Here is a 57,671-nt window from a genome sequence, read left to right as displayed (position 1 = left end):
CTGGTAACGACAGTATATATGGTGGTGCCGAATATTATTCCAGTTCGCGTGTAATTGCCCGTGGTGATGATACCCTTTATGGTGGCCCTGGTAATGACTCCTTGGTGGGCAGTTTAAGTGACGACTTTCTAGACGGTGGTACAGGCAACGACACGTTGATTGGTAATGATAATGGTTATGTTGATAATGATAACGATACTTTAATTGGTGGCTCTGGTAACGACTTATTAATAGCAGGCCCTGGAAGTGATGTCCTCAATGGTGGTGCTGGTGATGATGTACTCATTGGCGATGTTGTATACAGTTTTTACGATATTCCAGTTGATACGTTGACAGGCGGTATAGGGTCAGACCAATTTATTCTGGGAGATGAACGTGGCAATCTCTATTATCCGACTTTCCCTTTCGTGCAAAATTACCAGGAATATGCAATCATTACTGACTTCAACCGCAGCCAGGACACGATCCAGCTTGCTAATTCCTATGTGAATGAAAATGGTAATGAGCAATTAGCTGAATACAGCTTAGGTTCAGTTCCTGTTGGTTTACCACAAGGGACAGGCATATATTTGGAACAAAACCCAGAATTGTTAATTGCAATCGTACAAGGAGTTTCTCGCCTAAGTCTTGACGAAAGCTACTTCCGTTTCGTTTAGACTTTTATCCCTCAGATGCAATTGATTGAGCGAAATTTTTCAGCTAGCTCACCGTTTCCAAAAGTGTTTTTTATGCAGTTTCTGCAATTTATAGCGATTCCTCATTCAAACAATAATTGCTATAAGTTGCATTTTCTTGTACAGCAGCGAGAAAGAACTGCACGAATTATTAAAGAATTCTTTTGGAAACGATTATTATGTGCAAAAGTTTACAGTGAGCACAATACAACCAAGCATTTCTAAACCATTCTTTAGATAGTTGCATTTTTGACAAATAAAAATGCTTGATATAAACGTAACTTTTAATACAAAAAATAACTTTTAAGGAAGTTAACGGTCATGGCAGTTAAAACTGGTACTTTGTTTAACGATACTTTGACTGGAACTATATACAATGACATACTCAGCGGTTTAGCTGGAAACGACATCCTGATTGGCAATGACGGTCGCGATTGGCTTGATGGTGGTGCGGGAAATGATAGATTAATTGGCGATCGCTTTATTAATTATCCCTCTAATGAGCCTCCTAGTGATGAGATTTTGGAAGTTAACCGTAATGCACGGGATACTCTATTAGGTGGTTTTGGTGATGATTTTCTGGTAGGCGGTGGTGGCGGGGATACCCTATTTGGTGGTGCAGGGAACGATGTTTTATGGGGTGGTTATAGCGGCAACGAAGGTTCCGAAAATCTTGAGCTTGCAGAGAAATACTACAACAATGGCTATGGTAACGATTTATTAGTAGGTGGATCGGGGAACGATTTCTTACACGGCGACTCCATTTTTTATGACTTCGTAAGCGGCCCGGGAGTAATCTATAACTTTGGTGGAGATGACACACTAGATGGCGGTTCCGGAGATGATTTTTTAGAGGGCGGTGTAGGAAAAAATTATCTGTTTGGTGGTACTGGCAACGATCGCCTATATGCTGGTTATGATGATAATTTTGGCGTTGTTGTTGCTGACAACTCTACCTTATATGGTGGCTCCGGTAATGACTACCTCATGGGCAGTGGTGGTGACGATTTTCTAGACGGCGGTCAAGGCAACGATACATTGGTTGGTGGCGAAGATTATAGATTTCCTAGTGATGACACCTTAATTGGTGGCGCTGGTGACGACATCTTAAACGCAGGCCCCGGAAGTGATGTCTTAAATGGTGGTAGCGGAAATGATGTATTAATTGGTGATGTTCAGTCCAGTTTTGACGAAGGGAATGTAGTTGATACCTTCACAGGCGGTGCAGGAGCAGACCAATTTATTCTTGGAGATGAATCTGGATTTTTGTATGGTCTGTGGTTTCCCGATCCTTTGGAAGAATACGCACTTATTACTGACTTCAACCCCAACCAAGATGTTATCCAACTGACCAAATCATATTTGGATTTTGGTCAGCCTCCAGGAACACCAGTGAAATATATTTTAGGTTCTTCTCCTGTTGGTTTACCACAAGGCACAGGGATATATATTGACCAAGACACAGACGTACTAATTGCAATTTTACAAGGAGTTTCAGGTCTAAGTCTTGAAGGTAACTATTTCCGTTACGTTGACTTTAATTCTCAATAACTCCTAGTAATTTTCTACATTTCTGATTCTTGAAATATTTGTCAATTACACTTTTCAGGCTCTTTTATTCATCGAACTCATGTTAATATTATCTCCAGTTGAAGACTATCATTAGGGCTGACGCAAAGATGCAGTAAGGTAGCAGCAGTCATGGATGCCACTTCATCTACCTTGCAGGTACTCCTTCTCCTAACGCAGACGCTAACGCGAACGGAGAACTCATTTGGCAAAGCCGTTTTCGTACTGCAAAGCACAACCCGCAGGATAGAGTAGAGTAGCCGTGCGGAGGTTGTCTGCAAGTCGGCAAAAATGATTTTAGGATTGCTATAGCCCTAATTCAGCTAACTGGAACTGGCGGAGGTAGTTTTAAAAGATTGGCAACCACAGCAATCAACTTGTTGGGGTCAATAGGCTTAGATAAATGCTGATGAAATCCAGCTGCAAGGGCTTGTAGGCGATCTTCTTCTCGTGAATATGCTGTTAAAGCGATCGCGGGAATGTTTCCTCCTTTTTCCGGTTCTAAAGAGCGTAATTGACGGATCAGGGTGTAACCGTTTTGTTCTGACATGCCAATGTCGCTAATCAAGACATCCGGCTTTGATTGTTCGAGAACTGCCAGTGCCGCATCTACTGATGCTACTGCTGTGGCACTTGCTCCGTACTCCTCAAACATAAAGGCAAGAAAGTTACGGGTATCAGTTTCATCATCCACAATTAGCACTTTTAAGCCAGTTAGGGGAGCAGAAGTATCAGGAAAAGAGGAAATAACAGAATTTTCTTGCCCTGCTTCACTACTCCTGTGGCCCTGGTTTTCATCTGGCATCAGTGGTAGTCTCACAGTAAAGGTTGCTCCTTGCCCTGGTCCTGGACTTTCTGCCATGATTGTACCGCCGTGCAGTTCCACCAAATGTCGAACGATCGCCAGTCCTAGTCCCAATCCATTATGCGCTCGTGTTGTAGTGCTATCTGCTTGGCGAAAACGTTCAAATACTTTGGGCAAAAAGTCAGACTCAATGCCAATACCTGTATCAATTACTTGGATTTGGGCGGAGGACGATGCCGGAAAGCAAAGGGGTACAGAAGCAGATATGAGTTGAATGTCTCTGGTTTCTTGCTCTATTTTTTCTAGACGGACTTCTACTTCACCACCTTTAGGCGTGAACTTAATGGCGTTAGTTAGTAAATTCCAGACAACTTGCTGCAAACGGGCTGGATCGCCACAAACTGAGCCTAAAGTACCATCTAGCATCGTGTTTATCCGAATACCTTTTGTATCTCCTAGGGGACGCACTGCTTGTAGGGCTGCTTCCACCACGGTAATCGGATTTATTGCACATAAATTTAATCGCAGCTGACCTCGGATAATTCGTGATACGTCCAAGATGTCCTCAATGAGTTGCACCTGGGAGGTGGCATTGCGTTCAATAGCATCCAGGGCCTTAGCTGTAGCTGTTTCGTCAAGTTTTTTAGAGCGGAGTATTTTTGACCAGCCCAGCATTGAGGTTAGAGGTGTGCGGAGTTCATGGGAAAGAACCGCCAGAAACTCATCTTTCATGCGATTTGCCGCTTCTGCTTCTTGCCTAGCGGTCTGTTCTCGAATCACCTGAGCGCGAATTTCTTCGGCTTGCTTGCGTTCGCTAATGTCTTCGAGAGTGCCTACATAGCCTAGCAATTCTCCATGATTTGAAAGCATTGGTGACGATCGCACTTCCACCCAACGAACCATACCATCAGCAGTTTGAAACCGAAAATCTTGCGAGTACTCGCGACTTTCACGAATGTATGCAGACCAACTAGCAACTGCTCGCTCCCGGTCTTCTGGATGCACCGATTCCAGCCACTTCTTTTCTAAACTCTCTGCTGCACTCAAGCCGCAAATTGCTTGATAACGGGGATTAGTATACTTACAACGCCCTTCCGTATCAGTTTCAAAAATGCCCACGGGGGAGCAGGTACTTAACGAACGGAATCTCTCTTCACTTTGTTTTAATTCAGCATTCACCGCTGCGAGTTGAGCTGCCTGTCGCTGGACTGCTAGGGTTTTTTTAAATAGTTCGACAAATACTGTAACCTTAGAAGTCAAAATATTGGGATCTATGGGTTTGAGCAGATAATCCACTGCACCTAAGGCATAACCTTTAAACAACATTTGATCGCTAGTGCTAAAGGCTGTCAGAAAGATAATTGGAGTATGACGCGATCGCCCCCGACTGCGAATCAAGGTAGCTGTTTCAAAGCCATCCATCCCTGGCATTTGCACATCCAGCAAAATCACCGCAAAGTCCTGATGCAATAAGCACCGCAAAGCTTCATCTCCTGAAGTGGCTCTGACTAGCTTTTCTCCCAGCCTCTCCAAAATAGCCTCTAGTGCCAGCAAATTTTCCAGTTTATCATCCACTAGGAGGATGTTTACTTTGGGTTCCGGCTGCATGAGTTCATTTCCGTATAGAATGACAAAGGTTGACCAGTAAAGGAGCAATTTCTGAGAGTGATAAAATCCAGTCTACTGCAACAGCAGAAATTGCGGCTTCTGGCATAATTGAGCTTTCAGCTGTGCTAGGCTCCTGTACAATAGTAATCCCTCCTCGCGCTTTCACTTTTTTAAGTCCTTGCGTACCATCTTGATTTGCACCTGTCAAGATTACACCAATAACTCGTTCGCCATAAACATCGGCAGCTGACTCAAACAGCACATCAATGGATGGTCGAGCATAAGAAACTGGCTCATCAATAGAAAGAGTAAAATAATCAGGTTCTACCAACAAGTGATAATCTGCTGGTGCCAGATAAATCTGTCCTGGTAGTATTTCGTCTTTGTCTTCAACCTCCCGAATTGGCAGATGTGTGTGTTCTTGCAATAATTCTCCTAGAGTTTTGTCAGAATCTTTGTGACGGTGTTGAACGATCGCGAGCGGCGCTAAAAAGTCGGTTGGTAAATTTACTAAAACAGTTTTCAGTGCCGCAAATCCCCCCAAAGAAGTCCCAATAACTACAATTTTAAAGGACACTAGTTTAGCCTCCGGTAAAGCTTTTCACCTTTGGCCATTTCTTCATAATATTTCTCATAGGGAGAAAATCTGATCGATTCTTGCCGTCCCAGACCCAAGATTCCAAATGTACACAAACTGTTATAAAACAATGCGTGTACCCGCTTTTGTAGTGTCTGATTGAAATATATCAGGACGTTACGACAAAGAATGACATTAAACTCGTTAAAAGAACTGTCAGTGGCCAAATTATGTTGGGCGAAGATCGCGTTTTCCCTCAGAGATGCTCGAAAAATGGCATTGTCATAAGCTGCCGTGTAGTATTCTGAAAAAGACTGCTGACCACCTGCTTTCAGATACAGCTGTGTATATTCTTGCATTAGTCTTAGGGGAAAAATACCACTTTTGGCATTTTGTAATACCTTCTCATTAGTGTCGGTGGCATATATCCGACAACGGTGGTAAAGGTTTTCTTCTTGTAACAAAATTGCCATTGAATAGACTTCTTCTCCAGTTGAGCATCCAGCGTGCCAGATACGAATAAAAGGATAGGTTCGCAACAAGGGAATTACTTGCTGTCTAAAGGCGAGATAAAAGCTGGGGTCACGAAACATTGATGTGACATTCACTGTTAGACCTAGCAAAAATCGTTCCAGACAGAGGCGATCGTGCAGCAACTGCTCTTGTAAAGCAGAAACGCTAGCTAAATCCTCCAAGCGCATAAAGCTTTGAATTCGGCGCTTGAGCGAAGACAGAGCATAATTGCGGAAATCATAACCGTAATACTGGTAAATCCCCTCCAATAACAACTGGATTTCGATTTCCTCCAACTTGGGTTTAGGCAAATTCATAACAAAAATTAGGAGATGATGCTGAGCGAACTAATTGGTAATTTGTAATGACGCTCGAGGACTCGCGCTTCGCTACGCTAATGTAATTCGTAATTAAGACATCTAGAATTAAGCTTGATACAAGCTATTTTCAATACTTTACCCTGTTCCTCAAACAAAGAAACTCTAAGAAATAAATTATCCTATTCCATCGGTTGTTGACAGCCATCAGTCAACAGTGAACGATTAGGCAAAAAAAACCCCAGCTTGGTAGCTGAGGCAAAGGGGAGAAGTACAGATGACGATGGGAGATACCGATACCGAAGTTAAAAAACTCTAGCTAACGCTTAAAGCAACCAAAACTAAAGTAGTGACAATTAAACTAGCAAAAACACCCTGTACAACATACTTACGTTGTTGCCAAATAGCAGGGTACTCAGCGTAGTACATCTGGGGTTCGGTAGCGTAGTTGTTGAGAACGCCGTCTTCATTAACAGTGGTGTACATAGCTTTTTTTCCTTTATTTGTTAACTTATGTAACTAAATTTAACAATATTGTTACAAAAGGTCAAGAGGATTTGCCATAAAAAGGTAAATAGTGTTAATAAGGACGACTTATCAGGGAAGAAGAGGGGTGTGAGGGTATAGGGGAAAGATTTTTGTATATCTGCGAACAACCACTCCCACGCAGTTGCGATCGCTTAAATGGGAATTTGCATAATTCAGATCGCCAGAAGGACGCGGCGATGCAGTAAACCAGTACTGTGGTAGGGTTTCCTGATACAAGCGACTGGCGCTTGCGTTCGCCCTTGGTGTTCCCAAACGGTAACCTATCCGTTCGCGTAGCGTCTCCGACAAGAGAAGGATTCACCTAAAGGGGAACGCAAAGATGCAATTGATGATTAGCTTATCGTAAGTAGATGGCATGGGCGTGGAGTAACTTCGGTTTAATTGTGGGCTGCTTTTAGAACCTTCATCCGAAATAAACAATTTAAGAGTTGTATTTAAATCGTGCTGCCTGTAAGGCTGTAAAAAATAATCGCTGGTAGTAACTTCTAGGTTTAAATTTTCTACTTAGTAAGAATAATTACTGCTGTTATTATGATTATTTTGACAATTTTTTAAAACTGAAGCTGTATCTGTGCTGTATCTGTGAAGTCAAGTAAGTCTAACCAATAAGCCATTTTGTGAAAATTGAAGAAACTAATATGATTGCCCTCACACAAACATTGACACAAACAGCACTTAAACAACAACAACCTAGTGTTCAATTACGTGCCTTGCAACAAGCTGCTTTTTTACAAAAAGTTTTAGAAGGATTAGGAGATGGCATTTTAATTTTAACTGCAACGGGTGAACTCGTTCATGCTAATGCAGTTGCTTATCACATTTGTTGTCAGTTAAATCAAGGTCATTTTAACTCTAATTTTATCCCGCCAGCTATTTGGGATCTTTGCCAATCCCTACTCGATAGTCGGAGTTTGGTTTCTGAGCAAGTTATGATGTTATCTGATGAAATTGTGCTTGATAAATCAACAACCTTCCACATTAGGGTAAGATTATTGGATTTAGACAGATTCCAGTTTCCTTGCTTTTTAGTGACAATTGAAAATCGATATGAGTCTTTGAAAAATACTACGATATCTGAAATCAAAAAATATGACTTAACACCACGAGAAGCTGAAATTTGGTATCTATATAAAGGCAATTATAGCTATAAAGAAATGGCTGCTAAACTTTATATTACCTTAAATACAGTGAAAAAGCATATGAAGAATATTCATGCAAAACGACAATGTTTTTTGGCAATTAATCACTAATATTTCAATCTTAATTCATCTGTAAAATACTATTTATTATTAGTCATTTATGGCATTTTTTAGATAAATACTAATAATTGACTAAAAAAAATTCATAGATGAATTAAGATTGTTATATAATGATAGTTTAAATCGCTGTGATAACAGTTTTTGAGATTTAGAGGGTAACTATATATTACATATTAGTTTAATCGCGCCATATCACATTCAATGACTGTAGTTATATAGCTACTTGAAAAGCTTCACTGTAGCGACTTTTAGTGTTGCTCGTCGTTTAGTGGGGATAGTTTAAACTCTGCCACTCCAAGTAAGTACTAAAAGCCTTACTTATCGGTAAACGCAGTAGCCTGCAAAAATTAAATCAGAAATTACCTCACAGCACTATCTTACCGCTATGGCTCTATGCAAGAAATAAAATCTTGTAATCAATAACTATTCTCTCCCATGAAATTTACTTAGGAACAATATACAACGTTTCTTCAATTTTCTTGTAGCGTTATTTATTGAGAGTCAGGACTTTGCAAGCGGATTAATGTATTGTAGACCTGTCGTTTTAAATTATTGTTATTTTGGATCTCTACAGTAATACCGTTGAAACGATCGATGCTCAGACCATTATCTTCGACTATTTTCTGGGAACGGTTACAATAATTGACTGCAATATCTCTAGCTCTGCGTGGCAGACTATTCATACTGTTGGAGTCGTTACAGACAATTTTGGGAATTTCTTTACCACCTATCAATTTCTTAATTTCTTCAAAAGCTTGTTGACGTGATGGCTCCATTGCTAATACTGCTTGGGCGTAGCTAGTGATCTCAGTATTGTTGATTGGTGGATTTTGAGCGTCAGCTTTTGAATTAAAGGTCAACGTGCTGGCGACTAAACTAGCAGTGGTTAGAGCGCCGAAAAATAATGTTTGAGAAAGCATAGTTGGCAGACTATTTCGGAAAATTAAATCAGAAATTTTCTTCATAACGTTTGTGACACAGAACTACAGTAGGGATATGTTAAAGACTTTGAATTATTTTAAGAGCGAGAAGTTCCAGAAGATTCTAATGGAGAAAATTTTAAGTGTATTGCGAGTTTTGTCGGCATACTTGACACAGTTCTATCACTTTCGTTTGAAGTACTGACATTTCTGTAGCTCCTTGCTTAAGACTCAGTTCTAACTCTAGTAGTAAGGGTAAGCAAGAGATTAGCTGCTGTACAGAAAGAAATTTTACTTCTTGCTGTAAAAAATAGACACGTTTGGGATTACCAATTTCAGCAGCCTGAGCGATCGCTTGTGGATTCCGCTCACCACCTTCCATCACAATTTTGACCCATAACCAAGTGCGAAATTGACCAATGAGAGTAGCGACTATCCGTAACCCAGGTTCCGAAGCATTCATGAGATCGGCCAAGATATTTAAAGCTTTAGCTGTATCTCCTGTTCTAATGGCTGCTGATAATTGTAAGCTATTTTGTGTAGTATTTCTTACTAATTGTGTAACTGTATCTACGTCTAAAGCTTTTTTGCTGCCTGCGGTATAGAGACGTAATTTCTCTAGCTCATTGTAGAGTAGGCGTGTATCATTACCTACGGCTTCTGCCAACATTTCCGCAGTCTTGGAAGTCAATTTTACTCCCACATTTTGAGCAGCTTGATTGACAGCTTGAACCAGCAATTCCGTCTTCCAGGGTGGAATGAGAGGAAATTCCCGGAACTCAGTGGCGAATTGTTTCAATAATTTTGTGGATTTTAGACGTTCATCGGGTTTGTTACGGGTGGTTAGCAATAAAAATGAGTTTTCTGGAATGTCTGGCAGAGTTCTTGTAAGTTCTGCTAATACGTTGTCTGGACAATGCTGGCAAAGAGTAGTATTGCTCAGCCATACCAAACGTCCACCAGCTCCAAAAGTTGGTGTCATCACTTGATTTAACGCCTGGATTGCAGCATCGGGTCGATCGGGAGAGAATGAAGTATAGTTAAAACTTGTCCATAGGGGATCGAGGACGCGATCGCGCAACAAAGCGATCGCCTGTTCCATAGCAAAATCATCCTCACCCCAGTAAACATAGATTGGCATGTTAAACCTCCTGTAAAGATTTAGGAAGAAGACGCGGTAATGGGGAGAGTTCTTTTTCCGCATCCCCCTTTGGGTGACGCTCGCAAGCTCGTTAACGCTGCGAAGATCGGAAGTTTGGACTCGACGGGAACCCTTACGGGTAACGCTCGTGACGCTCGGTCGCGTAGCGTCTCCCCTTGGGAAAAGACTTGCTAACGCTGCGCTAACAGCACTTTGCTATCGACGGAAACCCTTACGGGTTTGGCAGTTCCTCTACTTGGGGAGACCTCAAGACCGGACTGCCTACCGCCAATACTCCAACTTCCTCACCGCGTCCTCCCGTCCCCATGTTCTCTTTGCCAATCCCCCTAAAAAGCTAAATACTTTTTAAATCACTCTGTTAATTTGGGCAATTTTCCCTAAAATCTATCCAGTGAGAGCGCGAGGCTACGAAGATTGGACGACAACTATCAAACTTATCTGAATCGGGTAGCAAGGATGACGCTGCCAGAAGCTTATAGATCCCAAGTTCAGCATATCCAGGAATCTTCTAAATTTCAGCTGTATTCTGGAGCGAGACTTGCTGCACCTTTTCCTGGCTATACGCTAATTACCCCGTGTGCGCCAGAAGAATCACAAAACTCTACTTTCTATGCCCAATTACAAGCTTACCAGCAGGAACTTTTACAGTTGCCTGTGAAGGATTTGATTGTCCCTGTCCCTCCTGCTAGCTTTCATTTGACCTTAGCGGACTTGATTTGGGACAGTGCATATTATCACGCTTGTGAAAAAAATCCTGAATTTGAACAACAATTACGCTCTTGCTGCGCTGAAATATTTCAGCAATATCAACAATCCATAACACGCGGGACTAATCCGATTTCCTGGCAAATTTTGGGATTGGTAGTAATGCCAAGAGCTGTAGGTGTTTGTTTAGTACCCCAGGATGAACACTGTTACGAGCAGGTGATTAAATTTCGCCGCACAATTTATCAAAATCCAAATTTAATGGCTTTGGGTATTGAACAGCATTATCACTTCACAGCCCACATTACACTAGGCTATTTTGGGGAGGTTTCGCCGGATTTAGATCGTACAAACCTCAGCGCCTTGCTTTCGCAGTTGAATCAGCAATGGCTGTTGAATTCTCCAGAATTTTTGATTCACCGTGTCGAATTGCGGAAATTTGATGATATGACGAACTATTATCGTAAACCAGACTGGCCAAGCTTAGATTTCTAAGGTATTGGGAACTAGGGACTCTTAAAAGGCAGAGGGAGCAGCCCTCACCAGGGGAAGGGGAAAGATCCATCCTTTTCCCTTTTCTCTACCCGAAGGGCTTTAAATTCTGCCCTACCCTGCGGTTCTGCTTTAGCAGTACGGGTGACGCGCTCCTAAGTCGCTAACGCTGCGCTAACGATGGAAACCGCCAAGACGGGGGCTGCTTCACCGCAGTGGCTCATCTTCTGCCTTTCTAGCTAAAATTCTTTCTGCTGATAGGCAAGATAAATAGCTTCTAAAAACACATCAGGGGAAACATTTTCTGGCAATTTTTCTAGATCGAGAATCGCTTGAACTTGTTGAGTCAGTTGTAAAGCTAGTGCAGTTCTCGCTTTTAATGCCATTGCACCACGTCGCTGTAAATACTCGCGGATAATAGCAAAATCATCGGGCAACAATGGTGACAAATCGGTAATTTGTAGCAGAGATTCATAAAGCGACCTTGCTTGTTCTGAAATTTTTAAAGTCGCCAATGCGGTGGATGTTTGGGTTTGAATCACAATTGTGCCGGCAGCTAAATCACCCAGGCGCTTTTCACGGCGACTAAACATAATTAAAAAAGCTCCAATAAACAGAGACTCATCAAAGGGTCGTAGTAAGCTACGGAGAGTCGCTTGTTGCAGTCCAATGGGTCTACCATCATCCCGAACCACACGAATTTTAGCAAAACGTTTCCCAGGGGTTTGACCTCGCCAGATAGTTTCAAATAAAACAAAATAACCAGCGTAAATGCTAAAGGTAGCAATGAAGAAAATTGCTAACAACCACAGTCCTAAATTCTGACTGTTTGCAAAAATTTTATCAATTAAATCAAACAGTTGAATCGACAAGAAAGTCCAGGCAATGAAAAATCCAAACAAGGTTAAACCCAACAGTAGATAATCAATAATCAGAGCTAAAGCCCGATTGCCAATTCCGGCTAAAGAAAATTCCAACTCTACACTTTCTGGAGTCTGGAAAGTGATGCGGTTAAAAAAGCTCATATTAAATTTTCACTGATTGAAAATTAGTAGATTTTCTGTTGAAGTTTTGGGTTAGCGAAAATCCTGCGTCGGAGGTTCGCGTAATTGCAAACCTAGACCCTCACGCCGACTACGCAAGTCAAAGTATAAAACAGCTTTTAGTGCTTGCCAAAATGGCATCACAAAAATCCCACCTATCAAGCTTGTGACTAAAGAAATAGAATACACAATCCAGTAAATAGTAGAACCTGGCTCAAGCCTCACGAGAAATAGGCTGGGTACATAATTTAAAAGCAGCACAATTGGCAGTGTCACAAAAAAAGCAACTAAAACAACGCCCTGAATGCGAATTACCGAAGTTTTAGTTAACTCCCAACTTCTATCAATGCTTTCACCACCATTGATATTTTCCTCAACTGCTAGCGGTACCTCAGCAACCGCCCAACGGGCGTAGAACCAGGTAAGTCCCAGCAGCACAATAATCACCACTATAATTATCGATAGCGTAGTTGCAATTATTACTCCTGCGCTACCTAATATAGCTCCAAATACAAATCCTATTACGGCAGCCAGGATACCGCCCGCGATCACCAGCCCAATATAAATTAACAATAGATATAGTGCTACCTGAAAAGCAACTCTTAAAAATGACCACAGCCGTGGATTAACATGGCTACGGGCAGCTTTGACACTTTCAGGTTGGGAAACTAATTCTCCAAAAGCTAAACGCGATATCAGCCCGGAAATTGCAGCATATTTTGCCCAACCATATATGGGAACTAAAGCCCATAAGTGAGCAATCAGAGCCAGTTTCAAATAAGTTTTGAGATGAGAGCGATACAACCGCACCGCAGCACTGACAACATTACCCACACTGAGAGGTTGCATGGGACTAGGGGAACCAAAACTTTCAGCCATGATGTCAAAATTTCCTTGAAAGTACGGAGAGGAATTTGAGGCTATCTTAAGGTACGTTAAACTCAATATTCCCAAAATTTATGAATATTCAACGTTGGATTGCACGGCGAGAACCGAATTGGCAGCGGCTAGGTGCTTTGTTAAGGCAAGTAGAAACCAAAGGACTAAAGTCACTGCCAGCAGCAGAAATTAGAGAATTAGCAAGTTTGTATCGTTCAGTAACGGCAGATTTGGCACGCGGTCGGACACAGCAGGTTGGCAATACTTTGATACAAAGTTTACAATCCCTTACAACCCGTTCCTATACGCAGATTTACCAAGGTTCGCAGCGACAGGAATGGCAAGCAGTAGTGGAATTCTATCGTTGGGGACTACCATCTGCGATCCGGCAAACATTTCCATACATTGCTACTGCTATTGGTATGTTTCTACTGGGGGCACTAGTGGCTTGGTGGTATGCATGGCAAGATCCAACATTTATGTCGCTGATAGTACCTGAAAATTTGATTACTAAGGTACGAGACGAGCATAAATTGTGGATGGGGTCAATTGTTGGCATTGAACCTTTGGCATCCAGTGGCATCACAATCAATAATATCGCTGTGTCCTTTGGAGCTGTTGCTGGTGGAATTACAGCAGGAGCATACACAACCTATTTAATGATATTTAATGGCTTATTGATTGGTGCTGTTGGTACTCTAGTAGGCCAAAATAATCTTGCTTATCCTTTTTGGGCGTTTGTATTTCCCCACGGTTCCCTAGAATTACCCGCCATTTTTTTTGCTGGTGGTGCAGGTCTTTTAATAGCACGAGGAATTTTATTTCCTGGTAAATATCGCCGGGGTGATGCGTTGAAATTTTATGGTTTTCAGGCGGTACAGTTAGTATTTGGCATTGTACCAATGTTGATGATTGCAGGTATTATTGAAGGCTTCTTCTCACCTAATCCCATTGTGCCAGACCCATTTAAATATCTTTTTGGATTAGGATTATTTATAGTTTTGCTAATGTATTGCAGCCGTAAGCATCCCTAGGGGGGATGAGGGACAGAGGGGCAGGGGAAGATCAAACAATTAATAACTAACAACTGACCCTTCGGGTGACGCTCCTGCGTCGCTAACGCCAGTTATTCATGGGGAAAACCCCCAAGATCCTTCGGGTTCGCCAGTCACCTGCGGAGAGAAACCCTCCCGCGGTGCTGGATTCACCATACTGGCTCACAACTGACTCTCTATTTTAAACGCAGATTTGTAACTAATTGTGAACTTTTTAGATGGTACGGTTATTGCGATCGCTGATGACTATAAAACCGAACCTACTATAATTTATATCGATCTAGTGTTTTAGTTAGGAAGCTTGAGATTGAGCTTTTTAGAAATCGAAGAAGATTGATTTAGGAAAATGCACTGGTTCGCTACCAGTCAGGAAGCTTGAAATTGAGCCTCCTCAGACTAAATAGTGCATCTTAGAGGTGATATTATGGCATTAGTTCGTTGGGAACCATTCCGGGACATCGAACGCTTAGAACCATTCCGCCAAGATATTGAACGTTGGAACCCGTTTCGAGAAATTGATACCCTACACCAGCAAATAAATCGCTTGTTTGATAGGTTAATTCCAACTGATGGCGGTGAAAGGACTGGAGTTACCTTTATTCCTGCTGCTGAACTCGAAGAAACTGAAAATGAAATTCATTTGAGACTGGAAGTACCTGGTCTAGAACCAAAAGATATAAGTGTAGAAGTAACACCCGACTCGGTTACGATTATCGGTGAACGGAAGTTTGAAACTCAGGTTGAAGAAAATGGTGTTACTCGGTCGGAGTTTCGCTATGGCAAATTCCAAAGGGTAATTCAGTTACCTTCTTTAGTTGAAAACGACAAAGTACAGGCTGAATACAAAAATGGTATTCTCCACTTAAGCTTACCGAAAGCAGAATCAGAAAAACAAAGGACTGTAAAAGTTAACATTGGTTAATGAGGAACTGGGTGCTGGGGAAATCTTTCTCAATACCTAATACCCAATAATTTTTCCTCTTCTACCTACATTATTTGTCGAAAGTAAAAAGACGCTTTCTCTAAGGGGAAAGTGTCTTTAATACTAGGAAAACAAACGAAATCAAAAGAATATTACATCTACATTCAGCACTACTGAATATCTTTACTCTTCTGTAAATCCAATCATTTCATCGGTTGGTTCATCCAGCATTTCTGGTACTAAAGCTGGGTTACTCCTATGTTCTTGTGGAGACTGTTGCCTAATGACATCATCTATATTCGGAGGGTGTTTGATTGTGTCAAGTACCTCTGGACTTAATTGTGATGCATCACCTTCTGGATTCATCTTTTCGGCTTGACTGGGAACTGTTTCGTGATTCATGAATCTTACTTTTAACTTCTAGGTCAAGTTTAAGAGATGCTGTTGTGAGACATACACTATCTTGGGGTTTAAATTCCCATAGCTAGACAGCGCTCAACAGTTACCACCAATGACTGAGTTAGACTATTAAGTTCATAACCACCTTCTATACCGAAAACTACTTTCGGTGTTAATTGTAAGCAGTAGTCAGTGAATACTTTATAATCTTGAGGCTGTAAGTTAATCCATCCCAAAGAATCAGCTTGATTCGCATCAGAACCAGCACTGACAATCAATAAATTGGGCTGAAAATTGCTTAAAAACGGTATAACTTTATCTTTAAATAATGGTTGATATTTAGTCAGTGTGCTGCCTTAAAAAACTCGCAAATTCAACACATTGTTGTACTCACCCTGCTCATCCTCCTCTACCTGTAAAAGGAAAGAAAGATGACTGATGGATAGAAGTAAAAGCAATTTGTGGATTGTTTTCCACTGCGGCTTATGTGCTGTTACCGTAATGCACATCCCAATCAAGAATTGGAACACAATTAATTTCAGGTTTTGCCAACGTTGCGATCGCAGCGTTGGCAAAAAGACAAAAACCCATACCAGTATCTCGCAGAGCGTGGTGTCCTGGAGACCGTGCGATCGCAGGCAATATCTTTTTTAATTAAGAACTTACTTTTAAGCAAGGCAGCCAAATCAAAAACCTTTCTTAAAGCGGATGACTTTTATCATAAAACTGTTCAAAATTTTGTATCTTTTGTTTCATCATAGCTAGGAAATTAGTAGTGCTACCAGATAAGCGTAACAATGCCGCTCAAAGTCAACGCTGGGCATTTTCTCAACTTTTCGGATTGGCAAGGCGGAATCCTTTAATGATTTCGCGGTGGGTTCTACGCTGGGCAGTGGTGGGGACTATTTGTGGTCTATTTGCTGGGTTATATTGGAATGTTTTAGAACTGATAACTCACCAACTGCAACGATTTGAAGGTCTGAGTTTGCTGATAGTAATGCCACTAGCTGGTTTAATTATTGGGTTAGCGATCCATTTTCTGGGAAATCCTGGCGAAATCGCCGTAATTGTGGATAATATCCATTTTCGCGGTGGACGCTTGGATGCGCGCAAAAATCCTTCAATGATTATCGCTTCTTTGGTCAGCATAGCGGCAGGCGGCAGTGCTGGCCCAGAAGCACCATTGGTACAGGTTACAGGTTCTTTTGGTACTTGGGTTGCCGATCGCCTCAAACTTCAAGGAGAAGACCTGCGATCCATGAGTATAGCGGCCATGGCTGCTGGCTTCACTGCCTTATTTGGCGCACCTCTTGGCGGTGCGATGTTCGCCTTGGAGATTTTACATCATCAGCATATTGTGGAATATTACGAAGCTTTGATGCCAGCCATTGTTGCCAGTTGCGCCAGTTATCTGGTGTTTGCAGCAATTACACGTTTGGGAATTGCCCCCACTTGGCATTTTCCCCAGTACCGCCTAGAAAACATTGATGATTTTGCTCTTGCGATCCTGTTTGGCATCGTTGGGGCGATCGCAGGATGGATTTTCATCGGCATTTTTCGAGGCTGCGATCGCTTCTTCACTAGAATTCCCGGTCCCATTTATGTACGCACAACAATAGCAGGATTGGGACTTGGCAGTTTGGCAGCTTTATTGCCGCTAACTCGTTATTTTGGTCATGAAGAATTAGAATCTGTTGTCACTACTAGTTTCTCTGCTGTTTTCCTCTTAGTTCTGGCCCTTGGTAAAATGACTGCTATCAGCATTACGGTTACAGGTGGTTGGCGCGGTGGATTCATCATCCCGCTGTTTTTCACGGGTGCTTGCATAGGCCAAGCAATAGCAATATTAATTCCAGGACTTAATCCTGCCCTGGCTGCGATCTGTACCATGGCAGCTATCAACGCAGCGGTGACGCGCACACCTATCAGCACGACCATACTATTATCAAAACTGACTAATTTTAGTCCTTTTACACCAATTCTTTTTGCTAGTTTAATTGGATTTTTTCTATCCCCTAAAGTTCCTTTGATTGCATCCCAACTGAAGTCTCAACCAGAAATACAAAATTAAAAATTAAAAATTAAAAATCAACATCTTTTTGATAATTTAGATTAGGAATTGTAAATGCTAATAAAGCAGCTTTGATCGACTATTTTCCCACAAGATTTGCAGCGAGATACTTAAAGTAGTTTTCCCAGCATAACTAGACAGAATCGTGTTAGAATTGTAGCAAAATATGGCAATTATTCAAGAAAGATTTGGAATAATTTAGCGCATTGTCAACTGTAAGGGCTACAATCTACATTTTTTGGAGTTTTTTAGGTTATGACATTCTCACAGGAGAGGATTATCCCAACAGACTTGCGGAACGAAATGTCCCGGTCTTATCTGGAATACGCCATGAGTGTAATTGTGGGTCGGGCACTGCCAGATGCCAGGGATGGTCTCAAACCTGTGCATCGTCGCATCCTCTACGCCATGCACGAGCTGGGTCTGACTCACGATCGCCCCTTTAAAAAATGCGCCCGTGTAGTGGGGGAAGTGCTAGGTAAATATCACCCCCACGGCGATACAGCAGTGTATGATGCCTTGGTGCGGATGGCGCAGGATTTTTCCATGCGATCGCCCTTAGTTAACGGGCATGGTAACTTTGGCTCGGTAGACAACGATCCTCCAGCGGCAATGCGATACACAGAATGCCGCTTGCAAGCGTTAACCAGTACCGCCCTACTGCAAGACATCGAATCAGAAACTGTAGATTTTGCTGATAACTTCGATGGTTCCCAGCAAGAACCGACAGTTCTGCCATCACGTATCCCCCAATTGCTGTTGAATGGGTCTTCTGGGATTGCTGTGGGGATGGCAACCAATATCCCTCCCCACAACTTGGGTGAATTGATTGATGGTTTGGTGGCACTAATTCACAATCCAGAAATCACCGACCTCCAGTTGATGCAGTATGTCCACGGGCCAGACTTTCCCACTGGGGCGCAGATTCTGGGAACGGCAGCGATTAAAGAAGCTTACACCACCGGGCGCGGTTCTATTACCATGCGCGGCGTGGCTAACATTGAAACTATCGAACAGCGAGGGCGACCGGAAAGAGAAGCAATTATCATCACCGAATTGCCCTACCAAACCAACAAAGCAGCGTTGATTGAAAAAATTGCTGAGTTGGTAAACGACAAACGCATTGAGGGAATCGCAGATATTCGGGATGAAAGCGATCGCGACGGGATGCGAATCGTCATCGAACTCAAGCGCGATGCCTATCCCCGCGTAGTGTTGAACAACCTCTACAAGCAAACCCCACTGCAAGCCAACTTTGGGGCGAATATGCTGGCGTTGGTGAATGGCGAACCCCAAATCCTTAGCCTCAAGCAATTCTTAGAAGTTTTCCTCGATTTCCGCATCGAATCCATTACCAGACGTACCCGCTACGAACTGCGGAAAGCTGAAGAACGCGACCATATTTTGCAAGGGTTATTGATTGCTTTATCACATTTGGATGCAATTATTAACTTAATTCGCCATGCTCCCGATGCACCCACAGCTAAAGGTGAGTTAATCGCAAATTACGGACTTTCGGAAGTGCAAGCCGATGCAATTTTACAGATGCAACTGCGGCGATTGACTGCCCTAGAAGCAGACAAAATTCGCCAGGAACACGAGGACTTACAAACGCAGATAGCCGACTTGCAGGATATTTTGGCACGGCGCGAGCGCATACTGGAAATCATTGAAACCGAAATCTCGCAAATCAAAACTAGCTTTGCCACACCTCGGCGGACAGTCATTACCCACGCCGAAGGGGAAATAGATGAACGCGACTTGATTGCCAATGAAAAGGCGATCATTCTGCTAACAGAGCAAGGTTACATCAAACGGATGCCAGTCAACACCTTTGAAGCCCAAAGCCGCGCCACTAGAGGCAAAGCCGCCGCCAAAGTGAAAGACGATGATACCGTTGAGCATTTCTTGACTTGCTGCGACCACGACAGTGTTTTATTCTTTAGCGATCGCGGTGTCGTCTACTGCCTGAAAGCTTATCAAATTCCAGTGGGTTCCCGTACCAGTCGCGGCACACCCATCGTACAAATGCTGCCTATTCCTAGGGAAGAAAAAATCACCTCGATTGTACCAGTTGACGAGTTTAGCAGTAACGAATATCTGGTGATGCTCACTAAAGGCGGCAACATTAAGAAAACTGAATTGGCAGCATTTAGTAACATCAGGGCCAACGGTTTGATTGCGATTTCCTTAGAAGAAGGCGACCAACTCCGCTGGGTGCGACGCGCCAGAGTAGAAGACAGCATAATCATTGGTTCTCGTCAAGGTATGGCAATTCACTTTAGATGTACCCACGAACAACTGCGTCCTTTGGGGAGGGCAACTCGTGGAGTGAAATCAATGAAGCTCAAGAATAAAGATGAATTAGTAGGGATGGATATTCTTCCCGCAGCCATTCTCGACACTTTAGATACAGTTGAAGCCGAAATCGAAGATATCGAAACAGAAGATATCGAGAATATTGAGGAATCTACAGAAGTACCAGGCAACGGTAGTGTAGGTCCTTGGGTGTTGGTGATTACCATCGGTGGCTATGGCAAGCGCGTACCAGTTGCCCAGTTCCGACTGCAAAATCGTGCCGGTCAAGGTTTAATGGCTACCAAATTCAAAAACCGCAAAACCAAAGACAAATTGGCAACCCTACGCATTGTCAATTGCGACGATGAAATTATGATGGTCACGAATCGCGGTATTATCATTCGGCAGTCCGTAAATGCGATTTCTGTACAATCGCGATCGGCAACGGGGGTGAGAGTGCAACGTCTGGACGAAGATGACGCAATCACAGGCGTGGCAATAGTTCCTCCCGATGCAGCCGATGCAGAAGAAGCAGAGTAAAAAGCTGGGGGAGATGGGCAAGCAGGGGAGGCTGGGAAAGAGATTATCCTTACTCCCCTACTTGATTGCTTTAGGCAGTGGGATAGTTATGGGGTTAACCGTAGCCCCAGTGGGCGCATGGTTCTTGGCTTGGATAGCCCTAGCCCCCCTATGGATCTTGGTTGTCACTCTCTCAAAACGCAAAAATCAATCCCCCCCTGCTCCCTCATTTTCCCCTGCTCCCCCTGCTCTCCTCTGGGGTGTTGCTTATCACGGTATCGCCCTATCCTGGATTATGGGAATTCATCCCATGGATTGGTTAGGCGTTCCTTGGTGGCCGAGTTTAGCGATCGCTCTGTTCTGCTGGGGATTCGTTAGCCTGTATGGAGGGGTATTTGTCGCCGTGTGGGCAGCGGTGATGGCGCGTCTTGCCCAGCAAAAAGCAGGGATACGTATTCTCTTTGGCACAGCCATCTGGTGTGGTTTAGAAGCACTTTGGAGTGCAGGGCCTTTGTGGTGGAGTTCCCTCGCTTACACCCAAAGTCCACACAACCTGATTATTTTACACCTAGGTCAACTCTCAGGCACTAGTACCATCACAGCTGCGATCGTCGCTTTCAATGGCTTAATTGCTGAAGGGTGGATAAACTACAAGGAAAAGAAGATTTCCTCTGCGCCTTGGTGGTTTATTAATCGATATTTAGCGATTGCCACAGGACTATTAATTACCTTACACCTTATAGGTTTAGTACTATACATACGTCCCATCGCTCAACCGCCAGCAGCAGCATTGAAAGTAGGGATTATTCAAGGTAATATTCCCAACAAAATTAAACTTGCTCCAGAAGGATTGCGTCGTGCCATTACAGGCTACACCGATGGCTATTTAAATTTAGTAAATCAAGGTGTAGATGCAGTCCTTACGCCAGAAGGAGCCATGCCTTTTTTCCAGCACGACTTGATAGGAACTCCCTTAGTCTCAGCAGTGCAGAAAAAAGGTGTAGTTGCTTGGATTGGTGCTTTTGGAAAACGGGGACGCAGCTATACAAATAGCTTATTTACTGTTATTGGTAACGGTGAAATTGTCAGTCGTTACGATAAAGCTAAGTTAGTACCTTTGGGGGAATATATTCCCTTTGAAGGAATTTTAGGTGGTATAGTTCAGCGCTTATCGCCTCTGGATGAACACCAAGTGCCAGGTTCACCAAATCAGGTTTTTAATACGCCATTTGGTCAGGCGATTATTGGTATCTGTTACGAATCGGCTTTTCCCGAACAATTCCGTCGTCAAGCTGCGGCAGGTGGGCAATTTATCCTCAGTTCTTCTAATGATGCTCATTACAGTGCGCCTATGCCATTGCAGCACCACGCCCAGGATATCATGCGAGCAATTGAAACCGATAGATGGTCAGTGCGGGCGACTAACACTGGATATTCAGCTTTTGTCGATCCTCACGGCAGAACCTTGTGGATATCTGGATATAATACCTACGAAACTCATGCCACAACCATTTATCGACAGCAAACAAAGACTTTTTACGTGCGTTGGGGTGATTGGTTGACACCTTTACTGTTAGGGTCGAGTGCTTTATGGTGGGGACTTGTAATTCGTAATTCGTAATTCGTAATTCGTAATTCGTGAGGGAGTTGCCGTCTTGGATGCTACTTCTTCACCCTATCTTTGCGTCGATCCTCAGGATAAGTATTTAAACGGACACAATATTAGGAACTTCCAAAAAATAAATTATCCAGTATTGTTTAGGGGACATCCAATAATTAAATTACTCAATTCCTGCATCCAATACCAGTATCCAATTTCTTCTCCCCCTGCTCCCCCTACTCACCCAAGCGATTGATTATTTTTTTATTTGGAAGTCCCTAGTAGGGACTGTCTTGATTGTCAAGCGATCGCTAACAAAAAAGCAAGGGTAGAAGCATTGACGCAACTGAGGAACGCTGCGCTAGATTCGGCAGTGCCTGGTATGGGCATCAAGACTTGTGGCGACTGTCGTCCCTCTGCCTTTCTTTTGTAAACTGTTGGAATTGATTGATAAAGTTAAGCTACGCAAAGTTAAAAACATTGACCTATGCCTGCGTTTTTATTAGAAGTTGGTACAGAAGAACTACCTGCAAGCTTTCTCAGTGATGCTTTAGTGCAGTGGCGATCGCGCATTCCCCAAAGTCTAGCAGCTAACAGCCTCACAAGCACATCTGTAAAAGTTTACGGTACTCCCCGGCGCTTGGCAATACTGATCGAAGGTCTACCATCGCAGCAACCAGACCGCGAAGAGGAAATTAAAGGCCCGCCCGCCCAAGCAGCTTTTAAAGATGGCAAACCAACACCAGCGGCAGCAGGCTTTGCCAAAAAGCAAGGAGTGGAAATCGAGGCCCTAGAAGTTCGCCCTACAGATAAAGGTGATTTTGTCTTTGTGCAAAAAAGAATTCCCGGTCGTCCTGTGGCGGAAATTTTCACAGAACTTGTGCCGCAATGGATTTCAGGATTAGAAGGTAAGCGTTTGATGCGCTGGGGTGACGGGGATGTGAGGTTTTCCCGACCCATCCGTTGGCTGGTGGCTTTGTTAGATGAGGCAGTAATGCCGATTGAATTAGTTAATGGTTCGGAAACAATTAAAAGCGATCGCATTTCTCACGGTCATCGCGTCTTGCATCCCGAACCAGTAATCATTAATTATGCCACCGATTATGTTACTACACTACGCTCTGCCTATGTAACAGTCGATCCTGAAGAACGGGCAAACATTATTAAACAGCAAGTGCAATTAGCAGCGCAAGAGTTAGGTGGTCATACAGTACTTTATCCCGATTTATTAGAAGAAGTTACCAATCTTGTAGAATATCCTTCAGCTGTGATCGGCAAATTTGAACCAGAGTTTTTGCAATTACCAACTGAGGTAATTACTGAAGTTATGGTTACTCACCAGCGTTATTTTCCTGTATTTAGAGAAGGTAGTTTACAGGAAAAACTATTGCCTAATTTCATCACTGTTTCTAATGGCGATCCCACAAAATCAGAAAATATTGCCGTTGGTAATGAAAGAGTGATCCGCGCCAGATTGGCAGATGGACAGTTTTTCTACAAAACTGATTTAGCCAAGCCTTTAGAAAGCTTTTTACCCCAGTTAGAAAAAGTTACATTCCAAGAAGAGTTAGGTTCAGTACGCGCCAAAGTAGATAGAGTCATCAAGATTGCCGATCGACTTGTATCTCAACTCAAATTGGAGGAAAATCAAAGCCAAAAAATCCAACGTGCTGCTTTATTAAGTAAAGCAGATTTGGTCAGCCAAATGGTCTATGAGTTTCCTGAGTTACAAGGCATAATGGGGGAAAAATATGCTTTAGCTAGTGGCGAAGATGCCGAAGTTGCAAAGGCAATTTTTCAACATTATTTGCCAACAGGATCTGGCGATCGATTACCTGAAACACTCACAGGACAAATTGTTAGTTTAGCAGATAGATTAGATACTTTAGTGAGTATCTTTGGCTTAGGTTTAATTCCCTCTGGCTCCTCCGATCCCTTTGCCTTGCGTCGTGCTGCCAATGCCATAGTTAAGATTACTTGGTTTTATGATTTACCAATCAATTTAGATAATTTATTGGAGCAAATAGCAACAGACTTTGCAGCAGCTTACAACAAAGACCAGGCACAATTAACCACAGCACTGCAAGAATTTTTCCTGCAACGCATTCGTACACTGTTGCAAGAAGAAAAGCAGATTGACTACGACCTTGTAAACGCCGTTTTGGGAGAAAATGACCCAGAATATACAGAACGGGCGTTAAAAGATTTATTGGATGTCCGCGATCGCGCTGTATATCTCCAACAAATCCGCGATAATGGCACTCTAGATAAAATCTATGAAACCGTCAATCGTTCCACAAGGTTAGCAGCACAAGGTGATTTAGATACTAAACAGCTAGAACCAACAGTTGTAGTTGACAAAGAACTCTTCCAAAAGCCTTCCGAGGCAGATTTCTACAATGCCATAGTTGATTTAGTGCCGCAAACGCAAACAGCCCAAGAGTCACGAAATTATCAATTGTTAGTAACAGCGCTAGAAAAAATTGCTCCTACCGTGAGTAACTTTTTTGATGGTCCCGATAGCGTTTTAGTCATGGACTCTGACCCCCAAATCAAGCGCAATCGTTTACATTTGCTGGGATTATTGCGGAATCATGCTCGTGTATTGGCTGATTTTGGAGCGATCGTCAAAAATCTGTAGCGTAAAGCAACAAAGGGTGGTGTAATTTTTGCCGAGAAACGCTAGTATAGGGAGTGCTTAACCAGGGTACTCTGCTACAGTCTATGTCCAAAGCCCATGTGATTGGATTGGGAAAGTCCGGTGTTGCTGCGGCGAGATTGTTGAAACGGGAAGGTTGGGAGGTGGAGCTAAGCGACTCCGCTAGCGCGGACAGCCTCGCTTCACGCAACACCTCCGAAACCCTCCTCAAACAACAACAAGAACTTGCTGACGAACAAATAACTTTGAAACTGGGATACTCCCTAGAATTAAATGCAAATAATTTACCTGATTTAATTATTGTTAGTCCTGGTGTCCCTTGGGATATTCCTGTGTTAGTTAAAGCACGAGAATTAGGCATTGAAACCATTGGGGAAATGGAACTCGCTTGGCGACACTTGCAAACTTTACCTTGGGTCGGAATCACTGGCACTAACGGCAAAACTACAACCACTGCTTTAATTGCCGCAATTTTTCAAGCAGCCGGGTTAAATGCCCCAGCCTGCGGGAATATTGGGTATGCAGCTTGTGAAGTTGCACTGTCTGAGATGGGCAGAGAGGCAGAGGGGCAGAGGGGCAGAGGGGCAGAGGAGAAATCTAATAACTCTGAACTCCTAACTCCTAACTCTTGTACAGACGCGATTAATCGCGTCTGTACTCAGCATTCTTCAATCGATTGGGTGATTGCGGAAATTAGTAGCTATCAAATTGAATCTTCTGTATCGCTTGCTCCTCGCATTGGTGTTTGGACGACTTTCACACCAGATCACCTAGCGCGCCACAAGAATTTAGAAAACTACTACGACATTAAAGCCAAGCTATTGCGGCGATCGCATCTACAAGTATTTAATGGCGACGATCCCTATTTGCACAAAGTAGGTTTAAGTCATTGGCCTGATGCCTATTGGACAAGTGTTAAAGGCAAAGATTTTTTAATTGGCGAAAAAGGCTTTTATATTGAAGATGGTTGGGTTGTAGAATTGCAGAACTCTACACCAGAAAGAATTGTAGAAGCCTCTGCTTTGCGAATGGTGGGCGAACATAACCTGCAAAATTTGCTGATGGCGGTAGCTACGGCGCGGTTAGCAGGAATTGAACGCGATGCTATTGATACTGCGATTCGGGAATTTCCTGGGGTTGCCCACCGTTTGGAACATATCTGCACTTGGGAAGGCATTGACTTTATTAACGACAGCAAAGCTACTAATTATGATGCTGCGGAAGTGGGGTTAGCCTCGGTGAAAAGTCCAGCAATTTTGATTGCCGGTGGAGAGGCAAAACCCGGTGATGATGCAGGCTGGTTAGCACAAATTCAAGCTAAAACCGCTGCGGTATTATTGATTGGCAGTGCTGCACCGATGTTTGCCCAACGCTTGCAAGAGGTGGGTTATTCTGATTATGAAATCATGGAAACGATGGAAAAGGCAGTTAAGCGATCGGCGGAATTAGCCAAACAGTATCAAGCGCCTGTAGTGTTGTTATCTCCTGCTTGTGCAAGTTTCGATCAATATCCAAACTTTGAAGTCAGAGGCGACGATTTTCGTAAGTTGTGTCTTGCTTGGGTAGGTAGTTAAGTATCTGAAGAAGGGGAGCCAAACTCTTTTGTAAGGGTAAGAATTGTTTGATAATTCTTAATAGAATTAGCTCCCCCTACTTTCCCACCTTCCGTAGCCGCTCCAGCTTGTCTATAAGTTGTAAAACTATATAATTGTTCTCTTTATCTTTGATTTTAATTAATAACACGTCCAGCTAAACACTTGTGATTGCTACTCTTCTCGTGTCGGAGACGCTGCGCGAACGAGAACGCCTTTAGCGAACGCTTCACTTCGTTATGCTCGCAATGACGTTTTATAAGTAATTTAACGAACATATCATAACACCATATTTCGTAATAGTTGATGAATTAGACTTAAATAATCATCTATTTATACTCATATTATTCTCTTGCTTTAGACAAAGCAAGAGAACTTTCAGGGCAAACGCACGTAAAACCTGAAACCCTTGCGTTACAAGGATATTGATGAAAAAAGAGACTAAATTATAAAACGCCCAAACCCTTGCTATTAAAGGATTCTTATACTTTAGATGCGTTTGCCCTGAGAGAACTTTATTTTTGTTGATTATACTCTAATCGTCTGCAAATACTCTGACCTGAAAGACAGCAACTGGAATAAACTCAGTAATTTTTCAGAAGTCATTGATAGCTATTTTTTGTCAAGATTAAAGTCTTCCCTTCCCCCAAAAAGATATATATTTTTTTTGAAGATCTAAAGTCAAACTTGTTAAATTAAAAAACTTCTTAAATTGACATAGATCAGAGATTAATCATCTCTTATTTTTTTACTATATACAAACAACTCCAATACAGTGATTTTTGACTGTCATCCATTTTTGCTAATTAGAATAACAGCAAGTTTAGAAAGTAATTTAATAATTAAAGTAAATAATGAAGAAGTTTAACTCCACCAAAACTAAAGCTTTCCCATTACAGCTTGTTCTCATTATTCCGTTTGTTTTACAAATCTTTGGAGCAGTGAGTTTAGTTGGTTATCTGTCATTTAAAAATGGGCAGAAAGCTGTGAACGACCTAGCAGACCAGTTAATGGCTCGAACCAGCACGATGGTGGATCAATACCTGCAATCCTATCTATCTATTCCTCACAAGGTGAATCAGATTAATGCTGATGCCATTGGAATGGGATTATTGAATGTGCGCGATCGCAAAACTATTGGCAAATATTTTTGGAAACAAATGCAGGCATATGATTTGTCTTATATCGGCATCGGACTCAGCACAGGTGAAGCGGCAGGAGCCGGACGTTATGATGGCAAAACTCTCACAATCGATGATTGCAGTGCGAAACCTCCAAAAAATTGCTACACGTATGCCACCGATCGCAAAGGCGATCGCACCCGTGTTACTACTATTTATGATTGGGACAACTTCAGTATGTCCTGGTATACAGGACCAATAAAAGCGGGTAGACCTATCTGGTCGCAAATTTATACCTTGAATTATCCCAATCATCCATACATCGCTGCTTCCGCCGGTCGCCCCATTTATGACGTGCAGAATAGATTGCTAGGGATAGTCGCCACAGATATCCATTTGTTGAAGTTGAGCGAGTTTTTACGACGTTTGGATGTCAGTCGCACTGGACAAGTTTTTATTTTAGAGCGCAATGGGATGTTGATTGCGAACTCTAACCCTCAGCAACCATTTACCCTAGTTAAGGAAAACATTCAGCGGTTGAAAGCTACAGATAGTCCCGATCCCCTAATTCAGGACATCACCCAACAGATTCAGCAACAATTCAATGGGTTCCAATCTATTAGCGAACCCACAAAGCTGCAACTGAAATGGCAAGGAGAACCAAATTTTGTGTATATCTCACCTTGGCGCGACCAATATGGATTGGATTGGCTAGTAGTGGTGAGTGTGCCCGAACACACTTTTATGACACAAATCAACGCCAACACTAGCACTACTATTTTGCTCTGTCTGGGAGCATTGACTGTGGCAATCCTGATGGGATATCTGACCTCCCATTTGATTACACAGCCGATTGTGCGATTGAATCGGGCAAGTCAAGCAATGGCAGCTGGCAACTTAAACCAAGTAGTAGATGTGAGCAATATCCAAGAACTCAACATACTAGCTCACTCTTTTAACTACATGGCAGGGCAATTGGGCGAATTCTTTAGCGCCCTAGAAAATAGTAAGGCGGAACTAGAAGACCGAGTCGAAGAACGCACAGCCGAACTCAAAATCACATTAAGTGAGTTGCAGCGTACCCAAGCACAAGTAGTCCAGAGTGAAAAAATGTCTAGTCTCGGTCAATTGGTAGCTGGGGTAGCGCATGAAATCAACAACCCAGTGAACTTTATTCACGGCAACATTGCTCACCTGAACGAATACACTCAAGATTTGTTGCGGATGATCTATCTCTATCAGCAACGCCATTCTAGTTACGATCCAGAAATTCAAGCATTTGCAGAGGAAATCGATCTAGAATTCCTTATTGAGGATTTACAGAAAATGCTGTCTTCGATGAGAATGGGGACCGAACGGATTCGCAACATTGTGTTATCACTACGAAACTTTTCCCGCATAGATGAAGCTGAATTTAAAGCAGTTGATATTCATGAGGGAATTGAAAGTACACTCTTGATTCTGCAACATCGGCTCAAAGCAAAATCAGATCGTCCAGCAATTGAAATAATTAGAGATTATGGCAATTTGCCTCAAACAGAATGCTATGCCGGACAACTCAATCAAGTCTTCATGAATATTCTAGTAAATGCAATGGATGCCTTAGATGAAGTAAATGCCCAACGTACCTGTGAAGAGATAAAAGAAAATCCTGCTCAAATTACTATTCGTACTTTAGTTAGTGATTCGCAGTGGATAGAAATTGCGATCGCTGATAACGGACTGGGAATACCAGAACAGGTTCAAAATCGAATATTCGATCCTTTCTTTACTACCAAACCTGTGGGCAAAGGTACGGGTATGGGTATGGCCATCAGCTATCAAATTATTGTCGAAAAACATGGTGGCAAATTGGATTGTTTTTCTACTTTTGATAAAGGAACTGAGTTTATAATTCAACTGCCTATCCGACAACAAGTTTTTAAAGTAGCCTAATGGTTTAACTTTAGTATTTAACCTACTGGCTCACCTTAAGATTTAGATTATAAATAAAGTTTAAAATAGCTTTTCGTAACAGAAGGAGCGACAGAATAATAGATTGTTTGAAATACCCTGTTTTGTCGAGTGAAAAGTCTGAGTAGAGGTGTGTTCCGCTCAGAACTTTTCAAAACAAAAGGAGATGAGGAGAGGTCAAAATCCACTCGTCAAACTCACATTAACTAAATACGGCTACGTACAAATTTATCCAACCTATCCAAGCCTTTTTCAATTGTTGCCAAATCGGTGGCGTAGGAAAGGCGAATGTTGTCATCAGCGCCAAAAGCAATTCCGGGAATTACTGCAACTTGATGTTCTTCTAACAGCGCGTCGCAAAATTCTAAGGATTTCAGACCTGTTTTGCTGATATCAGGGAACAGATAAAAAGCGCCATCTGGTTTAGGGCAACTGAGTCCGGGAATGGCGTTGATTCTGTCTAACATTACTTGTCGCCGTTTGGCGAAAGCTTGCCGCATCTCTTCTACACAGTCTTGAGAACCTTCCAAAGCCGCGATCGCACCATACTGGGCAAAGGTACAAACGTTAGATGTACTATGTCCTTGAATGGAACTTGCTGCTTTAATAATCTCCACTGGTCCCGCTAAATAACCGATTCGCCACCCTGTCATCGAGTAAGCTTTGGCAAAACCGTTGCTAATTAAGGTGCGGTCAAAAATTTCCTTGCCTAGGGAACCGATGCTGATATGTTCTGCACCGTCGTAGAGAATCTTTTCGTAAATTTCGTCGGAAACAACAAAGATATCTGCATCAACTATTACCTCAGCCAGTGCTTTAATTTCATCTGGCGTGTAAACCATCCCTGTGGGATTAGATGGGGAGTTGAGGATAAATAACTTTGTTTTCGGTGTAATTGCTTGACGCAGTTGTTCGGGAGTAATTTTATAACCCGTCGAAGCATTTGTGGGCACGATCTTCGATACCCCACCGACCAAAGTCACCATTTCCGGATAACTTAGCCAATAGGGAGCGGGGATAATGACTTCATCACCCGGATCGATTAACGCCACTACCAAGTCGTATAGGGAATGCTTACCGCCATTGGTGACGATGACATTCTCTGGTTTGTAATCAAGACCGTTATCAGTTTTAAGCTTGCGGGCGATCGCTTCCCTTAACTTTGGTTCTCCAGCGGCTGGGCCATACTTGGTTTTGCCTTCGTCCAAAGCTTTCGCTGCTGCGGCTTTGATATGCGCTGGAGTGTCAAAATCTGGTTCTCCAGCGCTAAAACTACAAACATCTATTCCTTCTGCCTTCAGTGCCTTAGCTTTAGCTGCGATCGCTAAGGTCAACGAAGGTGTTACCTGACTCACTCTTGCTGCCAGTTTCATTCTTACTTTCTTCGGCAAATCTCTCATTCATTTTAGGATATCCCAGAATCTCTACTGAGATTTGCCTTTTAAGAATTCCTTAGCTGCCTTATCAGAAGGCAGAAGGGAAATCTCATAAATAAATTCAGGGGTTTCAATAAATGACGAGAGCGGCAGTGTATGCATAATTTGAGGCAAGAGTACTTATAATGTCACAGTTACTTGATATACCTGATAAATAAGTGCTAGGTATTCCCAAAACAAAGCTTTTGTATTCATGCCAAGAGTAATTACAGCAGTTTAGGCACAGCAAAAACACTGAAAATAATAACAAATGATATTTGAAGGAAACTGCTAAATTGAAAGCTTATTAATGTTTTTGGAATTATAGAGCAGCTTAAACATATATTTAGCCAATATAGCCGAGTTGTTTAATTAAAACTCGTGTGTTTAGATGTTTGAAAGTTTACTACCAGCAAAGGTTGGGCTTAGTCATAAGTAATGATCCGAACAAAAATCTCTGATATCACTTTAGGTACTCTTTTTCTTACCAGTGGAATGCTGGGCATTTCTACACCAAGTCAAAGTTATACACCAAAGCAATCGCATACATCAAGTTACGGTCGTCAGATTGCACAATCTGCGATTAATACTGCTACCTTAGAAGATGCAGTTTTCCAAAAAATTAATAGCTATAGAGCTTCGCAAAACCTACCATCACTGATGCGTAATTCTGCCATCAATACTCAAGCAAGAAATCATAGCCAAAATATGGCCAGCGGTAGGGTTCGATTTGGGCATGACGGATTTATACAGCGAGTTCAAGCTACCCGTCTTCTCTACATATCAGCTGCTGAAAATGTGGCTTTCAATCAGGGATATCAAGACCCCGCCAAGAAAGCTGTCGAAGGGTGGCTTAATAGTCCAGGACATCTCAAGAACATTAAAGGACAATACAATTTAACTGGAATTGGCGTTGCTAGCAATAGCAAAGGCGAAGTCTACTTCACGCAAATTTTCATTCGCGTTTAGGTTCCAAAAAATTGAATTTTTTTAATTAAAAATTAAAAATTATAGTATCCATAGCATTTGCCTAGAGGATACTATTTTTTGGCAAGCACTTCCTGGGGAGTGATTTCGGCATATTGTTCTGGAGTTAAAAAACCATCTCTGACATTTACCTTCTTAGGTATAAGTCCTAAACTGTACCATTTATTAGCAACTTCCTGTTGTTTGTTAATGATTTGTTCAGTAATTGGTATGAGCGTGAAATCATACTTACTGTGCATAATCTCTAATGTAGGTGGATTGAGTTGAGTAGCTTGAGCAAGTAATTGTGCAATTTCTTTAGGGTTATTCTTCGACCATTTTTGGGCTTTTTGCAGTTCTTCTAGAAATATTTTGATCGCCTCTGGATTTTCTTGATAAAATTTGCGGTTTGTCGAGTAAAAGTTATTAGTATCTCGTAAACCATTACCACCATCTAGCAAGACTCGTCCAACTTTCTGCTGTACATTTCTAGTGACAAATGGCTCCCAGATAAACCAAGCATCTACTTTACGTTGACTAAATGCCACATTTGCATCTGGAGGAGGTAAGGAAACTGACTCTACATCAGTGAGTTTTAGACCTTCTTTTTCTAAAGCTCTAACTAGAAGATAATGACCAATTGATGCTTTTTGAAAAGCGACTTTTTTACCTTTCAAATCTCTAGCAGTTTTAATAGTAGAGTTAGCAGGAACTAAAAGCGAAACTGCTTTACCATCGGAAGAATTAGCGGCCAAGTATACAAGAGGTGTCCCAGCTGCTTGGGAAAAAATGGGAGGCGACTCAGCTGTTGAAGCAATATCAAGTGCGCCTGCATTCAAGGCTTCAAGTTGCTGAGGCCCGGCAGCGAATTCAGGCCACTCTACCTTGTAACCTAGAGGTTCTAATCGTTTTTCTAAAAGATGTTTTTGTTCAAGAACAGCTAGAGCTGTAAGTTGTTTAGAACGGACAATCCTGATTACTTTATTAGTAGTATTTTTACTAGCTACATTAGATGAAGCTGATTGTTGCTGAGTATTATTTGGTGAAGGGCTGCAACTAAAAAGTGTAGTAGATAATACTAGGCTATAGCCAAAAGCAAACAATGCGCGGCGACGAGTCATACGTCGGCATTTCCAAAATTCAAATCTATTTTTAAAATATTGCATCAATCGGTTCACCTTTTACTATCAATTAGTGTCAAAATTCTAAATTAAATAATGTAGCAATACTAACCCAGTCTTTAAACTCTTCTTTAACTAATAGTTGCAACCAAACATATCATTTTCCTGACGATGAGTATGGATGAGGAAATGGGAATTAGGAAACAACATAGTGAAAGTTAGGAGCAATTGCGACGCAAAGAGGCATAGTTTACCCAATCCCCAAGATTCAATCCTTAGCATTGCTAATTGAAAATATGCACTACCTGGCAAATACTTTCACCAAATAATTACCCTAGTAATGGCAAGATTTAAGTTATTTGCACAAATTACTGTAAGTCGGTAGGCTTTAAGTAGTTTTTGATAATATAGCAGTGTCGCATGGTTAACCGCAAAAGGCAAGTGCATTTTGTAAAAAAATTCAAAACTAAACCTGATGCACAGATTTCACCAAAAAAGTTCTAAGTGAGGAGGTTTGATGAACGCGTTCATCTTTGGTTTGACATCAGTTCAGATAAACTTCTTCTGATTCCCAAAGCTACCGCTACGTGATGAAATATAACTTAACAAAGTCATGAAATATTGATATTGTTCCATTATAGGAAAATGTACTCATAGTATTTTTGAAACTAATAAGTTAATCCAATAATAGATAAAGCTATAATGTTTACTAGATAGGGCTTTTACGCTTTATGAACCAGAAAACAAAAGTGCTGCATCCCTCAACTGTTTTTCTATTTGGCAGATGAAAAAATCAAGCGAACCGACAGTAAATTCTTGATACTAAGGAATATTTTACTTCCATGAAGTAATTCTCTATAACTAACAGAAGAGTCTTAAGTCTTAATTGATAAGGATTTTAGCCAATTAGAGCCTTATCAAATATTTAAAAGCTGCTTAATTTACGTCAAGTAGATAGATTTAGTGTTCTTCAAATTGTCGAAATTCTAGAAACTATTGATTTTCCAAAAATAAAGTTTTACCTTGCTATTTAGTCCGCCATACTACCAACTGCGAAAACTAGGAGACTATTTATTATGATGACGACTGAATCCATACTCACCGAAATGGAAGCTTGTAAACAAATCTGCATTGAATGCCAAACCACTTGTATTGATACTCTCAAATACTGCAAGACTCAGGGTGGTAAATACATGGATATGACTATGATGTCCATGATGCGCGACTGTGCAGAAATGTGCATGATGTGCGTCAACATGATTAATGACGGTTCTGAGTTTATGGGAAATACCTGTAGTTTGTGCGCCCAAATTTGCGATCGCACCGCCATAGCTTGCGAACAGATGAGTAACGATGCCACAATGATGCTCTGTGCCGCTATTTGCCGCAAGTGTGCTGAATTCTGCAATAAGATGGGACTAAATTCTGCTTGCTATTTCCGCAGATCGAGTCTGGTGACAGAAGATGCACTACTATCTAGCTGATTTATCCCCAAGATTGAGTTGCGTAATTTATGGCAGATTGATAGTTCTACCGAAATCAGTAAATTGCCACCCATAAATCTTCCTGGGTGGCAAAAACTTAAGAAAACATGAAGCCAAAAGTATAGTAAAAGTCAATAAAATTCTTTTAACTTTTGCTTACCAAATGCGATGCTAAGCAGCAACAGGAGTAGCGAATCTAGAATATCGCTCTATATAAAATTCCTTGCTATTAGCGATCGCCACCACAGAGTCGCGTTGTTTTAAAGCATGTTTCCACTGACGCAGACGAGTAAATTCCTCTGGTAGCGCAAAGCCTCGATAGTGCTTCAGTGCAGGCCAACGCTCAAACCAGGGGTAAAAAGTAAAATCAACCAAACTGATGGCATCGCCAAACCAGTAAGGGCCTTCTCCTGATAACTTTCCTAAAGCTTCATTTTCGATAAATTGCAGATGTTTGTATAGTTCCTGTTTGGCTGCTTCTTGCTGTTGGATATCGGGACTACGCAAGAGAGCAGAAAAAGCTGGAACGAATCTAGTATTGGCAAAATCAATCCAGATGCGAGCCTGGGCTTTAGCAATGGGACTGCTGGGCAAAAGAGGCGGATTAGGAAATACCTCATTGAGATATTCATTAATTACTGCCGATTCCCAAACTCGACGATCGCCATGTGCGATCGCAGGTACTTTTCCATAGGGAGAAATATCTGTAAATCCCTCCGGCTTGTTCTGCAAATCAATCTCAATCAAGTCAAAGTCGATGCCTTTTTCTTGAAGCACTAAGCGCGAACGGTGAGCATAAGGGCAAACAACCGCACTATATATCTTTATTTCAGCCATGTTGATGTTCCTCTATCAATAGGATTGGTTTATTAGCAAAAGTACAAATCAAAAACCTCCTGCCTTCTACCTTCTGCCTTCTGCCTTTTTTACTAGAGCCAAGGCACTTCTTCAGGCGCATAACGGAAAGCGCGGAAGACCGAATTTTGCTCCCCACGCGCTACTGGTGACTTCTCACCAGGAAGATTCCGAGCCGCAAAGTGAGGATTGACATATTCCCAAACAATTTCTCCTGTCACTGTCACCTCAAATATGCGACCGTAAGCACCTTCCGTAATCAAAGTATTGCCGTTTGGTAGACGCTGTGCGCCTGATATATACGAACTGAAGAAATTTTGGGGTGGGTTGTCAGCGTACTCCCAAACTATCTCTTTAGTTTGACGGTTTACTTCAATCACACGAGAGAAATTGAGAGCAGTGTGACGGCGATGTGCGCCATTGTCAAAAATTAGGATATTGCCGTTAGCTAATTCGTTAGGAAAGTGCTGCTGTGCTAATACGTCATCTCCAAGTGTCCAGATAATCTGTCCTGTGTTGCGATCGACAATCACAACAGTAGAGATATTACGAAAGCTCACTATAATATTGCCGTCAGCAAGTTCGCCTACAGTATTGCCATGAGTCCATTCGTGTCGTTGATCTTGGGGAGTGATGGTAAAAATCTCTGGATCTAGGTGTTCGTGGGCGTGCCAAGTCCAGACAATTTCACCAACAGGAGTAACTTCGTAAAGTACATCAGCATAGATATCACCATCTGCTTCTGTTCCGGCAACGCCGCCTTTAATCTGGGGAATTAAAGACTGAGGTATCTTTTCAATTGCTAGTAAGATTGTGTTGCCGTTGCGTAGTCTGCGTCCATCATGATGATGGGATGGATGCTTATATTCCCAGATAATATTTCCCTTGGGATCTGCCTCTAAGACAACACCACCTTTAAAGGCAGCCCACAAAGGAAAATGTGGCGAAATATCCAGTATTTTACCATTATAAAAAAGGTTGCCATTGGGCAACAGATAACCATATAAACCCGGTGGATATGGCAAATTCCACTGATGTACTACTTCTCCTTCCAGATTCAGAAGATAGACTTCTCCATTACCTGTAAGCGGGGTAAAAAGTGTATATCCTTTGAATACCTTGTCGGGATTGTAAGCTCTTAAACCAGTACCACGGCGACGAATAGTATTTTGGTCGATTAATGCTGTTGCGATCGTCATGATTGTACCTATGAAATATCTCAATTTTTTGCTTCAGTATCGGGTAGAACTTTGGGAAATCTTAACCGATTCTAGAATTTGTCCTGTTTACCAGAAAGTCTTTTTGCTATTACTCAAATCTTTAATAATCCCAACAAACACCGACAAATTAATTTCCATATTAATAGCTAACTTTTGTACAGACACGATTAATCGCGTCTGTACTCAAAACTCAGCATTTCTATGGTGCTGGATTCGCAAATTGAGTATGAACTGCATCCAATTCTGCCAAAATATCTTTGCTCAGAACTACATTGATACTTTCTAAATTCTCTTTTAGTTGTTCTAGTGTAGTAGCACCAATAATTGTACTAGCAACAAACCAACGACTCCGCACGAATGCTAAAGCCAATTGTGCAGGACTCAGTTGATGACGTTTGGCAATTTCTACGTAAGCTGCTACAGCTTTGCTAACGTTTTGTTTTAAATAGCGCTGACCAAAATTTTCAAACAAAGTAACTCTTGCTTTCTCTGGTTTACCATTGAGGTATTTACCAGTCAAAAAGCCAAATCCCAAAGGACTATAAGCTAGTAAAGGAATGTTTTCGTAATAAACTGCTTCTGCAAGAGCGCCATCAAAGACTCGATTGAGTAAGTTATAGGCATTTTGAATAGAGACAATTTTGGGCAATCCTAACTGTTTAGCTGCGTGACTAAATTGTAAAATTCCCCAAGGGGTTTCATTACTCAAACCTAGATAGCGAATCTTTCCTGCATTGATTACATCAGCAAAAACTTCTAGCTGTTCAGCAATGGGAACCGTTTCTCCTACCTGGATAGGGTCAAATACTGTCTGTCCAAAACGTGGTACATAGCGATCGGGCCAATGAATTTGATATAGATCGATATAGTCGGTCTGCAATCTTTTGAGACTATCGTCTACAGCTTGTTTGATATTATTACGGTCAATTGCTTTGGCTCCACCACGCACCCATTTAAAGCCTCGACCTGGCCCGGCAATTTTAGTAGCAATTATTAGTCGATCGCGCTGTTGATGTTTTAACCATTCCCCAATGTAAGTTTCGGTTAAGCCATAGGTTTCAGCACTGGTGGGTACTGGGTACATCTCAGCTGCATCAATGAAATTAACTCCTTGGTTAATGGCATAATCTAGCTGCTGATGGGCTTCTTCAAGAGTATTTTGCTGCCCATATGTCATAGTGCCAAGGCAAATCTCGGAAACTTTTAGATCGCTATTGCCTAATTGATTATAATGCATATTTCGGGATTATGTTGTTATTTAATTAACAAGCTTTGATTCAGTTTATCCCACTTGATAATTACTCATTCTCTGGTGGAACCTGGGCGCACAATATTCCTTGAAATTTACATATTTACATAAATATAAGTACATGATACTTGAACAGTCTGGTTACACAAACAAAATAAGTCTGCGCGTGTTAAATGAAGTCAGCACAGATTCTCTCATTCGAGCCAAGTGGCGGCCAAAAAATTAGTAACCTTTCGTTGTTTTCAAAAGCAATGAGAATTATTTAGACAATACTACTATATATACATCGAATTACCGGAGTTTGCAATAAAATTCACAAACTCATACCAGCAATAATCTGTATAAATAGTTGACGAAGGCTAGCGATCGCTAAATTCTGATATAGATATAATTGCCTGTGTGGTCTAGTTGTTAGTCTACGTACGACTAAAAGAAGAGCATGACAATCTTACAAGTTGTGGACAAAGACTTTTCACATATTCCTGTCATTGATATTAGTCCGCTGGTTTCCAAAATTGGCAATTCTGGCTCAACAGCACAAGATTGCTATGTAGTTGCCACTCAGATCGAGCAAGCTTGCCAAGATTACGGTTTTTTCTATATCGTCGGACATGGAGTTGACGAACAACTACAAGAGCAGCTAGAACATCTCAGCCAACAGTTTTTTGCACAGGATGTAGAAACTAAACTTCAGATTCGCATGGCTCTCGGTGGTAGAGCATGGCGAGGATATTTCCCTGTGGGAAACGAGTTGACATCGGGTAGACCTGACTTAAAAGAAGGCATTTACTTTGGTGCAGAACTAGAAGAAGAACACCTACTTGTCAAAGCTGGTTTACCAATGCACGGCCGTAATCTCTTTCCATCGAATATTCCTCAATTTAGAGAAACGGTGCTTGAGTACATAGAGTCAATGACCAAACTCGGACACACCCTAATGGCTGGTATTGCCCTGAGTTTAGGATTAGAAGAGTCTTACTTTGCAGACCGTTATACAAAAGACCCATTGATATTATTTCGGATTTTTAATTACCCTGCCAATCCATCAACATCTCAAACTGAATCTAGGTGGGGCGTTGGCGAACATACTGATTACGGAGTATTGACTATTCTTAAGCAAGATCGTGTTGGCGGATTACAAGTCAAATCAAAGTCTGGCTGGATAGACGCACCTCCTATTCCTGGCTCATTTGTGTGCAACATTGGAGATATGCTCGATCGCATGACCAAAGGACTGTATCGCTCAACACCCCATCGCGTTCAGAACCTATCCGGAAGCAATCGCCTGTCGTTTCCATTTTTCTTTGACCCAAATTTCAACGTTGAAGTCAAACCGATTGAACTGAACGAGGTAGTAGTGAATGATGATAAAAGCGATCGCTGGGATAAAGCTAGTGTTCACGAATTTCGCGGAACTTATGGTGAATATCTGTTGAGCAAGGTATCTAAAGTGTTTCCAGAATTGGACCAAACAGTACTAAAACCACGCTTTTCAAGGTAGACGCGGTTTTAACACCATGCAACTAGACAAGAATCCTGAGAGCATTTTACACCTATAAAACCTAGGTGTTGCACATGCGAGTACTTCAACCCACAACCCAATTTTCATTCAAAAGCTTTCATATGGCTAGGTTTGGTTACAACAATACTATGCACCAATTTATCTCACTTTCAGATAGATTGGCAGCAGAAAGCGGTCTATTGTCCTCAAGGTAAGCGTAGTTACCTTTGGAAAAATAATAAAAATACTTATGGCAAACCCGTAATTGACGTTGAGTTTCGGCAGCGTGACCGCGTTTTGTCTGAACTGAAGTTAGGTAAGCAAGCACCTGGGTATAAAAATGCTCAGAAGGCTCTCAATCGTTTCATTACTGAACTAACCCGTTCAGTTTAGCTGTTTGGGAAATTCGCCAACGGTATCCGCAACGCAGTGGCTCCCCATGAGCGACTGGCGTTAGCGAAGCGCTAGCGACGCAGGAGCGTCACCCCGAAAGGGTCAGTGGTTAAAAACAATTGACAACTAACAACTTTCAAAACCGACCTAACTGTAAATTGTAGTTAATACTAAAGAACCAGCCATCAAAATCAATGTTACTATCTGTCGAGTCTCCAAAGGAAATGCCACTTTGCAAATTTATATTACTGGAGTTGGATACTTTATAATTTAAGTGAGCAAATAGCCGATGGTAGTTGTCGTCTCGTTGACGCTGGGTAAAGTCTGACGAATTAAACTGGTAGTCAAGACCAACTTGCAAAGGCTTTTGCCAGTAGTAGTTCAAAGAAACCCATACAAAATTTATCACTCGATCGCGGTTATTTGGCTCGGCAAAATTTAGACTAAATTCGTAAAAGCTATCTAGCATCAACTTTTGAGTTAGGGGATCTCGCCTTCCCACAGACAGCCGCAGAGAATTCTCACCTAAAAAGCGATCGCTGCTGTTAGCATAAAACAGCTGCTGATTGCTCCAACTAAATTCCCCATACATTCGCTGCGAGAGCTGTTGGTAAATACCAAGGTTGAATCTCAACTGGTTGTAATTATATTTTGATCGATCTGCATAACGAATTAGATTGCCATCAATCGATCCATTCAAATAAGTTTTAGAACTCACAGGGAAATATGCAGACGCTAGGCTTAGTCCATAAAACATCAAGCCATCTTCTATGGGAACAACATCTGAGGAAAAAATATTACTTGCGTGGAAGTAACCTATACGAGCCTGAAGGAAACCTATAGGTTTAGACTTGACTATGGGTTGTTCAGTCGCTAGGGGCGGTAGTTGTTCAAGTGGTTTTTGTGACAGAGGTCTTTGTTGCACTCTCAGACCCAGTTCTGGAAGGCTATTGGACTCAGGGGTTGGTTGTTTTTTCTGTTGTAACACCTGCCTGAGTCTCTCTAGCCTTTCAGTATAATCTATCTGAGGTTTATCTAATAATTGTTCTATTGGTTTTGGGGAAGATTGAGGTAAATCATTTGGCTGTGTTTCTAGCTGTGGCGCTTCATTCGTCGGTTGAATCTCGCTAGGACTGGAATTTTCATTTTGTGCATACCTGGGTTTAGCATTTGGTGTTGCTGACAATACTGGATTGGGTTGAGTAGTTAATGCTTCTTGTAGTGTCAGATTTGATGGTGTCTGTTCTGCGTATGCTAACTCTAATATATCTAACTGCCGCAATTCAGAATTAATTACCTTTTGCTCACCCTTCTGAATTAGCTGATGAGTTCTCTGCGTACTTACCAAAGATTTTATTTCTGAATTTGCTGCCCATGCAGCATCTACCCTGATGCAACACTTATTTGCACTACTTGATGTTAACAAAATTGCAAACAACAAATTTTTCCAGCCCTTGGATTGCATCTTTTAGATAGCGTTAATTGCGTCTGACGAAAGTAGACTTACAAGCTGTATCAGAAGTTTCAATAAGTAATATAAACCTCGTATTAAGCTTATACCTAAATATATCTAAATTATTATGAAAGCAGTAATAATATACATCTATGCTTTATTAGAGTTGATTTAGAAAGTAAATTTTAATTTAGTTAGGCTATGTTAACTAAGTGTAAGACACCATCGATTGCGGTGCGCTACAGCGCAAACCTTTATGAATCGAGACAAAATCACATCTGCGATCGTATCTACCATACTTAAAATTTAATGTTTACTTTATAAATAACCCTATCTCGACTTTTTCCATTTGCGGCTGCGGCAAAGGCAAGCTCTAAAATCCCTGTATTTATAAGCTTTGGGCTTTTTAAAGATTGCTGAACTTTTACACCTGGAGAAAGTGCTACTGAAATCATTGTGGGAAACTTTTAATAGTTCGTAGTTGGCAAAAATGATTTAGATAAGTCCTAGTTTAGAAAATAGATTTTATTATTAGATTTAATTATTGATAAACTTGATAATTTATCATGTAATCTCAAACTTGTAATATTCTGAAGACTTATTTAACTAGTTTGGTTTCAATTAAATTTAATTTTCCTAAAGTTTAAACTATGTTTCTCAGATTATTCCCACTTTTGCTGGTTGGTTCATGGGGGATAATAATGCTGCCTTTGCTAAATCGAGCAAATGCCGTCACTCCTCTGACTCGTGCTGAAATTCAAAACCTCCGCAACTTAGTACAACTCATTCCTAAAAATAGCGATAAGAGGCGGCCGGCTCGCAAATTAGATCCAATGATTCCTGGAGATGGATTGTCAACGGGTCGAGCTTCTCTGGCAGAATTGCGCTTCAATGATGGCTCATTGGCGAGGGTTGGGGAACAGGCAATATTTAAATTTTTGCCCAAAACTCGGTACTTTAGCCTGTCCAACGGAACTGTTCTAATGCTCATTCCGCCCGGAAGGGGGCAAACACGTATACAAACGCCAAGTGCAGCAGCAGCAATTCGCGGTTCAGCTTTGTTTGTACGCTATGACAAACAAACAGACACCACGATTGTAGGTGCGTTAACAAATAGCGGCATTGAAGTTTTTAACAAAGAAGCTTCTCAAAAACAAGTGCTGCAAGCAGGGCAATTGATGGTTATAGTCAAAGGCAAATTTCAGGGCTTATTTGATTTTGATTTGAGAAATTTTTATGAAACGAGCGATCTAGTTCGAGGACTGGATTTAACTCGACAAAATCCCACAGCTACAGTAGATCCAGCGATCGCCAGTGTGCAAGCTGAAACTGCTGCTGCCATAGCAACACAGCCGCCAATCATTGGCAAAGGTGTAATTGAAAATCCATCTTTTTTACAGCTATCTACTAGTTCCTCAAACTCTCCCAGCAAAGATATTCTCACAAACAACTCTTCAGCAGCTCCCATCAACGACAGTTCTCCAGTAAACACTTTTGTGGAAACGGGAGAAATTTTGTCTAATACCGATCGAAGACCTGTGAATGATGACAATGACAGTAAAATCCCAACCAACCCGTCAACTACCTCATCACCCACTAATGATACAGTAACACTTCCCAAAACAGGCGACGATTTACCACCAACTCAACCTGAGGAACCACCAACTCAACCTGAGAAACCACCAACTCAACCTGAGGAACCACCAACTCAACCTGAGGAACCACCAACTCAACCTGAGGAACCGCCAACTCAACCTGAGAAACCGCCAACTCAACCTGAGAAACCGCCAACTCAACCTGAGGAACCACCAACTCAACCTGAGGAACCACCAACTCAACCTGAGGAACCGCCATCCCCAGCCCCTTAGTTTCTCTAACAATATCAACAAAATATACAGCGTTTTTCAGGTAAATGAAGTACACAAGTAAGGGCGAACGGCCGTTCGCCCTTACAATTATCTGTACCTCACCAACTTGAAATCTGCTGTAAATGCTGAGTTAGTCCATAAACCAAAAATGATAAATTAGCATTTAGCAAACTCACAGCGCTTTTCAAGTACTTGAACTACACTACTCTTACTATCCGCCTCAGGCTTAGTCTCAATACCTGAAAACTGCTGTAATAATTCCCAACTCTAACTTTTCACTCCTCGCAATCTACTACTTTGGAATACATTTATCTTCACGGTTTCGCTTCTAGTCCTAAATCTGCCAAAGCACAGGATATAGGCGATCGCTTTGCTAAAATCCAGAGAAAAATCAAAATTCCCGATTTAAATGCTGGCGATTTCTCTCAGTTGACAATTACTCGTCAACTAACCCAAATTGCAAGAGAGTTTCCTGATGCCCCTGTACCAGTAACACTGATTGGCTCAAGTTTGGGTGGATTGACATCTGCCCACTTGGGACAGCAATATCAGCAGGTGCAACGCCTTGTTCTGCTAGCACCAGCTTTCGGGTTTTTATCTCATTGGTTACCTAGGCTAGGGGATGAAGAGGTGCAGCGTTGGCAACAAGAAAAATATCTCATGATTTACCACTATGGCGAAGGGCGATCGCTACCTCTTAGTTACGATTTCGTAACAGATGCTGCTCATTACCAAGAAGAACTTTTACAACGTCCCATCTCCACCCTGATTTTGCACGGAAAAAAAGATGAAGTCATCCCAATTGCAGCCAGTCGTGACTTTGTGCGATCGCGTCCTTGGGTAGAGTTAGTGGAACTGGACAGCGATCATGCTTTGGGCAACGTTATGGAAGAAATTTGGCAAGCAATTTGCCTCTTTTGTCAGTTACCTTGAAGCTGTAAAATGAGAAATTCTTACATAACTAATGTCCTTAGTCAGTAGTCAAATACAAACAACTGACAACTGGACTATTGACTATTGAATAAAATTATGCTTTCATTCATCCGCTCAGATTTAGCTCAATTCACTGCTTACAAACCCCACCCCAGCAGCGATACAGCCGAACCAGTCCCCACGCAGCGCGATCGCCTGGACACCAATGAAAGCCCCTATGATTTACCGCCTGAGTTAAAAGAAAAGCTAGCCCGGACATATCAACAGGTAATTGAAACAAATCGTTATCCCGATGGCGGACATGAGACACTCAAAGAAGCGATCGCTGAGTATATCAATGAGTCAGCGACTCTTTCGCCATCTGTTTTGACTGCTGCCAATATTTCTGTTGGTAATGGTTCGGATGAACTCATCCGCTCTTTATTAATTGCCACCTGTCTAGCAGGAGAAGGTTCAATTCTAGTTGCCAATCCTACTTTCTCTATGTACGGGATTTTAGCAAAAACTTTGGGAATTCCTGTAGTAGCGGTAAGTAGAAATGCAGCAAATTTTGAAATTGACTTAGCAGCAGCACAGTCTGCCATAGAACAAACTCAAAATCCTCCGATTCGGGTAGTTTTTGTTGTGCATCCCAATTCCCCGACAGCTAATCCCTTAACCGCTTCAGAGTTGGCATGGTTAAGAAATCTGAACGAGCAGATTTTGGTAGTAATTGATGAAGCTTATTTTGAATTCAGCCAGATTACACTAGTGGGTGAATTAGCACAGCGCCCCAACTGGGTAATATTACGTACTTTTTCTAAAGCTTTCCGGTTAGCAGCTATGCGCGTTGGCTATAGCATTGCTCATCCAGAAGCGATCGCTATCCTAGAAAAGATCCGTCTACCCTATAATCTTTCCAGTTTCTCAATAGCTGCTGCATTAATTGCTTTGCAAAACCGCCAACTCTTACTCAACTCAATTCCTCAAACCCTAAGCGAACGAGCCAAACTTATCGAAGCTTTATCTCATCACCCAACTTTACAAATCACAGAAAGTGCCACTAATTTTATTTTCTTGCGCCTAAAACCCAATGGCTTTTATCTACAAGACACTGCTTTAAAAAATCTTCACCAAGAACTCAAAAGTTCTGGTACTCTTGTACGCGAGATCGGTGGAGGATTGCGAATTACTATCGGCACATCAGACGAAAATGACCGTACCATAAATCGGATACAAGCTGCTTTAGCAAATCTGAAAATTTAGTTCTTTACTCAGTAATTAAGCCTGCAATTTTCATCGCTGCCCAAACGGCGTATCATTCCCACTGTTTGTGGGAGTACGCCTACTAAAAGGGCGAAGGCAACATCAGGCAGATCGACCACCATTTCCGGCGGAAAGTATTGTTCAAATTGATCCAAAATCTTTTGGACTCGCTGCTGAGGAATCGGGTTTTCTGTAATTTGTCTAATCAACCGAATCCACTGTCGCCTAATCAAGTAAGCCTTCTGACGCTCCTCATAAGATTCGGGAGTCAATAAAGACAAATTACCTATAGATAGTACCCTCTGACAATCACAATCGTAATCACCGCCAACTGCTGCTCCAGGCCCAGCAAATTCTGCATGATAGCGTTTAAACAGTATTAATCCATTCCGTTTGCGACTATTGACAATGAAAACTTCTCCACTGTGCAAACGCGTAAGTATATCCGAGCCATATGATTGCTCAGTTCCATCCGGCATGACAAGATGGTTTAGGAAACTGGTTTCAGGGCAATAAATTGATACCATAGCAGCTTGATAGCGTGGGTGCTTTTCGCTATCCATGTTTTCTCAAATTTTTGAGTAAATTGGTGGTGTTATGGGCTTACAGCAGGAACTTACTATTAAATTAAACCAAATTTTTGATTTTTCTTATTATCAAGAATTTTCTGGTCAATTTAACTAAGATAGAAATTAATACACTTGTTCAGTAAGTAGTAGTTATATTGTATGAGATTTAACTGGGTTTGTCTCCAAACTTAACTACAACTTTTTTAAAGTTTTTATAAAGATGAATATCCTAAATACAAAGTTATTATGAGGAATTAGCATTTTGTTAAACGTATTTTTACTTATAAAAATATTATCAGTTCCTTTTTATATTTTAATATATCTAAAAATTAAATTATGAAAAATTAAAGAGTATGTCGTAAATGGGCAAAAAATCATAATAAAATTGTATTTTTATTTGAAAAAAATTTGGTAAGATTGTATATAAAAAATATTAAGGCGCAAACTTGTCATTCAATTCTAGCTTCATAAATTATCTATTGTCAGATGTCTATTTAATTATTGTGCTATTAAAAAACTGGATTGCTAGGATTGGTGCGTTAATTTTCTAGCTACTCAATCGCTTTAATTATGTATTATAAATTGCCAACTCTAACTGAAATATTCCTTAAGAATGTAATTTCTAAGTCACTATATTAAACTTAAAATAAGAATTCAAGTAGTTGAATCAGCTCTCAAATGCTTGTGCAATAATATCTGCCGCGAGCGTCCTAGTAAAAACGTATTCCAGTTAGATTCTACTTGATGTACCCTATATCCCAGCTTGAAATAAAGCTGTCGTGCCTGATAATTATTTTCTAAAACGTGGAGGTACAAGTCTTGAAATCCCCATTCCTGAGAGACTTGTTGACAGCTAATAAGTAATCCTGATGCCACACCATGCCTACGATATTTGGGATGAACGGCTAAATTAGACAGATAAGGAAAACTTCTACCAACCTGTATCCACGAATCAGCAAAACGCACACCCAGTTCAACAGTTCCTACTAAGTTATTAGCCGTACTATTGGTATCAACAGCAACTAAGCAAACGTGATGTGGTGCAGGTGACGATAGGCGATGCCTGAAGTCTTCGTAAATACCTAAGCGTAACAAAGGAAAAGCCCATCCCCATAAACCATGTTGGGAGTGAAAGCTTTCGGCAATAATTTGGGCTATACCAGTCAAATCAGCAGATGTAGCAGCACGAATTTGGAACTGGTGATGAGCTGAATCGGTTACGACTGGCTCTTGGTAATGCGGGTCAAAAAACCAGGATGTCAAAGTTAGTTTAGTATTGATTGCATTCAACAATAATTTTCTCAGATATTTTAAAACACCATATAAGGTATATTAAAACTAAAATTAGCCTATAATTTGGAAATTCTAGCGAAATTACAATTTATTACTTAGATTGTAGAGTACACAAATGGTAAAACATTGTTTTGGCTTTTGAAACATAACACTGCTTGTAGCTCATAAGAGCTAGAACTTGCATCATCATAAATCTGCAAGTCTTTGTTCAGGAGCTTCAGGCGTATCCTTGCTTCAATAGAGACTTTAAGCTTGAGATGTCATCAGCTTACAAAGAATCAAAGGTAGTATAATTGACAATACTATAGAAATGTCTAACTACCAGTCCCCCAAAAAATTACTTATTGTGTTGCTGAAATCGAGTTGAAAAAATCTTTTGACTATATCTAACTACTCAGCTAAAACAAATACTCGCTCCATTCTAAGCAAAAAACCAATTGGCAGTGATGCTAGCTTGGATATGCACAAAATTTTTTTACCGTCAACTGCCTGCTCAGTTCTGCTTTCAAATTGTTCTTAGTTGCGGTACTCAGTGATTTCTTATTACCGCTACGCTAATACCAGCTCCTAAAACCAAGTAAAGAACTGAATTCTAGGGTAACTTAGGTGCTGGAGAAATGATCCTGAATTTCCTGGCTGATGCCACTTGTCTGAATTATAGTTCTAATTGCTAAATTGGAAAGAGGTATTTGTCTAATAGTATACTTTGCCTTTAAATCTTATTGTTGTAATGTTGCTGACCCTACTATGAATGGCATAAATAAAATTTACCTGCGAGTGTTAGTGCAACTGCTGCAACGGGAAAACTTAATAAGCAGCTTCATCTGGTTTTTTCGGCCAGCCTTGAGCGCTGTATATACTGTAGGACAGTTCTCGCTGGAGGTGAGGGAAGATTTGGCAAGCAAACATCATGTCTATAAAATGAAAACTAGCTGTGAATCCAATTGCACTGCACTAAAGCAAATGGTAATCGGCACAAGCCATTGAGGCGAATTCCTCTAAATCAGTGCCCCCACACTCAGCAGTCATGTAGCCAAACAGCCTCATTGGTCAAAATGCTCTGCTCTTACCTGACTCAGAACCATTCCTACCTGATCAGATTATTCTTTATCCGACTGCCATTGCAGCAGGAAAGCGGTGCATGAAATCTCAAGTAAACAGTAAGCCTAAAATTTTGGTTGTTGATGACGAACCAGACAACCTTGACTTGCTTTACCGCACCTTCTATCGCGACTATAAGGTGCTAAGGGCAACCTCTGGTCCTGCGGCATTGGATCTGTTGGCGCAAGAGGGAGAGGTTTCAGTGATCATCTCCGATCAACGAATGCCCATCATGAGCGGTACAGAATTTTTGAGCCTGACAGCGACTCAATATCCAGATATTATCCGGATTATTTTGACTGGTTACACAGATGTTGAAGACCTCGTGGAAGCAATCAACGCTGGTAAGGTATTCAAGTACGTAACTAAACCGTGGGAAGCAGAGGATCTTAAAGCAGTCGTGCGACAGGCTTTAGATACACACAATGTCCTTAAAGCCCGCACCCGAGAACTAACTCGCACACTCCGTCAAGAATCGCTGCTGAATACCGTCACAAATACAATTCGCAGTGCTTTAGACTATCGGCAAATTTTGCAAGCAATCGTCGATACAGTGGGTCACATGTTGGAGGTAGATGTCTGTCTTTTACGTCCCTTCCAGGAAGAACAGTTGGTGGATGAAGGATTCATTTATCAGAAAGCTTTGAAAGAAGAAAGACAAGGGGACACGGGAACACGAGGACAAGGTGAGACAGCGAGCAGTTCGCAGGAGGGTTTGCCGATTCAGCCGACTGTATTCCCCGTTCGCGATAGCGTCTTTGCAGGAGAAGGAGTTCTTGAAGAGTATGCGAAGAGGGACAATCAAATCAATTTTCCACCCATTTCTCCTTCCTCTCCGTTAGCTCAAACGGTCTGGGAAACCCGTGAAGTTCAAGTAATTCATGATGTAGCAGGTGATGAGCGCATTCAAGGCGAAACTCCTGAACTGCGGCAACGAACTGTGGCTTTTGCTACTGCTAACATTTGCTCTAGCTTGGTTGTGCCCTTGATTTGCCAACAGGAACTGATGGCAGTCCTAGCACTACACCAGTGTTACCAGCCTCGCTTCTGGGGCAAAGAAGAGGTGCAGTTGGTTTTAATGGTGGCGGATCAAGCTGCTTTGGCTTTGTCTCAAGCCTATGCATACGAGCAGGTACGTGCCCTTGCCAAGCGAGAAGGCTTGATTAATACGATTACTACCGCAATTCGCTCTAGCCTAGACCCTCAAGATATCTTTGCGGCTATCACCCACCAACTGGGACAAGCCTTACAAGTTGATGGCTGTGTACTGTCTTTGTGGACAGAAGAAGATGAATTTGTCCATTGTGTGGGCTTGTATGATAATTCTCAACATCCTGAGAATAACCGATCGCCCGTTCAAGATAAAAATTTAAGTACTTATAATGATTTTGTTAATCAGGAATTACCCGACTCTCAAGCACCTATACAGGACAATCCCATATTACAAGAGATATTAAGAACACATGAACCTGTAATAATTACTGATATGAGCGATTGTCCATCGGCAATCCAAGGGTTTGATTTACCTTTGAAAATGCCAGCACGATCGCTCATGGTCGTCCCTTTACTAGCTGATGGCAAATGTATTGGTAGTATCACACTACGTGAAGGTAGCAAAGCACGTCGCTGGATTTCATCTGATATCGAACTGGCTAAAGCAGTGGCCGCGCAAGCGGCGATCGCTGTGCAGCAGTCACGTTTATACCAAAAAACTCGCGAGCAAGCTGAGCGCTTGTTGCAATTAGACAAACAAAAAACCGAATTCTTTCAAAATATTTCCCATGAATTCCGCACTCCTATCACCTTAATTCAAGGCCCCTTAGAGTCAGCTGTGGGGGCTGGTGAAGGATTATCTTATGCCCAAAGTGCGATCGCCTTACGTAACTCCCGGCGCTTGCTAAGACTGGTCAATCAACTACTAGATCTACAACGCTTAGACGCTGGGAGGATGCAGCCTAATTTCCGTCCCTGTGATTTAGTCGAGTTTGTCGGTCAAATTGTTGAGTCATTTCGCCCCTATTGTGAGAGAAAGGAACTGCATCTCGTTAGCCAGCTGGATGAATGTTCCACAGTGTACTTGGATATGGAAAAATTTGACAAGGTGGTTTATAACCTCCTGTCCAATGCCATGAAGTTTACTCCTGAAGGTGGCACAATTAGCGTAAAGTTGCTATCACAAGCGAACCATTGCATATTACAAGTACAAGACACGGGGATTGGCATTGTTCAAGAACAGATCCCCCATTTGTTTGAGCGCTTCCGGCAAGCTGAAGGCTCAGAAAACCGCTCTTATGAAGGTAGTGGTCTTGGTTTAGCTTTAGTCAAAGAATTAGTAGAATTACACGGTGGTAAAGTCACTGTGGAATCAGTTTATGGTGAAGGTACTACCTTTACTTTATGGCTTGTGGCTGGAAATGCTCACCTACCCACACAGCAAGTGCTGGAAACTCCTGTTGAATTGAACACAAGCCGCGCTAGTGTGGAACTGGCCGATTTAGAACTGATAGAACCAACCACAGACAATATTGAAAATAATATAAATAACCTATCACCCAGTTCTGAAACTCCGAACTCAGCACTCAGCGATAAGTTGGAAGTAGATTCTTCTTCTCCTGCAAATTCGGTGACTAAGTACTCTATCCTAGTTGTAGATGATAACCCGGATCTGCGTACCTATGTATCTGATATACTCCGTCGCAACGGCTATCAAGTCCGAACAGCTCGTAACGGTCATGAAGGGTTCGCAATAGCTCAGGAAATTATACCCAGCTTGATTGTCACTGACTTGATGATGCCCTTGGTGACAGGATTGGAAATGATTCGGATGATACGTAGTGAAGAGAAGTTGAAAGGAATACCAATCATTCTGCTCACAGCGAAAGTTGACGAGGAAACCCGCATCGAAAGTACAGAACATGGTGCAGATGCTTATTTAGCAAAACCGTTTAACGATCGGGAACTTCTGGCGGAAGTAAGGAATCTTTTAGCCTTGAAGGAAAATGAACGACGGGTTGTGGAGCTAAATACTTACCTCACAGAATCGGTGCTAAAGCGTTTCTTGCCGACTGTATTGGTGCAAAAAGCAGCAGCAGGAGCTTTGACGCTAGATTTACGACCGGAACCGCGCTTGATCACAGTTTTATTTAGCGATATCGTGGGTTTTACCCAGTTAGCAAATACCCTGAGATCTCGACGAGTGGCAGAGTTGCTGAATGAATATTTAGAAGCTATGACCAAAGTTGTGTTTGATAATGGCGGGACGGTAGATAAATTTATGGGGGATGCTATTTTGGCTTTATACGGAGCGCCGGAAGAACTTACCCCAAACGAACAGGTGCGTCGAGCCGTCAACACCGCAAGAGCAATGCACCGATCCCTAGATCAGTTAAACCAGCGCTGGCGAGACCAAGGTATATTCGACTCTAACGGGCATAGTGGCGTACAGTTTCGCTGTGGCATCCACCAAGGTACCGCAGTTGTAGGCATGTTTGGTAGTGCAGAACGTGCAGACTATACAGCTATTGGTCCGAGTGTGAATATTGCCGCGAGATTGCAATCCGCTGCTGTTCCTGGTACTATCCTGGTTTCTGCTGCTGTAGCAGATTATTTGCAGGATGAAGAAATTACCAAAGGTAGTCCGCTAAAACTCAAAGGAGTAGATGAAACAGTTCTGACCTTTGCTGTTACATCAGAGCTAATGGCTAATCGCTAAGATTCAAACTGGATCTTAGCGATTAGCCATTAGCAGCAAAAGCACCGAATCATATCTGGTTTCAAATGTAATATGACAACATCGGTTGCGGATAAAACTCCAACTTCAGAGAAAGTCTGGAGGCGGCACACCGATCCACCGAGTTTGTGGATCGGTGTAGCTATCAGTTCAGTTGCTTTGCACCTACTGGCTTTTTGGCTAATGCGCTCATATGTATTTAAGTTGTGGTTTCCGCAGCAAAGCCAAGCAGTTGTTCCCATTGAGTTTGTAGAAATTTCTCCTAAAGCAAAATCAGTTGCGCCAAATCCAGTATCGATAACTCAAAATTCGCAAGCAACGAAATTATCCAAACAAGTAGCTCCAATAGACAAATCAACGATAAAACCTGCTGTTTTTAATATTCCAGATCGAAGTACGATCGCTTTGGCAAGTCAAAAACGAGCGATCGCTCGACAACGTCAACAGCAACTCGCCGAGCAACAGCGCCAGCAACTTGCCGAGCAACAGCGCCAGCAACAATTCACCGAACAACAGCGTCAGAAACAACTTGCCGAGCAACAGCGTCAGCAGCAACTTGCCGAGCAACAGCGTCAGCAACAACTTGCCGAGCAACAACGCCAGCAACAACTCGCTGAGCAACAGCGCCAAGAAGAACCCGTTGGGGAAAAGCTATCGCCTCCAAAAAGTCAGTCACAGGGAGGACTATTTGCGCTCTGGATTCCTGTGAGTGAAGAGGAGCAGAGAGCAATTATGCGAGAGCCTTTACCTAAAGAATTGAAACTGGCTGAACATATAGGAAGCAACGAAAAAGAAGTTGACTCACTTTACGTCAATAGCAACCTCGAACTTCCTGCTGTAGAGTTTTTGGTATCTTTAATAATTGATAAAACTGGCAAGTTTATGGAGGCTAAAGTTATAGATCCATCGATACCAGCAGCAGACAAAAGCAAATATGAGCAATTCGCTAATGATGTTTTCCAAGGTGAGAAATTTCAGCCTGCACATTACATTGATGGTTCAACACCACCAGAATTGAGTAATAGGTTTGTACGTCTCAAAATAGAGCGTCGCTAACTCTGACTGGATGCTTGAATTTTAGTTTTAATTGTGTTATGTTATCAGGGTTGGAAATTTGCGGGCGTAGTTTAGTGGTAAAACTATAGCCTTCCAAGCTATTAATGCGGGTTCGATTCCCGCCGCCCGCTTAAACGACAAAACCCTTGTAAGGCTTGACTTACAAGGGTTTTTTAGTGTTTGAGAATAATCTCCTTTATAGTGCATTTGTTCTATTTTTGGATAAGAATTTGGGGCGTTGCTGAATGAAAAGATGAATCAGGCGATCGCTGCAATCAGACGGGTGCGATACATCTCAAGTGGTACTGAACCATACTTGAGATAATTTATAAAACATCCATACTATTGTGCAATCGCACTTTCACCAGCTGTATACGACGTAAATGGTTGTTGACATATCAGCGACTCGGAGTTGGATTAGTACTATTACAGGGCAAACGCACGTAAAACCTGAAACCCTTGCGGGACAAGGATATTGATGAAAAAAGAGACTCAATTATAAAACGCCCAAACCCTTGCCATTAAAGGATTCTTATACTTTAGATGCGTTTGCCCTGGTACTATTAAGGGCAACCTTCAGTCCACTAGCCTTGAATTTCTACGTGAATGCGATTACCAGCAGTCGCCGCTACACCATGTTCGTAGCTCATCGCTCTTTCTTTTTTGACCTGTATTTTTTCATGCTTACACTATTCGTGCAAGAGGTCTAAAGCTAGGCGATCGCGTTCACATAGAATTAGTATTACAATCCTCTTGCAATTTGGAGGGATTTGCATAAATCATCTCAAAACAACTGTGCAATGTATAGCTATTCTTGTTTCGATGCAATACATAGTCAGGGCATACACATCCCTGCGGCAGATTGGTATTCCATGCAATGAGTAAACCCTAATAAATAGCAAAAATATAGAAAGCTTGAAAGATTGGAATCATGAAAATGAAGTACTTATTTATAATTTGGGTACTTATACTATCATTAGTCATCCCCAACGAGGCACTTGCCCAAGCAAAGCAGCCGTATAATTTGATACATAAACTAGGAACATACCATCATGCAGTTACTACCCGTAATCCTGAAGCACAAAAGTTTTTCGATCAAGGATTGAATTTAATTTACGCTTTCAATCATGATGAAGCAGTACGTTCTTTTCAACATGCAGCCGAACTCGATCCGCAAATGGCAATGGCGTATTGGGGCATTGCCCTTGCCATAGGAGCCAATATTAACTTAGACATAGACCCTGAGCGAGAACGAGTTGCCTATCAAACAATACAGCAAGCTTTGGCACTTTCTACCCAAGCACCAGTCACAGAACAGGACTATATTGCTGCTTTAGCAAAACGTTACTCCAACGATCTCCATGCAGATTTACATCAACTGGCGGTGGAATATGCCAAAGCAATGGCAGCTTTAGCCAAGCGCTATCCTGATGACTTAGATGCAGCAACACTTTACGCTGAAAGCCTGATGGATTTACATCCCTGGCAACTCTGGAGTCATGATGGCAAACCACAGGCTGATACAGAAGAAATTGTAGCTGTTTTAGAATCAGCACTCCAACGCGACCCAGACCACCCTGGAGCGAATCATTACTATATCCATGCTGTGGAAGCGTCACCTTCCCCAGAACGCGCCCTCGCAAGTGCTAAACGACTGGAAAGCTTAGTTCCCGCAGCAGGACATCTGATACATATGCCTTCCCATATTTATTTTCGTGTAGGAGATTATGAGAGGGCAATGCTGGCAAATGAACGGGCGATCGCCCAAGATAATATTTATCTTAAAAATCATCAAGTGCAGGGCATTTATCCCCTGATGTACTACAACCACAATGTGCATTTCCTCATGGTAGCCAGCAGCATGGCAGGAAGACATCGAGATGCCGTGCAAGCTGCCGATAAATTGGTGACAAATGCTGCCTCTATCGATCCATATTTACCTATGCTAGAGGGATTCCTGGGCAGCAAAATGCTCATTCAAACGCGGTTTGGTGACTGGGATGCTATCTTAAAAACTCCGGCTCCTGATATTAAACTACCCACCACTAATGCAGTCTGGCATTTTGCTCGCGGTATGGCAAACGCTGCCACAGGCAAACTAGAAGATGCTGTGAGTGAAAGCCATGCCTTACTAGTTGCTAAACAGACAATTCCCGCAGAGGCAACCATTGGGTTCAGTCCCGCCAGTCGGATTCTCAACATTGCTGCAAAAGTTATTGATGCCAAAATTGCCAGAACAAAGCATGACTACGACTCTGCGATCGATTTCCTACAGCAAGCTGTAGCAGCAGAAGATGCTTTAGATTATGTAGAACCACCAGATTGGTACTTTCCCACACGAGAATTTTTAGGCGGCGTGCTATTGGCCAAGGGTGATTATGTAGAAGCAGAGAAAGTGTTTAGAGCCGATTTAAAAAAATATCCCCACAACGGACGTTCTCTATTTGGCTTGCAGGTAAGTTTGCAAGCACAAGGTAAAGATGACGCTGCTAAACTCGTGCAAACAGAATTTGCTACAGCATGGAAACATACAGACACTCACCTACAGGTTGAAAATCTATAAAATTAGGTGAGCTGAGTATGAAAGTAGTGTAAGACTAAATTGGCAAAAATAGTATTGTTTGAAAAACACTTCAAGGGTTTTAATTACGAATTAGATAAAGTGCTTTCTGCGCTGTTTTCTAACCTAAAGCCTGCCGTCCACTGGTTCGAGCTTTCAATCTACAACATCAACTCGCTTTAATGCAGCCGTCAATTCTGTCATAAAATCAACAAATACGCGAACTTTAGCCGGGAGATAGCGTTTTTGCGGATACAACACTGCGATCGGTAATCCAACTTGGGTCGCGTAGGATTGGAGAATAGGTTGGAGGTCTCCACGCGCGATCGCTTTTGCTGCAATAAATTTGGGAAATTGAACTACACCAGCTCCTTGAATGACAGCCTCTAAAATGACTTCTGAATTATCGAATCGCAGATAACTGTCAACACAAAGGTCAATCAATTTTCCGTCTTGTTCAAACTTCCAGTTAGGCTCTCGCCCGGTTTGTGGATAGATAAAGTTGACACAGCGATGCTGCAACAGTTCTGTGGGCTTTGTGGGCGTACCATACTGAGCGAGATACTGCGGTGAGGCACAAGTGATGTAGCGTGCAGTTGCCAGGTGATGCATAATTAAACTGCTATCGCTGCTGATTCCAATCCGCACCGTCGCATCAATACCTTTCTCAATCAGATCGATCAAGCGATCGTTAAAAGAAACATTCAGATGTAGCTCAGGATATTGTGCGGCAAATCGCAGCAGAGCCGGAGCAATATGCATTTTGCCAAACACAAAGCTCAGATCGAGCCGCAATGTTCCAATCGGCATTGATTGCGATTGTTTGACTTCGAGTTCGGCTTCTTCCAAATCGTTGATGATTTGCTGACAGCGTTCATAAAATCGGTCACCATTTTCGGTCAGTGTCAAACTGCGAGTCGTCCGCTGTAGCAAGCGCACCCCCAATTCATCTTCTAAGCGCAATACAGCTCGACTCACAGCTGAGGGAGCCATTCCTAACTGTCGTGCTGCCTCCGAGAAGCTGCCATATTGAGCGGAGCGCATAAAAATCATCAGGCTTTTCAGCTTGTCCATTAACGCAAACGCATTTTTGAATTTTTTGCATCACTGTTTTGAATTTTAACTACTTTTTCTCTTTTTCTGTACAAGCTACTGTTTAGACAAGATAAATTTCAAATACACAAACAGCATTGAAAAAACAGAAATGACACAGCAAACAACCACAGAACGAATTATCTTAGTCACCGGAGCCACGGGGAATCAGGGGGGTGCAGTAGCGCGTCATCTTTTAAAGCGCGGAAGATTCAAGGTGCGTGCCTTTGTGCGCGATCCAAACAAGCCCCCTGCCCAAGCACTCCAACAAGCGGGGGCAGAACTTCTGGTAGGAGATTTCGGCGATCGCGCTTCCCTTGATCGCGCTTTGCAAGGTATCTATGGCGTTTTTTCGTTGCAGACCTTCCTTCAAGGCGGATTGTCAGCCGAAATCCGCAACGGCAAGGCGGTCGCAGACGCGGCGAAAGCAGTAGGCATTCAGCATTTCGTCTACAGTTCGGTGGGGAGTGCTGAACGCAACACGGGCATCCCACATTTCGACAGCAAGTTTCAAGTCGAAGAATACATTCGATCGCTTGGTTTGCCCTACACAATGATGCGTCCGGTTTTCTTCTTTTACAATTACAACGGAATGCGTCCGATGATTGAGCAGGGAACGCTTTTCCAACCGCTCAGTCCGGAAACGAAATTGCAGCAGCTTTCCGAAGAAGATTACGGGGAAATGGTCGCCGAAGTGTTTGAGCGTCCCGCAGATTTCTTGAATCGCGAAAAGGAAGTCGCAAGTGTAGACATGACCATGAAGGAAATCGCTGCCGCATTCAGCCGCGTTCTGGGCAAAACCGTCAACTACCAACAAATTCCGTTTCAAGTGTTTGAGCAGCAAGTCGGAGAGGAAGTAACCACGATGTTTCGCTGGTTTGAGAACGTTGGCTACGGAGCGAATTTAGCACAGTTGAAGCGCGATTTTCCTTCCCCGACCGACTTTGAATCCTATCTGCGCGATCGCGGCTGGGCAAAACCACCTGAAAGCCCGTCTAATGTCGGGTCAAAAATGTGAACTGACAATTACAGCTTTCCGACAGAAAGCTGTAATATAGCAAGTAATAGATAACAGACCTGAAATCCGCTTGCTATCAATGTTTGATGATTACTCTTTGTCCTAATCTATCTGGCAGCTGAATAAAAAAACGCCCCCGTTTCCGGAGGGCGTTTTTTTATTCAGCTAAGACTTATTGAATTAGCCGTTGATTGCAGGAGCAGTCAGAGCAACAGGAGCAACTTCGCCAGCAGCCAAGTCGAGGGGGAAGTTATGAGCGTTACGCTCGTGCATTACTTCCATACCCAG

Annotated in this window: 47 protein-coding genes, 1 tRNA gene and 1 pseudogene (1 of these 49 running past the window's edge); 26 read left to right on the top strand and 23 right to left on the bottom strand. The window is 42.1% G+C overall.

Features of this window, described 5'->3' with window-relative positions; translation table 11 throughout:
* Positions 1-656, top strand: the 3' portion of a protein-coding gene (locus RMY31_RS27210; RefSeq protein WP_322661007.1) for a calcium-binding protein. It extends 556 nt beyond the left edge of the window; the window shows 656 of its 1,212 coding nt (coding positions 557-1,212); the start codon falls outside the window, past its left edge; its stop codon occupies positions 654-656.
* A 339-nt stretch (positions 657-995) separates the two neighbouring features.
* Complete coding sequence (locus RMY31_RS27205) at positions 996-2,225, top strand: calcium-binding protein (protein ID WP_322661005.1); 1,230 nt, start codon at positions 996-998, stop codon at positions 2,223-2,225.
* 337 nt (positions 2,226-2,562) lie between these two features.
* Here RMY31_RS27205 and RMY31_RS27200 read toward each other — a convergent pair whose 3' ends face one another.
* The 5 genes from RMY31_RS27200 to RMY31_RS27180 form a co-directional block, all read right to left on the bottom strand.
* Positions 2,563-4,656: a response regulator gene (locus RMY31_RS27200; RefSeq protein WP_322661001.1), complete on the bottom strand. Its 2,094-nt coding sequence runs from the start codon at positions 4,654-4,656 to the stop codon at positions 2,563-2,565.
* Between the two features lie 4 nt (positions 4,657-4,660).
* Complete coding sequence (locus tag RMY31_RS27195) at positions 4,661-5,233, bottom strand: chemotaxis protein CheB (protein WP_322661000.1); 573 nt, start codon at positions 5,231-5,233, stop codon at positions 4,661-4,663.
* Entirely contained in the window at positions 5,233-6,063 is an 831-nt protein-coding gene (locus tag RMY31_RS27190; RefSeq protein WP_322660998.1) for a protein-glutamate O-methyltransferase CheR, read from the bottom strand. Before RMY31_RS27190 ends, RMY31_RS27195 begins: the two co-directional genes overlap by 1 nt.
* Positions 6,064-6,378: 315 nt before the next feature.
* Entirely contained in the window at positions 6,379-6,549 is a 171-nt protein-coding gene (gene psb34, locus RMY31_RS27185; protein ID WP_322660243.1) for a photosystem II assembly protein Psb34, read from the bottom strand.
* A gap of 111 nt (positions 6,550-6,660) precedes the next feature.
* Positions 6,661-6,900, bottom strand: a complete 240-nt coding sequence (locus RMY31_RS27180) for a hypothetical protein (protein WP_322660996.1) — start codon at positions 6,898-6,900, stop codon at positions 6,661-6,663.
* A 350-nt stretch (positions 6,901-7,250) separates the two neighbouring features.
* Between RMY31_RS27180 and RMY31_RS27175 the strand changes: the two genes are divergently transcribed.
* The gene (locus tag RMY31_RS27175; RefSeq protein WP_409878587.1) at positions 7,251-7,862 is read left to right on the top strand and encodes a helix-turn-helix transcriptional regulator; all 612 of its coding nucleotides are present in this window, start codon (positions 7,251-7,253) and stop codon (positions 7,860-7,862) included.
* Between the two features lie 500 nt (positions 7,863-8,362).
* Here RMY31_RS27175 and RMY31_RS27170 read toward each other — a convergent pair whose 3' ends face one another.
* Together RMY31_RS27170 and holA are read right to left on the bottom strand one after the other, a co-directional pair.
* Complete coding sequence (locus RMY31_RS27170) at positions 8,363-8,836, bottom strand: DUF4168 domain-containing protein (protein ID WP_322660992.1); 474 nt, start codon at positions 8,834-8,836, stop codon at positions 8,363-8,365.
* Positions 8,837-8,930: 94 nt separating this feature from the next.
* Positions 8,931-9,932 carry a DNA polymerase III subunit delta gene (holA, locus tag RMY31_RS27165; protein WP_322660990.1) on the bottom strand — a complete coding sequence of 334 codons (1,002 nt, stop codon included), beginning with the start codon at positions 9,930-9,932 and terminating at the stop codon, positions 8,931-8,933.
* 73 nt (positions 9,933-10,005) lie between these two features.
* On the opposite strand from holA, the gene RMY31_RS27160 reads away from it, so the two are divergent.
* Positions 10,006-10,302, top strand: a complete 297-nt coding sequence (locus tag RMY31_RS27160; RefSeq protein WP_409878577.1) for a hypothetical protein — start codon at positions 10,006-10,008, stop codon at positions 10,300-10,302.
* Positions 10,303-10,367: 65 nt separating this feature from the next.
* Complete coding sequence (locus RMY31_RS27155) at positions 10,368-11,153, top strand: DUF1868 domain-containing protein (RefSeq protein ID WP_322660986.1); 786 nt, start codon at positions 10,368-10,370, stop codon at positions 11,151-11,153.
* A 236-nt stretch (positions 11,154-11,389) separates the two neighbouring features.
* Here the strand turns inward: RMY31_RS27155 and RMY31_RS27150 are convergent, their stop codons facing one another.
* Together RMY31_RS27150 and RMY31_RS27145 are read right to left on the bottom strand one after the other, a co-directional pair.
* Complete coding sequence (locus RMY31_RS27150) at positions 11,390-12,175, bottom strand: RDD family protein (protein WP_322660984.1); 786 nt, start codon at positions 12,173-12,175, stop codon at positions 11,390-11,392.
* Between the two features lie 51 nt (positions 12,176-12,226).
* Positions 12,227-13,072, bottom strand: coding sequence for a hypothetical protein (locus RMY31_RS27145; RefSeq protein WP_322660982.1), 846 nt, complete (start codon positions 13,070-13,072; stop codon positions 12,227-12,229).
* 80 nt (positions 13,073-13,152) lie between these two features.
* On the opposite strand from RMY31_RS27145, the gene RMY31_RS27140 reads away from it, so the two are divergent.
* On the top strand, positions 13,153-14,106 hold the full coding sequence (locus RMY31_RS27140) for a stage II sporulation protein M (RefSeq protein ID WP_322660981.1): 954 nt from the start codon (positions 13,153-13,155) through the stop codon (positions 14,104-14,106).
* Positions 14,107-14,551: 445 nt separating this feature from the next.
* The gene (locus RMY31_RS27135; RefSeq protein ID WP_322660979.1) at positions 14,552-15,049 is read left to right on the top strand and encodes an Hsp20/alpha crystallin family protein; all 498 of its coding nucleotides are present in this window, start codon (positions 14,552-14,554) and stop codon (positions 15,047-15,049) included.
* Between the two features lie 183 nt (positions 15,050-15,232).
* On the opposite strand, the gene RMY31_RS27130 is transcribed toward RMY31_RS27135, so the two are convergent.
* From RMY31_RS27130 to RMY31_RS27120, 3 genes are all read right to left on the bottom strand, one after another.
* Entirely contained in the window at positions 15,233-15,451 is a 219-nt protein-coding gene (locus RMY31_RS27130; RefSeq protein WP_322660977.1) for a hypothetical protein, read from the bottom strand.
* Between the two features lie 68 nt (positions 15,452-15,519).
* Positions 15,520-15,759 (bottom strand): hypothetical protein, encoded by a 240-nt coding sequence (locus RMY31_RS27125; protein ID WP_409878585.1) that lies wholly within the window; start codon positions 15,757-15,759, stop codon positions 15,520-15,522.
* A gap of 172 nt (positions 15,760-15,931) precedes the next feature.
* Positions 15,932-16,090, bottom strand: a complete 159-nt coding sequence (locus RMY31_RS27120; protein ID WP_409878573.1) for a hypothetical protein — start codon at positions 16,088-16,090, stop codon at positions 15,932-15,934.
* Between the two features lie 133 nt (positions 16,091-16,223).
* Between RMY31_RS27120 and RMY31_RS27115 the strand changes: the two genes are divergently transcribed.
* The 7 genes from RMY31_RS27115 (at position 16,224) to RMY31_RS27085 (ending at position 29,243) form a co-directional block, all read left to right on the top strand.
* Entirely contained in the window at positions 16,224-17,519 is a 1,296-nt protein-coding gene (locus RMY31_RS27115) for a chloride channel protein (RefSeq protein ID WP_322660975.1), read from the top strand.
* A 255-nt stretch (positions 17,520-17,774) separates the two neighbouring features.
* Positions 17,775-20,357, top strand: a complete 2,583-nt coding sequence (gyrA, locus tag RMY31_RS27110) for a DNA gyrase subunit A (RefSeq protein WP_322660973.1) — start codon at positions 17,775-17,777, stop codon at positions 20,355-20,357.
* Positions 20,338-21,957: an apolipoprotein N-acyltransferase gene (gene lnt, locus RMY31_RS27105; protein WP_322660971.1), complete on the top strand. Its 1,620-nt coding sequence runs from the start codon at positions 20,338-20,340 to the stop codon at positions 21,955-21,957. Before gyrA ends, lnt begins: the two co-directional genes overlap by 20 nt.
* Positions 21,958-22,204: 247 nt before the next feature.
* A complete protein-coding gene (locus RMY31_RS27100) occupies positions 22,205-22,369 on the top strand; it encodes a hypothetical protein (RefSeq protein WP_409878571.1) in 165 nt (54 codons plus the stop codon).
* 54 nt (positions 22,370-22,423) lie between these two features.
* Positions 22,424-24,577, top strand: coding sequence for a glycine--tRNA ligase subunit beta (gene glyS, locus RMY31_RS27095; RefSeq protein WP_322660969.1), 2,154 nt, complete (start codon positions 22,424-22,426; stop codon positions 24,575-24,577).
* An 83-nt stretch (positions 24,578-24,660) separates the two neighbouring features.
* Complete coding sequence (gene murD / locus RMY31_RS27090; RefSeq protein WP_322660967.1) at positions 24,661-26,169, top strand: UDP-N-acetylmuramoyl-L-alanine--D-glutamate ligase; 1,509 nt, start codon at positions 24,661-24,663, stop codon at positions 26,167-26,169.
* An 872-nt stretch (positions 26,170-27,041) separates the two neighbouring features.
* Positions 27,042-29,243 carry an ATP-binding protein gene (locus RMY31_RS27085; RefSeq protein ID WP_322660965.1) on the top strand — a complete coding sequence of 734 codons (2,202 nt, stop codon included), beginning with the start codon at positions 27,042-27,044 and terminating at the stop codon, positions 29,241-29,243.
* Between the two features lie 224 nt (positions 29,244-29,467).
* Here the strand turns inward: RMY31_RS27085 and RMY31_RS27080 are convergent, their stop codons facing one another.
* The gene (locus RMY31_RS27080) at positions 29,468-30,634 is read right to left on the bottom strand and encodes a pyridoxal phosphate-dependent aminotransferase (RefSeq protein WP_322660964.1); all 1,167 of its coding nucleotides are present in this window, start codon (positions 30,632-30,634) and stop codon (positions 29,468-29,470) included.
* 480 nt (positions 30,635-31,114) lie between these two features.
* On the opposite strand from RMY31_RS27080, the gene RMY31_RS27075 reads away from it, so the two are divergent.
* The gene (locus tag RMY31_RS27075; protein ID WP_322660962.1) at positions 31,115-31,645 is read left to right on the top strand and encodes a CAP domain-containing protein; all 531 of its coding nucleotides are present in this window, start codon (positions 31,115-31,117) and stop codon (positions 31,643-31,645) included.
* 71 nt (positions 31,646-31,716) lie between these two features.
* Here the strand turns inward: RMY31_RS27075 and RMY31_RS27070 are convergent, their stop codons facing one another.
* The gene (locus RMY31_RS27070; protein ID WP_409878567.1) at positions 31,717-32,763 is read right to left on the bottom strand and encodes an aliphatic sulfonate ABC transporter substrate-binding protein; all 1,047 of its coding nucleotides are present in this window, start codon (positions 32,761-32,763) and stop codon (positions 31,717-31,719) included.
* Positions 32,764-33,842: 1,079 nt separating this feature from the next.
* Here RMY31_RS27070 and RMY31_RS27065 point away from each other — a divergent pair.
* Positions 33,843-34,247 (top strand): four-helix bundle copper-binding protein, encoded by a 405-nt coding sequence (locus RMY31_RS27065; RefSeq protein WP_322661033.1) that lies wholly within the window; start codon positions 33,843-33,845, stop codon positions 34,245-34,247.
* 171 nt (positions 34,248-34,418) lie between these two features.
* On the opposite strand, the gene RMY31_RS27060 is transcribed toward RMY31_RS27065, so the two are convergent.
* The 3 genes from RMY31_RS27060 to RMY31_RS27050 all read right to left on the bottom strand — a co-directional run bounded on the left by RMY31_RS27060 (position 34,419) and on the right by RMY31_RS27050 (position 37,559).
* A complete protein-coding gene (locus tag RMY31_RS27060) occupies positions 34,419-35,084 on the bottom strand; it encodes a glutathione S-transferase family protein (RefSeq protein WP_322660958.1) in 666 nt (221 codons plus the stop codon).
* Positions 35,085-35,176: 92 nt separating this feature from the next.
* Positions 35,177-36,301, bottom strand: a complete 1,125-nt coding sequence (locus tag RMY31_RS27055) for an aryl-sulfate sulfotransferase (protein ID WP_322660956.1) — start codon at positions 36,299-36,301, stop codon at positions 35,177-35,179.
* A gap of 220 nt (positions 36,302-36,521) precedes the next feature.
* The gene (locus tag RMY31_RS27050) at positions 36,522-37,559 is read right to left on the bottom strand and encodes an NADP(H)-dependent aldo-keto reductase (RefSeq protein WP_322660954.1); all 1,038 of its coding nucleotides are present in this window, start codon (positions 37,557-37,559) and stop codon (positions 36,522-36,524) included.
* A gap of 451 nt (positions 37,560-38,010) precedes the next feature.
* Here RMY31_RS27050 and RMY31_RS27045 point away from each other — a divergent pair, with 451 nt between their 5' ends.
* On the top strand, positions 38,011-39,072 hold the full coding sequence (locus RMY31_RS27045; RefSeq protein ID WP_322660952.1) for an isopenicillin N synthase family dioxygenase: 1,062 nt from the start codon (positions 38,011-38,013) through the stop codon (positions 39,070-39,072).
* 132 nt (positions 39,073-39,204) lie between these two features.
* The gene (locus tag RMY31_RS27040; RefSeq protein WP_322660950.1) at positions 39,205-39,465 is read left to right on the top strand and encodes a hypothetical protein; all 261 of its coding nucleotides are present in this window, start codon (positions 39,205-39,207) and stop codon (positions 39,463-39,465) included.
* A 136-nt stretch (positions 39,466-39,601) separates the two neighbouring features.
* Here RMY31_RS27040 and RMY31_RS27035 read toward each other — a convergent pair whose 3' ends face one another.
* The gene (locus RMY31_RS27035; RefSeq protein WP_322660948.1) at positions 39,602-40,930 is read right to left on the bottom strand and encodes a hypothetical protein; all 1,329 of its coding nucleotides are present in this window, start codon (positions 40,928-40,930) and stop codon (positions 39,602-39,604) included.
* Positions 40,931-41,217: 287 nt separating this feature from the next.
* Entirely contained in the window at positions 41,218-41,373 is a 156-nt protein-coding gene (locus tag RMY31_RS27030) for a hypothetical protein (RefSeq protein WP_322660946.1), read from the bottom strand.
* A gap of 246 nt (positions 41,374-41,619) precedes the next feature.
* Between RMY31_RS27030 and RMY31_RS27025 the strand changes: the two genes are divergently transcribed.
* The 3 genes from RMY31_RS27025 to RMY31_RS27015 all read left to right on the top strand — a co-directional run bounded on the left by RMY31_RS27025 (position 41,620) and on the right by RMY31_RS27015 (position 44,964).
* Positions 41,620-42,786, top strand: coding sequence for a FecR domain-containing protein (locus tag RMY31_RS27025; RefSeq protein ID WP_409878563.1), 1,167 nt, complete (start codon positions 41,620-41,622; stop codon positions 42,784-42,786).
* 297 nt (positions 42,787-43,083) lie between these two features.
* The gene (locus RMY31_RS27020; RefSeq protein ID WP_322660942.1) at positions 43,084-43,719 is read left to right on the top strand and encodes a YqiA/YcfP family alpha/beta fold hydrolase; all 636 of its coding nucleotides are present in this window, start codon (positions 43,084-43,086) and stop codon (positions 43,717-43,719) included.
* A gap of 96 nt (positions 43,720-43,815) precedes the next feature.
* The gene (locus RMY31_RS27015) at positions 43,816-44,964 is read left to right on the top strand and encodes a histidinol-phosphate transaminase (protein WP_322660940.1); all 1,149 of its coding nucleotides are present in this window, start codon (positions 43,816-43,818) and stop codon (positions 44,962-44,964) included.
* Positions 44,965-44,972: 8 nt separating this feature from the next.
* Here RMY31_RS27015 and RMY31_RS27010 read toward each other — a convergent pair whose 3' ends face one another.
* A complete protein-coding gene (locus RMY31_RS27010; protein ID WP_322660938.1) occupies positions 44,973-45,527 on the bottom strand; it encodes a hypothetical protein in 555 nt (184 codons plus the stop codon).
* A 660-nt stretch (positions 45,528-46,187) separates the two neighbouring features.
* Entirely contained in the window at positions 46,188-46,796 is a 609-nt protein-coding gene (locus tag RMY31_RS27005) for a GNAT family N-acetyltransferase (RefSeq protein WP_409878561.1), read from the bottom strand.
* A gap of 1,171 nt (positions 46,797-47,967) precedes the next feature.
* On the opposite strand from RMY31_RS27005, the gene RMY31_RS27000 reads away from it, so the two are divergent.
* The 4 genes from RMY31_RS27000 to RMY31_RS26985 all read left to right on the top strand — a co-directional run bounded on the left by RMY31_RS27000 (position 47,968) and on the right by RMY31_RS26985 (position 55,276).
* Positions 47,968-51,639 carry a response regulator gene (locus tag RMY31_RS27000; RefSeq protein WP_322660935.1) on the top strand — a complete coding sequence of 1,224 codons (3,672 nt, stop codon included), beginning with the start codon at positions 47,968-47,970 and terminating at the stop codon, positions 51,637-51,639.
* A gap of 72 nt (positions 51,640-51,711) precedes the next feature.
* Positions 51,712-52,713, top strand: coding sequence for a hypothetical protein (locus RMY31_RS26995; protein WP_409878558.1), 1,002 nt, complete (start codon positions 51,712-51,714; stop codon positions 52,711-52,713).
* A 60-nt stretch (positions 52,714-52,773) separates the two neighbouring features.
* Positions 52,774-52,844 (top strand) — tRNA-Gly (locus RMY31_RS26990).
* Between the two features lie 806 nt (positions 52,845-53,650).
* A complete protein-coding gene (locus RMY31_RS26985; RefSeq protein WP_409878556.1) occupies positions 53,651-55,276 on the top strand; it encodes a hypothetical protein in 1,626 nt (541 codons plus the stop codon).
* A gap of 153 nt (positions 55,277-55,429) precedes the next feature.
* Here the strand turns inward: RMY31_RS26985 and RMY31_RS26980 are convergent, their stop codons facing one another.
* Positions 55,430-56,326: a LysR family transcriptional regulator gene (locus tag RMY31_RS26980; RefSeq protein ID WP_409878554.1), complete on the bottom strand. Its 897-nt coding sequence runs from the start codon at positions 56,324-56,326 to the stop codon at positions 55,430-55,432.
* A 151-nt stretch (positions 56,327-56,477) separates the two neighbouring features.
* On the opposite strand from RMY31_RS26980, the gene RMY31_RS26975 reads away from it, so the two are divergent.
* Positions 56,478-57,383 (top strand): NmrA/HSCARG family protein, encoded by a 906-nt coding sequence (locus RMY31_RS26975; RefSeq protein WP_409878552.1) that lies wholly within the window; start codon positions 56,478-56,480, stop codon positions 57,381-57,383.
* Between the two features lie 180 nt (positions 57,384-57,563).
* Here the strand turns inward: RMY31_RS26975 and RMY31_RS26970 are convergent.
* Positions 57,564-57,671: pseudogene (locus RMY31_RS26970) on the bottom strand (photosystem II protein D1); the annotation flags it as partial.

It is taken from the genome of Dendronalium sp. ChiSLP03b (genome assembly GCF_034531165.2).
Taxonomy (GTDB): Bacteria; Cyanobacteriota; Cyanobacteriia; order Cyanobacteriales; family Nostocaceae; genus Dendronalium; species Dendronalium minutum.
This window is presented reverse-complemented; position numbering and strand designations above follow the sequence as displayed.

Excerpts from the sequence above, each read along its gene's own strand:
- RMY31_RS27015 (WP_322660940.1), top strand. The coding sequence starts at position 43,816 with ATGCTTTCATTCATCCGCTCAGATTTAGCTCAATTCACTGCTTACAAA.
- RMY31_RS27130 (WP_322660977.1), bottom strand. The coding sequence starts at position 15,451 with ATGAATCACGAAACAGTTCCCAGTCAAGCCGAAAAGATGAATCCAGAA.
- glyS (WP_322660969.1), top strand. The coding sequence starts at position 22,424 with ATGCCTGCGTTTTTATTAGAAGTTGGTACAGAAGAACTACCTGCAAGC.
- RMY31_RS27045 (WP_322660952.1), top strand. The coding sequence starts at position 38,011 with ATGACAATCTTACAAGTTGTGGACAAAGACTTTTCACATATTCCTGTC.
- RMY31_RS27065 (WP_322661033.1), top strand. The coding sequence starts at position 33,843 with ATGACGACTGAATCCATACTCACCGAAATGGAAGCTTGTAAACAAATC.
- psb34 (WP_322660243.1), bottom strand. The coding sequence starts at position 6,549 with ATGTACACCACTGTTAATGAAGACGGCGTTCTCAACAACTACGCTACC.
- RMY31_RS26980 (WP_409878554.1), bottom strand. The coding sequence starts at position 56,326 with ATGATTTTTATGCGCTCCGCTCAATATGGCAGCTTCTCGGAGGCAGCA.
- lnt (WP_322660971.1), top strand. The coding sequence starts at position 20,338 with ATGCAGAAGAAGCAGAGTAAAAAGCTGGGGGAGATGGGCAAGCAGGGG.
- RMY31_RS27150 (WP_322660984.1), bottom strand. The coding sequence starts at position 12,175 with ATGAGCTTTTTTAACCGCATCACTTTCCAGACTCCAGAAAGTGTAGAG.
- RMY31_RS27070 (WP_409878567.1), bottom strand. The coding sequence starts at position 32,763 with ATGACTCGTCGCCGCGCATTGTTTGCTTTTGGCTATAGCCTAGTATTA.
- RMY31_RS27050 (WP_322660954.1), bottom strand. The coding sequence starts at position 37,559 with ATGCATTATAATCAATTAGGCAATAGCGATCTAAAAGTTTCCGAGATT.
- RMY31_RS27085 (WP_322660965.1), top strand. The coding sequence starts at position 27,042 with ATGAAGAAGTTTAACTCCACCAAAACTAAAGCTTTCCCATTACAGCTT.
- RMY31_RS27175 (WP_409878587.1), top strand. The coding sequence starts at position 7,251 with ATGATTGCCCTCACACAAACATTGACACAAACAGCACTTAAACAACAA.
- gyrA (WP_322660973.1), top strand. The coding sequence starts at position 17,775 with ATGACATTCTCACAGGAGAGGATTATCCCAACAGACTTGCGGAACGAA.
- RMY31_RS27010 (WP_322660938.1), bottom strand. The coding sequence starts at position 45,527 with ATGGATAGCGAAAAGCACCCACGCTATCAAGCTGCTATGGTATCAATT.
- RMY31_RS27205 (WP_322661005.1), top strand. The coding sequence starts at position 996 with ATGGCAGTTAAAACTGGTACTTTGTTTAACGATACTTTGACTGGAACT.
- holA (WP_322660990.1), bottom strand. The coding sequence starts at position 9,932 with ATGCCAATCTATGTTTACTGGGGTGAGGATGATTTTGCTATGGAACAG.
- RMY31_RS27170 (WP_322660992.1), bottom strand. The coding sequence starts at position 8,836 with ATGAAGAAAATTTCTGATTTAATTTTCCGAAATAGTCTGCCAACTATG.
- RMY31_RS26985 (WP_409878556.1), top strand. The coding sequence starts at position 53,651 with ATGAAGTACTTATTTATAATTTGGGTACTTATACTATCATTAGTCATC.
- RMY31_RS27055 (WP_322660956.1), bottom strand. The coding sequence starts at position 36,301 with ATGACGATCGCAACAGCATTAATCGACCAAAATACTATTCGTCGCCGT.
- RMY31_RS27075 (WP_322660962.1), top strand. The coding sequence starts at position 31,115 with ATGATCCGAACAAAAATCTCTGATATCACTTTAGGTACTCTTTTTCTT.
- RMY31_RS27000 (WP_322660935.1), top strand. The coding sequence starts at position 47,968 with ATGAAATCTCAAGTAAACAGTAAGCCTAAAATTTTGGTTGTTGATGAC.
- RMY31_RS27140 (WP_322660981.1), top strand. The coding sequence starts at position 13,153 with ATGAATATTCAACGTTGGATTGCACGGCGAGAACCGAATTGGCAGCGG.
- murD (WP_322660967.1), top strand. The coding sequence starts at position 24,661 with ATGTCCAAAGCCCATGTGATTGGATTGGGAAAGTCCGGTGTTGCTGCG.
- RMY31_RS27060 (WP_322660958.1), bottom strand. The coding sequence starts at position 35,084 with ATGGCTGAAATAAAGATATATAGTGCGGTTGTTTGCCCTTATGCTCAC.
- RMY31_RS26995 (WP_409878558.1), top strand. The coding sequence starts at position 51,712 with ATGACAACATCGGTTGCGGATAAAACTCCAACTTCAGAGAAAGTCTGG.
- RMY31_RS27025 (WP_409878563.1), top strand. The coding sequence starts at position 41,620 with ATGCTGCCTTTGCTAAATCGAGCAAATGCCGTCACTCCTCTGACTCGT.
- RMY31_RS27135 (WP_322660979.1), top strand. The coding sequence starts at position 14,552 with ATGGCATTAGTTCGTTGGGAACCATTCCGGGACATCGAACGCTTAGAA.
- RMY31_RS26975 (WP_409878552.1), top strand. The coding sequence starts at position 56,478 with ATGACACAGCAAACAACCACAGAACGAATTATCTTAGTCACCGGAGCC.
- RMY31_RS27080 (WP_322660964.1), bottom strand. The coding sequence starts at position 30,634 with ATGAAACTGGCAGCAAGAGTGAGTCAGGTAACACCTTCGTTGACCTTA.
- RMY31_RS27030 (WP_322660946.1), bottom strand. The coding sequence starts at position 41,373 with ATGATTTCAGTAGCACTTTCTCCAGGTGTAAAAGTTCAGCAATCTTTA.
- RMY31_RS27035 (WP_322660948.1), bottom strand. The coding sequence starts at position 40,930 with ATGCAATCCAAGGGCTGGAAAAATTTGTTGTTTGCAATTTTGTTAACA.
- RMY31_RS27145 (WP_322660982.1), bottom strand. The coding sequence starts at position 13,072 with ATGGCTGAAAGTTTTGGTTCCCCTAGTCCCATGCAACCTCTCAGTGTG.
- RMY31_RS27190 (WP_322660998.1), bottom strand. The coding sequence starts at position 6,063 with ATGAATTTGCCTAAACCCAAGTTGGAGGAAATCGAAATCCAGTTGTTA.
- RMY31_RS27200 (WP_322661001.1), bottom strand. The coding sequence starts at position 4,656 with ATGCAGCCGGAACCCAAAGTAAACATCCTCCTAGTGGATGATAAACTG.